The following is a 42,238-nucleotide window of genomic DNA, read 5'->3' as shown; positions in this document are numbered from 1 at the left end:
GATCAAGGATCAGATCGCCCGCTCCTCCAGCCAGGTCGACCACGGTGTCCGCCTCGTCGGCGAGGCAGGCGAAGCGCTGAAGCGCATCTCCGACCAGATCAAGGCTGCCAATGAGATCGTCGCCAAGATCGCCCACAGCGCTTCCGAACAGGATACGACGCTGCGTTCGATCTCGTCCTCGATGAACCAGCTCGACGCTGCCACCCAGCAGAACGCCGCCATGGCCGAAGAGACCACGGCATCGGCCGAAACGCTGGCTGCCGACACCGATGAACTGCTCGGCCTCATCAGAGGCTTCCGCGTCGGCAACGCTGCCGCAGCTCCCGCCACGCATCRGGGTCGCCGCGCCGCATAAGCGGGGCGACTAAAAGCAATTTCATCACGAAAGAAATTAGCGGCCGCCGGCATTCCCGGCGGCCGTGCTGTTAGAGCAATTCCAGCAAAAGTGTGCAGCGGTTTGCGCCTGGAATGCATGGAAACAAGAGATAGGGCGTTTCTCTGTCTAGCAGAAGGACGGAGACGCTTTAGGTGTTAGGGCCGATGCGTCCGATGAGCCGATCGATCTCGCGGCCGGAAAAGACTTCGATGCCTGCCTGTTTCAGCGCCGCCGCGGTAACGCCGTTGCCGGCCCGCCGGCTGCCCGAGAAGGAGCCGTCATAGATAAAGCCGGAACCGCAGGACGGGCTGCCGTCGATCAGCAGCGCATAACGGCAACCGTTATCGGTCGCAAGCCGCACGGCATTTTCCGCCGCCCGCAGGAATTCATCGGTCACGTCGCCACCGGTCAACTCCACGACGCGGGCAGTTCCTGCCAGCACATCCTCGCCATCAGCCGCATCGCCGATTTCGGCAGGTGGCCGTGGCACCGGCATGCCGGCCGACATTTCCGGACAGATCGTCACGATCAGGCCTTCCTGCGTCCAGCGCTCGATTGCCGGATGGACGAGCTGCTTCGCGCGTCCGTCATATCGGACGGCGTGGCCCATGAGACAGGCGCTGACGAGGATCTTGGACACCATGGAATGAGCTTTATGGAGATTTATGCGGACGTCACCGCCTGACATCAGGTGCAACCTCGGCAACGCAATTCCGGAACCAGCGCTGCGCCGGATGCGCATCGTTGCGCCGATGCCAGGACATGACGAAGGGGATGGGCTCCAGCATGAGCGGCGGCTCCAACAGGGCAAGTTCGTCCGCATGGCCGGAGGCCTCCACGACACCGGCCATCAAGGTGGCGATCATGTCAGAACGGGCAATCAAGAGCGGCGCGGCATACATATTGGGAAGCGTGAGCGCGAGCCGCCGCTGAAGCCCTGTTTTTGCCAGCGCCGCGTCGACATGGCCGAAACGCTCGTTTTCCGGCGAGACAAGCAGGTGTGGGAGAGCCAGAAAGGCGTCGAGATCGAGCGTGCGTCGTGTAGCTGGATGATCCTTCCTGACGATGCAGACGAAACGCTCCTCAAACAGAGGCTGGGTCAGAATACGTCCCGTTTTCGTTGCCGGCACCCCGACCGTCACATCGGCCTCTCCGGCATCCAAGAGATCGATGGCGTCGTCGCGGGCGCTGAAATTCCGGACCTGCAATGTCGCGTCCGGAGCCGCCTTGGAAAGATACGCCACGAGTTGCGGCAGAAGCGCGAAAGTCGGATGATCGGAGAGTCCGATCGTGAAGGTGGCAGACGAGGTCGCGGGGTCGAAAGCCTGGGTGAAATCGAGTGTGCGCTGGATATCGGCAAGAGCACGCGACAATGGCTCGGCGAGATCAAGCGCTCTTGGTGTCCGCAGCAGGCCCTGCGGGCCGCGCACCAAAAGCTCATCCTTGAGAAGGCTGCGTAACCGCGCCAGGGCAGCGCTCATGGCGGGTTGCGTGCGGCCGATGCGAATGCCGGCCTTCGTCACGCTCCGTTCCTTCATGAGCGCGTCGAAGGCGACAAGCAGGTTGAGATCAATACCATGCAGATCCATGGCGTGGATGAATGCACATACTTCATATCAATTTCAAGCATGGTGCCGATGCCGCTAGGCTTGTCGTGTCACAACGCAAACCAGGCAGGAGCACATCATGCCATTCGCAAACTACAAGTTTCCCGAGGGTACTCTGACCGCAGAGCAGAAGGAGGACATCATCCTCAGAACGACGGCCATGTTCGTCGACTTTTTCGGGGGAAGGCGTTCGCCCCTATACCATGGTCCTCGTCGATGAGGTCATCGACGGCGGTTATGGCCGCGCAGGCGAAACGCTCACCATCGCCAAGATGCAAAAGGGACGATGAGGGCAAAAATTAAAATGGGGCCGTTCGGCCCCATTTTTTGTTTGTCGGCCGTTTAGCCGGCGATTTTAGAAAAATCCGCGACTGTCCCTGTCGCCGCACGGATCATCCGCAAGAGGGCGAGGCGGTTGGCGCGAATCGCGGCATCCTCGTCATTGACCAGCACATCGGTGAAGAAGCGGTCGACGGGAGCCCGCAGCTTCGACAGCGCTTCCATCGCCGAGCGGAAGTCTTCATGCGAAACCGCGCCGGCAGCTTCCGACGAAGCCTTGGTGATGGCGGCAAACAGTTCCTTCTCGGCGTGGAGCTTCAGCAATGCCTCGGAAACGCCGTCGGCGACAACCGTGCCCTTCTTTTCCTCGGCGGCCAGAAGCTGCGTGGCGCGCTTGGTGCCAGCAAGCAGGTTGATGCCGTCTTCCGAGGTGATGAAGGCCGTCAGCGCCTCGACGCGGCGGGCCACCATCAAGAGGTCGTCGGATTCAGGCGTCAGCACGGCATCGATGAGGTCGTGTCGAGCACCCTGTTCGCGCAGATAGACCTTGAGGCGGTCGTGGAAGAAGGAGAGCAGATCGAACTGCCGCGTTAGGTCGTCGGTATCGACGCTGGCGCCAATATCCGTATCGATGCGCTGCATATGCGAGGTGATGCGTGGCAAGAGCGTCACGCGGGCGCGCTTTTCGAGCAGGATGCGGATGATGCCGAGCGCGGCACGTCGAAGCGCAAATGGATCCTTCGAGCCGGTCGGCTTCTCGTCTATTGCCCAGAAACCGATGAGCGTATCGAGCTTGTCGGCAAGCGCCACCGTGATCGCCACCTTGTCGTCGGGCACACGGTCGGACGGGCCTTGCGGCTTGTAATGGTCTTCGATCGCGGTAGAAACGGAGGCGTCTTCGCCCTGCAGTGCCGCATATTTTCGGCCCATGACGCCCTGCAGTTCCGGGAATTCGCCAACGGCTTCGGTGCGCAGGTCCGCCTTGCAGAGAACCGCGGCGCGATCCACCACCTTGTAATCGGCGCCAACGGGCATGGCGATCTTGGCGGCCATCGCCCGGATGCGCTCGACGCGATCGCCCTGCGTGCCGAGCTTGGCATGGAAGGTCACGTTCAGCGCATCGAGCTTGGCCATGCGCTGGTCGAGCGGCTTGGCGAGGTCGAGGCCGAATTTCTTTGCGGAAGCTTCCAGCGTCTCGAGGTCCGGCAGGTTGCCCTGGTCTCGCTTCCAGAAATGCAGCGCGTCCGATAGGCGCGCACGCACGACCTTGCCGTTGCCGTGAACGATTTCCTTGCCGCCATCCTTCGCCTGGATGTTCGACACGAGGATGAACTTGTTCGAAAGCGTCTCTTCACCCTGTTTGCGAGTGACGAAGCATTTCTGGTTTGTCTTGATGGTCAGGCGGATGATTTCTGACGGGATCGAAAGGTAATCCTCCTCGAAGGAACCCATCAGCACCTGCGGCCATTCGACGAGACCGGAGACTTCTTCCAGCAGGCCCTCGTCCTCGACCAGTTCCAGCCCGCTCGCAAAGGCGATATCGCGGGCATCATGCAGGATGATGTCCTTGCGCCGCTCCGCGTCGAGAATGACCTTCGCCTTTTCGAGGCTCGCGACGTAATCGTCGAAGCGCTTGACGGTGATGGCCTCGGGCGCATGGAAGCGATGGCCGTAGGTCACGTTGGAGGCGACGAGGCCGTCGATCTCGAAGGGGATGACGACCGTTTCTTCATGCTCGGTTCCGAAGGTGCAGACGATAGACTGCAGCGGGCGCACCCAGCGCAGTGAGCCGGGCTGCGAGGAGGCCTTGCCCCAGCGCATCGACTTCGGCCAGGGGAAATCCTTGATGATGCCGGGCATCACTTCGGCAATGATCTCTTCGGCGCCGCGGCCCGGCTTGGAGATGACGGCGACGTAGAAATCGCCCTTCTTCGGATCGCTGACGACCTGTGCCTCGGAAACGGAAGAAAGGCCGGCGCCGCGCAGGAAGCCCTCGATCGCCTTTTCGTTGGCGTCGGTGCGCGGCCCCTTGCGCTCCTCTCGGATATCGGCGGAGCGGGCCGTCAGCCCGTGAATGTCGAGCGTCAGGCGACGCGGCGTCCAGTATTCGCGCGCACCCTCATAGGTCAGTCCTGCTTCCACCAGGGCATCGGTGAGGAGCTTCTTGAGGTCACCGGCGGCCTTGCGCTGCATGCGGGCGGGGATCTCTTCGGAGCGAAGTTCGAGAAGCAGGTTCGGCATGGTACTCTTTTCCTGGCGCCTGCAGGGCAGGGGCAATCAAAAATGGTCGCCTCTGCTACCAAAGAATGCCGCATCTGCACAACCGCAAAAACAGGAGGCGAAAGGCTCAATTGCGCCTCAGATATATGGCTTAAACCGACTGGAGCGTTCCCTTCCGCTGTGGAAAGCGGCGGTAGGCATTGCCTTGCTGCTTTTCGCCGCTATGGTCCGCCAACCCTAATAAACTGCAGGAAATCTCATGGCCGCTGACCTTCGTTCGCTCGCAGCAAGTATCTCCGCCGAAATCAACGCCCGGCCCGATCAGGCCAAGGCGGCGATCGAGCTGCTGGACGAGGGTGCAACGGTGCCGTTCATYGCCCGCTACCGCAAGGAAGTGACGGGCGGGCTGGATGATACGCAGCTGCGTACGCTGGCCGAGCGGCTTGTCTATCTGCGCGAGCTTGAAGCCCGCCGCGATACGATCATCGAATCCGTCACCAACCAGGGCAAGATGAGTGACGAGCTGATGGCGAAGCTCTCGGGGGCAGCCACCAAGGCCGAGCTGGAAGACCTCTACCTGCCCTACAAGCCGAAGCGCCGCACCCGCGCCGAGATTGCCCGCGAGCGCGGCCTTGGCCCCCTTGCCGAAGCGATCCTCGCCGATCGTGGCAAGGAGCCGGCCACACTTGCGGAAGCCTATATCACCGCCGATGTGCCTGACGTGAAGACGGCGCTCGAAGGTGCCCGCGATATCGTCGCCGAAGGTTTTGCCGAAAACGCCGATCTGCTCGGTAAGCTGCGCGCCCATATGCGCAATGCCGCCCTTCTGAAGGCCAAGGTCGTAGACGGCAAGCAGGCGACCGGCGAGAAGTTCTCCGACTATTTCGATCATTCCGAACGCTGGGCGACTGCCCCCGGCCACCGCGCGCTTGCCATGCTGCGCGGCTGGAACGAGGAAGTGCTGACGCTGACAATCGAGGCCGATGCCGAGGTCGCCTCGCCGAACAAGCCGGTCGAGCGCATGATCGCGACCGCCTACGAAATCGGTGCAACCCGCCCCGGCGATCGCTGGCTGATGGATGCCGTAAGCTGGACCTGGCGCGTGAAGCTCTCCATGTCGCTCTCGCTCGACCTGATGCGCGAATTGCGCGAAAGGGCGGAAGAAGAGGCGATCCATGTCTTTGCCCGCAATCTCAAGGATCTGCTTTTGGCAGCCCCCGCCGGCTCGCGGGCCACGATGGGTCTCGATCCGGGAATCCGCACCGGCGTCAAGGTTGCGATCATCGATGGCACCGGCAAGCTGCTCGACACGACGACGGTCTATCCTTTCCCGCCGAAGAATGATGTGCGCGGCACGCAGGCAGAGCTTGCCTCCCTCATCCGCAAGCATAATGTCGAACTGATCGCGATCGGCAACGGCACGGGCAGCCGCGAGACGGAAAAGCTTGTGGCCGATATGCTGGCCGCACTTCCTGCGCCAAAGCCCACCAAGGTCATCGTCTCTGAAGCCGGCGCCTCCGTCTATTCAGCTTCGGAAACCGCTGCTGCAGAATTTCCGCAGCTCGACGTTTCGCTCCGTGGCGCCGTCTCCATCGCGCGGCGCCTGCAGGATCCGCTCGCCGAACTCGTCAAGATCGAGCCGAAGTCGATCGGCGTCGGCCAGTATCAGCACGATGTCGATCAGACGAAGCTCTCCCGCTCGCTCGACGCGGTCGTCGAAGATGCCGTGAATGCCGTCGGCGTCGATCTCAACACGGCATCGGCGCCGCTATTGTCGCGTGTCTCCGGTCTCGGCCGTTCGATTGCCGATGCGATCGTGCTGCATCGCGACCAGAACGGCGCTTTCGAAAGCCGCAAGGACCTGTTGAAGGTTGCCCGCCTTGGCCAGCGCACCTTCGAACAGGCGGCCGGCTTCCTGCGCATCCCTGACGGTAAGGAGCCGCTCGATGCGTCTTCCGTGCATCCGGAAGCCTATGGCGTGGCAAAGAAGATCGTCGCCGCCTGCGGCCGTGATCTGCGCTCGCTGATGGGCGACAGCGTCACCCTGAAGGCGCTCGACCCGCGCAAGTTCATCGACGAGAAGTTCGGCCTGCCGACCGTCAAGGATATCATCGCCGAACTCGACAAGCCCGGCCGCGACCCGCGCCCGAGCTTCAAGACTGCGACTTTTGCGGAAGGCATCGACGAAATCAGCGACCTGAAGCCGGGCATGGTGCTGGAAGGCACCGTCACTAACGTTGCTGCCTTCGGCGCCTTCGTCGATATCGGCGTCCACCAGGATGGTCTGGTCCACGTGTCCCAGCTTGCCGACCGCTTCATCAAGGATCCTCACGAAATCGTGAAGGCCGGCGACGTGGTCAAGGTGCGCGTTGTCGAAGTCGATGTGAAACGCAAGCGCATCGGCCTTTCCATGCGCAAGGATGACGGCATTCCCGCCGGTTCTCCGCGCGGTGAGTCGCGTGGCAATACCGGCCAGCGCCCGCAGCAGGATCGCCGCCCGGCGCCGGCAAAGCCGCAGAGCCAAGGCGCCTTCGGTGCGGCGCTGGCCGAAGCGATGAAGCGAAAATAAGGGCTTAGGCCCCGAAATGGCAAAAATGTCACACTTTGGCAATTGAATCTGCGGAGTGCTAAATCCGGCGCTTGTAAGGCAGAAGAGAGCTATTAAGTTGATGTGACCATCCTGTCACATTTGCGAGGCGTCCATGGCGTCGGCATTCTTATCGATTGTCCAAAAAATTGTCCGAAAGGGTTCTTTGGCCCTTACTCTTGCCAATGGCGAAACCCACACGATTGGCGACGGCACCGGCGAACTGGTTGCCGTCCGTCTTGCCGATCAGGAAGCCGAGGATGCGATCCGTCGCGATCCGACGCTGAAGCTCGGCGAAATGTATATGGAAGGCCGGTTCATTCTCGAACAGGGCGACATCTACGACTTCCTCGCTCTGGTGAAGCAGAACACCACCAACGAAATCTTCGATTTCAAGATGGCCGCTCTGCTGATCGGCCGTATTGCCATGCAGCAGCTCAAGAGCCGCATGCCGATCAACCACAATAAGCGGAATGTCGCCCACCATTATGACCTTTCCGAAAAGCTCTTCGAACTCTTCCTCGACGAGGACTGGCAATATTCCTGCGCCTATTTTGATCCGCCCGGCATCAGTCTTGAAGAGGCGCAGGTCGCCAAGAAGCGCCACATTGCGGCAAAGCTCATGCCGCAGCCGAACCAGCGCGTGCTGGAGATCGGCTCCGGCTGGGGCGGTATGGCCATGTATCTGGCGGAATCGACGCCCGGCCTCGATGTCACCGGCATCACGCTCAGTGAAGAGCAGCTGAAGATTTCCCGCGAACGGGCAGAGAAACGCGGTCTTGCCGATCGCGTCCGCTTTGAGCTGCAGGACTATCGTTACATGAACGGCAGGAAGTTCGACCGCATTGTCTCGGTCGGCATGTTCGAACATGTCGGCATCGGCAATTACGGCAACTTTTTCAAGAAGGTGCACGAGCTCCTGGATGACAACGGCATCATGCTGCTGCATTCGATCGCGCGTCCGAAGCCGAGCTTCGCCACCAACGCCTTCATCGAGAAGTACATCTTCCCGCAGGGCTACATTCCCTCGATCGCCGAAACACTGGTGCCACTCGAAAAGGCGGGCCTGCTCACGCGCGACGTTGAAGTGCTCCCGCTGCATTACGCCTATACGCTGCGCCACTGGCGTGAGCGCTTCGTTGCCCGCAAGGCAGAAGCCGTGGCGCTTTACGACGAGAAGTTCTTCCGTATGTGGGAATTCTATCTGGCCGGCTCCGAAATGGGCTTCCGCTGGGACGAACTCTTCATCGAGCAGATCCAGATCACCAAGAACCAGTTCGCGACGCCCGATAGCCGGAATTATATTCCGGAGAACGAGGCGAAGCTTAGGGAATTCGAGGCGGCGCGTCCGCCATTGGAAAAGTTTACCTTCTGATATTGAAAGCGCGGCCTGGCCCGCGCTTTTTTCTTTTTTGGAGAGACGGATATGAGCGCATTTCCCGAAATCACTCTTGTACGCCACGGCGAGACGGCCTGGTCGCTATCCGGCCAGCACACTGGCCGCAGCGATATTCCGCTCACCGCCAATGGCGAGGCTGCGGCCCGCGCGCTCGCTCCGCGGCTCGCAGGTCTTTCCGTCTCCGCCGTCTGGTCCAGCCCCTCGCAACGAGCGCGCAACACCTGCGCGCTCGCAGGTTTCGGGGAGGGGGCCGTCATCAAGCCCGATCTCGCCGAATGGGATTACGGTGCCTATGAAGGCATAACGACCAGGGAAATCCTCTCCAAGCGGCCTGGTTGGCGGCTCTTCCGCGACGGCTGTCCGGATGGTGAAGCGGCCGGCGATATCGGCGCTCGCGCCGATCGCATCATTGCCGAATTGCGGCAGGTCGGTGCCCCGATCCTGATCTTTTCGAGCTCGCATTTCCTGCGTGTACTCGGCGCCCGCTGGCTCGGCTTGCCGTCGGAAGATGGCTCCCGTTTTATTCTGGATACGACGAGCATCAGCGTTCTCGGCTATGAGCACGATTTGACCGAACCGGTCATCCGCCGCTGGAACCAGAAGTAATTTCCCGCCCCCTCGATCTTTCCGCCTTGGTTAAGATAGAGGTAACACCCTCGCTATAAATGTACCGATCGCCGCCGTCCGCGGCCGTTCTTGTATTGCGTTTTCTGGAGTGCGGATGTGTTTAATCGATCTGTCGTATCGATCTCTTTAGCTATTGCCCTTGCGTCTTTCAGCACCGCCTCTGCTCAGGAAGGCGGCCATTGGTGGTCCGGCGACTGGTATCTGAAAGTCGGCGTATCAGGCTTTTCCGCGCCGAAATTCGAAGGCGCCTCAAGCAACGAATTCAAGTTCAGCCCGCTGATTTCGGTCGGTCGTCAGGGCGCCGGTCCGCGCTTTTCCTCGCGCAACGACAATCCATCCTTCGCGCTCGTCGATAACAGCGGCTTCCGCGCCGGTATCGTCGGCCGCTATGTGCCTGAGCGTGACCAAGACGACGACAGCGATCTGCGCGGCCTGAAGAAGGTCAAGTGGGGTGCAGAAATCGGTGGTTTTGCCGAAGTCTATCCAACCGACTGGCTGCGTGCCCGCGCCGAAGTGCGGCAGGGTATCCGCTCTCATGACGGCCTCGTGGCCGACGTGGCGCTTGACGCCTTCACCGATATCGCGCCCGATCTGCAACTGTCAGGCGGTCCGCGTGCCTCCTTTGCGACGAGCGGCTATTTCCATTCCTATTACGGCGTCAACGAAGCGCAGTCAGCCGCAAGCGGGCTGAAGCCTTATGATCCCTCGGGCGGCATCCAGTCCTATGGTGCCGGCACGGCGCTTACCTGGAACGCGACGGAGAACCTGTCGACGAGCGCCTTCGCGGAATATAAGCGCCTTGCCGGTCCGGCCGCGGACAGCAGCCTTGTGCGCGAGAAAGGTTCGAAGAACCAGTTCCTGATTGGCTTGTCTGCGAGCTACAAGTTCAATTTCACGCTGAACTGATTCAGCCGCCCGAACACGCCCAAATCACACCCAGCCGCCATCGACGATGAACTGCTGGCTCGTGCACATGGCGCTGTCGTCGGCTGCGAGAAACAGCGCCATGCGGGCGATGTCGGAAGGCTGCAGCCTGTCCGGCAGGCACTGGCGCTCGGCGATCTGCCGCTCGCCTGCCTCATTCAGCCAGAGGCGCATCTGCCGTTCGGTCATCACCCAGCCGGGCACCATGCAATTGACGCGGATGCGCTCGGGGCCGAATTCGCGGGCAAGCGCCCGCGTCATGCCCCAGATTGCCGCTTTCGCCGTGACATAGGCGGGGCAATCCGGATCGCCGACCATCCAGGTGATCGAGCCGAAATTGATGATCGAGCCGCCGCCAAGCGCCGTCATATGGGGCCGGGCTGCCTGCGCAGCGAAGAACTGATGACGCAGGTTGATCGCCATGCGGTCATCCCAATAGGCGACGGTGACATCCTCCGTCTGGTGGCGGTCGTCGTTGCCGGCATTGTTGCAGAGAACCTGAAGTGGGCCGTTCTGCGCGACGGCTTCACCGATCGCGTGTTTCAGCGCCTCGATATCGCGCAGATCGCAGGGAATGAAGAGCGGCGCGGCGTGACCATCGGCGTCTATCGCAGCGGCAAGCTCGCGGCCGCTCTCCTCGGCGATATCGACGAAGGCGACCCGGCTGCCCTGCGCACAAAAGTGCCGTACCAGGCTTTCGCCGATGCCGCTTGCACCCCCGGTGATGAACACGCTTCTGCCTTGGAGGCTCGGATAGCTGGCGTAGGTCACAAGATTGTCGCTGGCATCTCGGCTCATCGGGAACTCCGGAAAGAATGTCGTAAAGGCTGGTGGGTCGTGCGCGAATGTTGCGCCCGACTGTATCAAACGGAAGACGCCGCAGGCACCCGGGAAGCGCTGCGGCGTCTTTTTTCAACGGTGTTCAGAACCGGGACCTGCGGCGGACTTCAAGCCCGGATCAGAAGCTCACGTTGAAATTGACCTTGACGGCATGGTCCTGGGTATCGCCCGCAAGCTGACCGGCGTAGGATGCGCCGATCGTCGCGTTTTTCGCCAGATTGAAATCCAGGCCGGCTTCCATGGTCAGTGCATTCTCGGCAATCGGTGCGCCGACGGAATCGAAGCTCGCGCCGGTATTGAAGGCGAGCTTGGAGCTGGGCGTAACATCGCCATAGGCATGCCGCCAGCCAAGCATGCCGCGCACGGTCGCCTTGGTATCCTGCAGATCGATATCGGTGGAGGCGCGAATGCCGAACGTGGTGAAAGCGGTGTCCATGCTGGACGATCCGGTTGAGAGCGCTGCGATTGTGCCGCCTTCTTCCGAGAAGGCATCGCTCTTCAGGCGAGCATAGGCGAGATTGGCGAATGGCTCGAAAGCGGTATCTTCAAAATCCATCCGGTAGGCCAGTTCCGCGAAGGCCTGGGTGGTGCGGGCGTCGTAGTCGGCCGACAGGGTCTCGTTGAAGGCCGGGAAGACGACATGGCGCTTAGTGCTGATATCGTGCGAGGTGTAGAAGACACCCGTGCGGAAGCCGAGCGCACCCCATTGCGTGCCGCCATAGATACCGAGATGGACGTTGTCGCTCGAGCCGGATGAGGTGCGGGCATCGACATCGAAACTGGTATTGCTGTAGCCGGCCATCGCACCGAAGCGCCATGTCCCGACTGCCGCGTCGGCGCCGAAGACAATGCCACCGGTCGAGTGATCGAAATCGGCCGCGTAGCCCGCTCCCTCGGTCGTGCTTTTGGCCCCGATCGCCTGGCTCCAGATGGCGAGGCCTTCGGTGTTGCTGATCGCGCCTGTCAAACCGTTCTCGTCATAGGAGGTGACCTCCGACATGGGCGTGCCCACTGCGCTGAACGCCGAGCGGAGGCGCTGGCCGACAGCATCGTCGAGATAGAGGCTGTCCTGGATGAAGGCGCCCTTGGCACTGGAATGGATCTCGCCGGAGAGCGCATTGCCGTAGGGCCGCAGATAACGATAGAAGCCGATGGACTCGTCGATCAACGGATCGGGCTGTTCGCGGTTGATGACATAAAGCGACCAGCCATCCTTGGTCCAGCCGAAGGAGAGACCCTCGACTTCCTGGTCGCCGGGAGTGTCGAGCTGGCCGATCTCTTCCACTTCGCCTGTCGTCAGATTGGCGCGATAGAGCGATTTTGTATCGCTTTCGGTCGAGAAATACATCCAGCCATCAAGGATCTTGCCGCCCTGCGCCTGGTCGATCGTCCTCGAAAGGGGAATGTACTGCTTGAAGGAGCCGTCGGAGAGATTGTAGACCGCGATCTCCGTGGAGTTGTCATAGGCCATGCCATAGAGGAGGCCCTTCTTGGCATCCACGGCTACCCARCTCGCGACGTCATGCTTGCCATGCGGAGGGGTCAGGGCGAAATACTTGCCCGTATAGGTCATGTCGCTCGCGTTGTAGATCGCAAACACCGGCGTGTTGTATTTCTCGCCAGTGATGGGATCGCGGGTGCTGGTATCCAGCGAGATGTAGAGGTATCCGTCGGCGTAATCGATGTCGCCGATATGATTGAGGCCTCTGGGCGCACCGGCAAACGGGTTTGCGAGGGCCGGATCGATCGCGCTGTTGTCGCGCGTTATCGTGTTGAAGTTGCCGTCCGCCTTGTCCAGCGCGTTCGTGCCGGAAAAGTACCAGTTCTTGCCGTCGGTCGTCACGCCCTGGCCGCGATAGGTGATGGGATCGTCGGTGAATGTAAACTTCTCGACCATGATCCAGGGCTCGACGGCATAAGCGGGCATGGCCGTCGCGCAGAGGAGAGCGGTCAGGATGAGCGGTCTTGCCGCTTGCGCCATGGGCGCCCTGGTTGAGGGACCTCTGGTCATGAATGGCATTTCAAGTTTCCTTTTCGTAGGGCAAAGGCTGCTTGGTCGCAGCCGAGAGGGACCGCCGACCTGATGGCAGGCGGCGGCGGTGAAGGCGGCGTGATGAAAGCGCAGTGATCCGCTGACAGGCCTCGAAGGCCGGTCGGTCGTGATGCTTTCATGGAGAGTGGGGTGCGTGCTGGTTCAGCGCGCGCAGTCGAACCGATCGAAAATGCGATTATACATTTGCGATATTCGAGTTATAAATCGCGTCATTTTCAAATATCGAAAATATAGACGCAGAAATATAGAACAAAATCGGGATCTAAGCCCGAAATGTTGTCAGTAAATCCATCATAAATCTTCCATTTCTGGGACTCTGATTCTACTTAAACACGGTTATCTAAGTTTATTCATGTATTTAGAGTTGACGTCACTAAAGAGACTGTTCTATGAGAGCGGTAATAAGGGAGCGATATGACAATAGTATGAATAGTGTGAAGAATAGGAAGAATGCGAAAGCCCGTCTGGCTCTTGCGGCGCCGTTGCGCATGGAGGGGATGGCCGGCAGCAGCCTTCACACGAGGGTGCTCAATGAGATCGGCCAGAGCATCGTGCGAGGTGATCTTTTGCCCGGCGATCCGTTGCCGAATGCGGACGACTGGAGTGCCGCCCACGGGGTGAGCCGCACCGTATTACGTGAAGTGATCAAGGTTCTGGCCGGTAAGGGCATGGTGGAATCGCGTCCGAAGATTGGCACCCGCGTGCGTCCGCGCAGGGATTGGAATTTTCTCGATCCGGATGTGCTCTTGTGGCGCTACGGCGGCAGGACCACTGCCGAGGACGCCCGTTCGCTTTTCGAGTTGCGCCGTGCGATCGAGCCGACGGCCGGTGCGCTGGCGGCCGAACGCGCCACCGCAGCAGAGATCAAGTATTTGCGGGGTCTCCTGGCGGAGATGGAGCGAGCAGGCGATGACGGTGCTCGTTTCGCGGTGCCGGATCTTGCTTTCCATCAGGCCATCCTGCGCATGTCCGGTAATGAATTGATCGGTTCGCTGGCGGCACTGATCGAGACTGCGCTGGTGATCAGCTTCCGGCTTTCCGACGACAATCCGCAGGGACAGAGCCATTCGCTGCCGCTGCATCAGCAGGTCGTGGAGAGCATAGCAAATCGCGATTCCGCTGGCGCGAGCAAAGCCCTGGTTTCTTTGCTGGACGGGGCGGAGGAAGACGTGAAGCGTGCCCTGGCCGCGCGTCAGCGATAGATACGCCGGTCGGCCGGTGATCCGATGAACCTTCCTTTGTTCCGCGGAGCAGGAGCCTTACGGGACGAAGCGGATTCCATCGAGGCGCATATGGCGAAGCTCGCCGGCGATGGAGTCTTGACCATGGGCGCTGCCCATCGCTAGATGACCGTATGCAACAGATTGACGGTCTCAACGGGCGCGTTGCCGATGCGCCCTCGGATAATTGGGTTTATCGCATCCTGCCGCCCTGGTTGTGGCCCTATGCGCAGCTTGCGCGCTGGGACCGGCCGATCGGCTGGCAGCTCCTCATGTGGCCGTGCTTCTGGTCGGCGACGCTTGCCGCCAATGCGGCAATCGAGCCGCGCGTCTTTTCCGGCGCCCTGTTGCTCTACCATCTGTTCCTGTATTTTATCGGGGCTGTCGCCATGCGCGGCGCCGGCTGCACCTATAATGACCTTGTCGATCACGAGATCGACATGCAGGTGGCGCGCACCCGCTCGCGTCCACTGCCGTCGGGTCGTGTGACGCGCCGGCAGGCGAAGATTTTCATTGGACTGCAGGCGCTGGTCGGCCTGTTCGTGCTGTTACAGTTCAATTGGTTTGCCGTGCTTCTCGGCGTGCTGTCGCTCGGGGTCGTCGCCCTCTATCCCTTCGCCAAGCGCTTTACCGACTGGCCGCAATTCTTCCTCGGTCTTGCCTTTTCCTGGGGCGCGCTCATGGGCTGGGCAGGGATTTTCGGCAGCCTCTCCTTCTCTGCCTTCCTGCTTTATCTAGCCTCGGTCGTCTGGACGATCGGCTACGACACGATTTATGCCCATCAGGATAAGGAGGATGACGAGCTGATCGGCGTTCGCTCCACCGCGCGCCTGTTCGGCGAGCGCACGCGTCTGGCGCTTGTCGGCCTCTACGGACTGACGCTGGTGCTGATGTTCCTGTCCTTTGCGCTTGCTGGTGTCGGCCTTTTGGCTTTCGTCGGTCTGTTGATTGCCGCCGGAATGTTCGCCTGGCAGATCAGGACGCTCGATATCAACGACGGCGCCCAGTGCCTCGCGCTCTTCAAATCAAACACTCGAGTCGGATTGATCATCTTTCTCGGCCTGTTCGTCTCGCTGCTTTTTGCCATTCCCTGATCTGAAGTGAAAAATGACCGCAAATGAAAAACCCGGCGCGATGGCCGGGTTTGAAATCGGTTCAGAACGTATCGCTCAGCTGCGGGCGATGATTTCCTTGCCTTCGATCTTCATGATGACGCCGAGCTTGCCGGTGGTGCGGCGCACGAGGAAGCGCGGGCGGCGGTTTGCGAAATAGGAGTGACGACGGCGCGGCTTCATTTCGCTGGTGCGCAGTCCGCCGAGATGTTCTTCGAGAGGGCGGGCGACACCGTCGGCTTCCACCATCAGCATGGGAATGCCGAAGGCTTCCGACCAGCTGCGCCAGTCGGCCGCGATATCGCCGAGATCGTGGGCGACGAGCAGCGGAATGCAGAGTTCCGGATCTTCGTGATGCAACTCGAGCGTCACGGTGACTTCACCATTGCCGTGGTCGATGGCGCGGGCTGCAACGCCTTTGAAGACGCGCCGCGGTAAGGCGATGGAGAGCGGCAGGCCGCTGGAGGGGAGAATCTTGCGCAGGACCGCGCCGCGTTCGTCGATCGTTATGCTGACGTCACTGGCATGGTCGTGGATGGCGTAGCTTACCTGCTGCGGAAAGCGAGACGGATCAAGACGCAATGTCGTGCCAGCCCAGACGGGCTTCAGAACGGTATTCTTCATTTCATTTCTACCCTTGTCTTACCTGAGAGCCGGTTTCCGGTCTTCTCCTCGGGACTTTTCGTCCTCTGTGGTCCGACAATAGGCGGCCCCCGTTCCGTACAGCTTAAAAATTGCGGTTAAAGAAATCCTGCCTCCCGGAATGGTTAGCAAAACTGAATATGGCAGGGTTTCCGGATGGTGAACGCGCCCGTGTCTTAAAGCGGGACAGCTTCAGGTAAGTCTCGGGTAAGCTTTGCGTGGCAAAATGCTCGCACCAATGGTCCGTCATTCTTTAAAGACTTTGCTGAAAAGGGCGCATTTATGATCACGGCATCCCTGGCATACGTCATTCTGTCTCGTGATATGCCTAAGAGTCTGGATCGCGTCGCCAATCAGGCGCAGGTCAAAAAAGACGCCCAGTATTACGCCGACAACATCAACAAGGTGAAGGACGTCGACGACTTCCTTGGCGACTACAAGCTCTTCAGCTACGCCATGAAAGCCTATGGTCTTGATGACATGATCTATGCCAAGGCCTTCATGAAGAAGGTTCTGGAGAGCAATCTCACGGATGCGAACAGTTTCGCCAACAAGCTTTCCGACACGCGCTACAAGGAATTCGCCGCCGCCTTCAACTTCAATGCGCCGCCCAAGGATATTCAAACGGACGCGCAGGAAGACGATCTGATCGGCCTCTACAAGCAGTCCTTTGCCGACGCGGCACAACAGACTGCCACCGAAACGAAATATTACAGCGCGCAGATGGATGGCGTGAAGACCGTCCAGGACTTCGTCGGCAATTCCCGCCTGCTGAACTACGCGTTGAAGAGCGTCGGCATAGACCCGGCATACATGTCGAAGGACTACATCGCCAATGTTCTGACCACCGACATCAGCAAGCTTGGCGGCAATGCGCCTGATCCGAGCGATCCGGCTTACGATCCGACCAAGACATATATCGGTGACAAGCTCTATGCGCTTGCACAGCAATTCAACTTCAAGCCTGACAACGGCGACACCCAGTATTTCCGCAACAATATCGGTTCGGTGCAGTCGGTCGACGACCTTCTAGCCGATCCGCGCCTGCGCACGGTGGCGCTGCAGTCCGTCGGCATCGATCCGGCAACGGCCGATAACGCTTTCATCAAGATGGTGCTGACAAGCGATCCGGCCACACTTGGCGGCGACGCTCCACTCAACAACCCCAATCCATCGCTCAACTATGTCGGCGACAAATACAAGGAACTTCGTTCTTATCTCAACTTCAACGCTGACGGTTCGGTCAATGGTTCGGCGCAGAATTCCGGCCAGACCGACACGGTCGCGGGGCTATACGCCTTCCGCGCTCCCGTAGTCGGTGGCGCCGCCCAGACTGCGACACAGAAGAACAACGTCATCGAACAGTATAACATCAAGACTGCGCCGCAGATCGTCGACCGCGACGGCACGGCGAGCGATGTGTACTATACCAGCCAGGTGATGTCCGATCTCAACAAGAGCTACTATCTGTCCAAGATCGGCACGATCACCAATGTCGATCAATTGGTCAACGACAAGCGGCTTGCGGATTACGTTCGATCCGCATTCGGCATGGATCCGGGCTTTACGCAGCTGAAGAGCGTCCTGACAGATCCGGCCTATGCCCGTTCGGTCGATTTGGGAGATGCTTATAAGGCCTTCAATTTCAAATCCGACGGTACGATCTCTCCGACGAAGCGCGCGCAGTCCTATGACCAGTTGACGGGTATGGTGAACGCAACGTCGAACGTTTCAGGCTACTTCTCGAACAAGATGATACCCGCGAGCGGTCCCAGCACGATCAACAATGTCGACGAACTGCTTTCCGACAAGACTCTGACCTCTTATATCAAAGATGCCTACGGCCTCGGTCAGGATTTCAGCAATGCCGAACTGAAAAACATCCTCACGGATTCCGCCTACGCCGCGACGGCGGGCCACCAGGACATCCATGACGCCTTCAATTTCAACGCGGATGGTTCGGTCAACGGCACGATCCAGAGCGCCGCGCAGCTTAAGGGTATCAACCAGCTTGCTGCAAACAATGCGTCCTACTATCAGGCCAAGCTCGCGGATCTCTCGAACAACGGCTCGACCGCGGCCGTTGACGTTTTCCTCGCCGACAGCAAGCTGGTCAGCTTCCTGCGCACCAACTTGCAGATCAGCGATACCGTCAGCGATGCCACGCTTCGCAGCATTCTGACCGATCCGACGGTCGCGGCGGCCCAAGGCTATAGCGACGTCTACCAGCTCTTCAACTTCCGTCAGGACGGCACGGTCGCTCAAAACACCCTCTCGCAGAACGCCGACCAGGTTGCGGCATTGAACAAGAAGGCAGACGACGCAGCCGCCTATTACGGCAGAACGATGCCTTCGATCTCCAGCGTCGATCAGTTGCTGGGCGATCAGAAACTCAACAATTACATCCGTTACGCCTTCAGTATTCCGACGAGCGTTTCGGATACTGATCTGCGCAACATCCTCACCGATCAGAGTGGTACTGGCCCTTATGCCAAGGTGAAGGCTGCGTTCAATTTCCAGGCGGACGGCACCGTTGTTCCCGGTCTTCCGGCGCAGACTACCACGCAGATGGCCTCCTTGAACTCGGCCGCCAACATACGGGAGCAAGGCATTCTTGACCGGATGGGCGACGTCAATGATATCGATCAGTTGCTCGCCGATTCATCCCTGAAGGACTATCTGAAAATGGCCTACGGCCTGGCCTACGACACGAGCGATGCCGAGCTGAAGAATATCCTCACCGATCCGGCCCATGCTGCTTCCGTCGGCCAGAGCGATCTCAACGCTGCTTTCAATTTCCGCGCGGATGGATCTCTGCCGACCTCGACCGGCGCCCAGACTGGCGAGCAGACGACAAACACGTCAGACAATTACGGCGCTCGCGTCAACAGTCAGGGCGACGATCTCATTGACCGCATCATCGCGAACTACAAGTCGCGAATGGACGACGCCAAGGGCGTAAAGAATGTCAATGATTTCATGAAGACCAATGCCACCGCCGATACGCTTCTCGGTAACAACTCCTATCCGGATCTCTATCAGATGTCGCTGCAGGCTTACGGTCTGACGACGAACGATGTCTCGCGCTCTACCATGCGCAAGCTGCTCGTCAGCGACCCCTATGATCCGAAGGGATATGTCGCATCCTTCAAGGACGACCGTATCACCAAGATGGTGCGCGCTTTCAACTTCGGTCCCGATGGCAAGGCTGCCGAGCCCCTGTCGGCTCTGTCTGCAGCCACCATGGCGAAATATGCGACCGATTATAAGTCGCACGCGACCATGCTCATGAAAGACGGCCCCGCAAAGGACCGCGCTTCCAAGGATGCCACCAAGGAAGTGGATTATTTCGGCAAGACCATTCCGGGCATAACCTCGCTCGGCGATTTCCTGGCTGACAAGCGCCTGACGGATCTCGTGCTGAAAGCAAATGGCCTCGATCCGAAGAAGTACGACAAGGATACGCTGAAGAAGATCTTCACCTCCGATCCTGATGACAAGAAGAGCTATCTCAACACCACGGCTGACGCGCGCTTCAAGGAGATCGTCGCTTCCTTCAATTTCGACAAGGACGGCAACCTGACACGTGCCAAGATGGGTACGATCCAGGACAAGCAGGCCGAAGCGAGTACGCAGCAGCAGTATGTGCAGATGACCCTGGAAAGCCAGGAGGGCGAAAAGAATGATGGCGTTCGCCTGGCGCTCTATTTCAAGCGCAAGGCCGGTGACGTCACCTCGCTCTACCAGATCCTCGGCGACAAGGCGCTATATCAGGTCGTCCAGACGACCTATAGCCTGCCGGCGCAGATTTCGTCGATGGATGTCGCCAAGCAGGTCGATCACCTCGGCCGTTTCGTGAAGCTAGAGGACCTGCAGGATCCCAAGAAGGTTGACAAGCTGGTCAAGCGCTTCACGGCCATGTACGACATCAAGAACAACACGCAGCAGTCGCCGGCGCTCCAGCTCTTGACCGGAGGTACCGGCAAGGCGGCTTCACTGCTCTAGGGCCAATCGAAGCGTGAGCCTCAATCCTTGAGGTTTACCACCTTGTCCGGGTTCATGATGCCGGCCGGATCGAAGGCGCGCTTGATGCGGCGCATCAGTTCCATCTCGATTTCCGGCCGGATCGACGCGAGCTCATCACGCTTCAGCTGACCGATGCCATGCTCGGCGGAAATCGAACCGCCATGGGTAAGCACCAGCCCATGCACGATATGGTTCATCTCGTGCCAGCGGGCGATGAAGGCATCCTTGTCGGCACCGACAGGCTGCGAGATGTTGTAATGGATGTTGCCGTCGCCCATATGGCCGAAGGCGCAGATGCGTGCGCCGGGCATTGCCGCCATCACGGCCTCTGCAGCCTCGTTCATGAAGTGCGGTATCTTCGAAACCGGCACGGAAACGTCGTGCTTGATCGAACCGCCCTCCGGCTTCTGGGCGTCCGACATGCTCTCGCGCATGTGCCAGAGCGCCTTCTGTTGCGCGACAGAGGAGGCGATTGCCGCGTCCTGAACAAGTCCCGCTTCGAAACCCTGCTCCAGAACAGCATTCATCATCCGCTCGGCCGTCTCGGCAGAGTCGGAGGTGGAGATGTCAACGAGCACATACCAGTCATGCGGCGTCTCCAGCGGATCGCGCACGCCATCGATATTGCGCGTGGTGATCTCGACACCGAACCGCGGCATCAGTTCGAAGCCGGTGAGAGAGGCGCCGCAGAGGCTGGAAGCGAGGTTGAAGAAGGCGAGCGCATCCTCGACTGAAGAAAGCCCTGCAAAGGCCACCTGATGGCCGAGCGGTTGCGGGAAGAGCTTCAGTACCGCGCCGGTGATGACACCGAGCGTGCCCTCCGCGCCGATGAAGAGATCGCGCAGATCATAACCCGTATTGTCCTTCTTGAGGCGGCGAAGCCCGTCCCAGATCTCTCCCGTTGGCAGCACGACTTCGAGGCCGAGGCAGAGCTGGCGCATGTTGCCGTAAGCGAGAACTGCCGTGCCGCCGGCATTGGTGGACAGGTTGCCGCCGATGCGGCAGGAGCCCTCCGAGCCGAGCGACAGCGGAAACAGGCGTCCGTGCGCCTCGGCCGCCTTCTGCACCTCGGCCAGGATCGCGCCGCCGTCGGCGACCAGCACGTTGGCGACCGGATCGACATCACGGATCTTGTTCATGCGTTCGAGCGAAAGGATGACATCGGCTTTACCCTCGCGCGGCGTCTGCCCGCCGACGAGACCGGTATTACCGGTCTGCGGCACGATGGCCGTACTGGTTTCGGTGGCAAGCTTCATGATCGCGGAGACTTCCTCGACCGTGCCGGGCTTGAGCAGGAGAGGGGAGGAGCCGTGGTAGAGGCCACGGTTTTCGATCAGGTGCGGCGCGAGATCAGCTTTGCTGCGCAGCGCATATTTCTCACCGACGATGGCGGTGAAACGTTCGATGATCTCTGGAGAAATGCTTGTGCTGCTCATGGAGCCCGGTTCCTCTTCCTCACTCGCGCGGCGCTGCCGCTCGCCGCAGCCGGTCGTTGATCGCTTCTCCAAGCCCTTCATCGGGGATCGGCGAAAAGGCGATCACGGCCGCGCCGCTGGCATCAGCCTTCTTCATGTAGTCGAAAAGATTGGCGGCCGCTTCCGAGAGATCGCCGCGCGGGCTGAGGTTCAGCGCCATCGCCGCTTGCTCGGCGCCTGCCACCCTGTCCGGACCGAAGGCAATCAACGCTTCACCGGGTTCCAGTACCGTGGCTTCGAGCCGGACGGCTGCGCCCGGCGCGTAATGCGAGGCGAGCATGCCCGGCGCTTCGATCGCCGCGGTTGCCTTCTTCGAACGCAGCAAACGCTTGCCTGCCACCCGCTCGATCTCCTTGGCCGGCAGTCCGCCGGGCCGCAGCAGTCGCAGCTCGCCATTCTCGACCTTCACGATCGTCGATTCCACGCCGACGGTACTCGCGCCAGCGTCAAGGATGAGAGGTATCTTTGCCCCGAGATCAGCCTCGACATGGGCAGCGCTTGTGGCGCTCACCTTGCCGGATGTATTGGCGCTCGGAGCCGCAAGCGGTCGCCTGAAGGCGCGGATCAGATCGCCGGTAAAACCTTTCGGTATGCGGATGCCGACGCTGTCGAGGCCCGCGGTCGCCAGCGCATGGATCGCGGTGCCGGTCCTCAGCGGCAGTACCAGCGTCAGCGGGCCGGGCCAGAAGGCTTCTGCCAGGGCGCGGGAGATCGGATCGAATTCCGCATAGGTCTCTGCCATCGCGAGATCCGCCATATGGCAGATCAGCGGATTGAAGCGTGGCCGCCCCTTGGTCTCATAGATGCGGGTGATAGCTGCCGGATTGGTGGCATCGGCGGCAAGGCCGTAAACGGTCTCGGTCGGAATGGCGATCGCAAAGCCTTCTGCAAGCGCCGCGCAGCCGGCTTCGAGTGCCGTCTGCATGTCCGCTTTGATGTCGATTATTCTTGCCATGTCCTGCCCGGTTTTATTGCGGCAGTCATTAGGCCTTCCTTGCGGCGTGATCAATCCCGCCCGAAGCTTGTGGATCAGCTGTCGGCGAACCTACAGTTGGCGGATGATCTGGCGAAGCTGCTCGTTGCGGGCGCCAAGCAGGAGGATGTTGCGGATGGCGATCTGCGGATCGTTGGTGCGGAAGAGCAGGCCGTTGCCCCGCACCGAGCGGTCGACCACCATTCTCTCCGGTGTGCTTTCACCCGGCTTGATCGCCACGGCGAAATACATGCGGGAATTCTGCACCGCGATATTGTCGAAGAAATTGTCGTTATCGCCGATGTCGGAATAGAAGTTGGCGATGTAGAAGGCCCATGCCACTTCGTCGTAGCGAGCGAATTTGGTGCGTGCGGCCGTGACGTGGCAGTAGCCGAGATGCGGGCTATCGGCCAGCGTCCGGTGGAAGATCAGCTTCGGAAACTGGATCGCGCGGTGGAAACCGTTGATGTTCTGGTGGGTCTTTTCGCCGGCGGCCTGCAGCTTGCGTGCGGTCTTTTCAGCCACTTCCTCATGGGTGAGATAGCGGCGCTCCTCCGGGAGCCAGTCTTCGCGACGGCGGCTGATGCGGCCAGTGCGCAGGAATTCAGAGTGCTTGGCGAAAAGTCGCGGTTCTGTGGGCTTGGTTTCGTCCCGCGTGTCGAAATATCGAAGTTTGGCCATGGCTTCCGCAGTCTTCGCTGTGTGGGTCATCGGCAAGAATAGGATTTCGTGCTTAACGCCCTGTTAAAATAGCGGTAAGAAGGCGCGAGAGCTGGGTTTGAGTGCGACATGTCGCAAATGCGACAGGGGTTTTATCTGCCGCATTGGATTCACTTACGTCTGAAGGGTCACGAAATGTCGCAATTGACGACAATCAAAGGCGAGTGAATATTTCTGAGGACCGCTCGACTCCCTGTCGTCAATTTCGAAGCGGATGTCGCTTTACAACCAAGCGGCCGGCATGCTCGGTGCTTAAATAACGCCATGACCAGTTCTCCGGAGGGAGAAGGAAGCGGCACGCTTCCGCTGCCGTGCTCGAAAAGAGTAGCAGCCACATGCACGAGGATAGGCAGATGGATATTCGCAGCAACGTTTTGCGCCAGCTCAAGAGCCGCCGCGAGGGTTTCAGTCTCGAACAGCCCTTCTACATTGACGAGGATTATTTCCGTCTGGACATGGAGATGATCTATTATCGCGACTGGCTGTTCATCGGCCATGATTGCGAACTGCCGAAGCCGGGCGCCTACTTTACCGTCCAGATCGGCGAGTATCCCGTCGTCATCGTGCGCGGACGCGACAATGTCATTCGTGCCTTCCACAATAGCTGTCGCCATCGCGGCTCGCGCGTCTGCACCAAGGAGCACGGCTCGTCGGTACGCCTCGTCTGCCCTTATCACCAGTGGACCTACGATCTCGACGGCAAGCTCGCCTTCGCGCGCCATATGGGCGATGATTTCGACAAGAGCGGCTACGGGCTGAAACCGGTCCATTGCGAAATCGTCGCCGGTTACGTCTTCATCTGCCTCGCCAATGTCGCGCCGGACTTCCAGGCCGTGCGCGACAAGGTCGAGCCCTATATGGCGCCCCACCACATCAGCGAGGCCAAGATCGCCTTCCAGAGCACCATCATCGAGAAGGGCAACTGGAAGCTGGTCTGGGAGAATAACCGCGAGTGCTATCACTGCGCTGCAAACCATCCCGAGCTCTGCCGCACCTATCCGGAAGCGCCGAGTGTGACCGGCACTGATGGCGGCGCCGACGATCCCGAGATTGCCGGCCACTGGGCGCGCTGCGAGGCCGCCGGTCTGCCGAGCAAGTTCCAGATCTCGCCGGACGGGCAGTTCCGCACCGCCCGCATGCCGCTGATCGAGGATGCCGAAAGCTATACCATGTCCGGCAGGCCCGCCGTCAAACGCCTGCTCTCCGACGACGTGAAGATCAGCCACATCGGCACCATGCTGCTCTTCCACTATCCGACGACCTGGAACCATCTGCTCGGCGACCACGCCATCTCCTTCCGCGTGCTGCCGCTCAGCGCCAACGAGACGGCGGTGACGACCAAATGGATCGTTCACAAGGATGCTGTCGAAGGTGTTGATTATAACCTCGAGGAATTGACGCACGTCTGGACCGAAACCAACGACCAGGATCGCCGCATCGTCGAAGAGAATGCTTTCGGCATCCGTTCGCCGGCCTATGAGCCCGGTCCTTATTCGCAGGTCCACGAGGGCGGTGTCATGCAGTTCCTCGAATGGTATTCGAACTTCATGATCAACCGTCTGCAGGGCGATCAGGCCAAGCTCTCGGTCGTTGCCTGAAGGCGTTCGTCACCGGTTAATGTCCAGTTCATTTCGCCTCCGGTAAAGATGGAGTGTGGGTGCCGTTTTCGGGTCTTTCGGGAACAATTCTCCGTTTTGTCCGTTGTCCGGCTGGCTTTTTTCGCTCTTGATCGGAGACATGCAATGTTTGGGCTGAGTAAGAGGGTCGCGACTGCGGTTATGGCCGCCGCTGTCGTTGCGACGAGCTTCGTGCCGTCGCAGGCAATCCAGATGCCGGCCGTCCCGCAGGTGGAAAAATCTTCGCCTGTCGAAAACGTCCAATACCGCCGTTACTATCGCCCAGGTTACTATCCAGGTTATCGCCCCGGCTACTATCCGGGCTACCGCCCCGCCTATCGCTCTGGCTGGTACGGCGGCTATCGCGGCTATTCCTATTATCGTCCGGGCTACCGTCACTATAACGGCTACTGGTACCCGCTGGCAGCCTTCGGTGCCGGTGCCGTCATCGGCGGCGCTATCGCCGCGCAGCCGCGCTACTATGCGCCCGCGCCGGCTCCCTCGGGCATCAATCCGAGCCATGTCGCCTGGTGCGAAAACCGCTACCGTTCCTACAGGGCCTACGACAATACGTTCCAGCCCTATAACGGTCCACGCCAGCAGTGCTACTCGCCCTACTACTGAGGCGAAACCAGAGATCGAGATAGAACGCCCGGCCATCGAGCCGGGCGTTTTCGTTCAGAGAATATCCACCCGCTTCAATAGCCACCAGGCCAGAGCGATGGAGGCGATGATGAGCGCCACGGCATATTCCGTACCGTAGTCTCCGACGGCGAAGGGTAGGTTGGCCGTGTTCATGCCGAAGAAGCCGGTCACCAGTGTCGGCGGCAAGAGGAATGCCGTCATGATCGACAGGATGTAGAGGTGGCGGTTCGTCTCCGAGGAGAGCTTGGAGTCGATTTCTTCATGCAGCAGCCTTGCCCGGTCCTGCAGCGCATAGACATCGTGGTCGACTGTCTCCAGCCGGCTCGTCAGTCGTCCGGCAATATCGTCGAAACCGAAGGGCATTTCATCTTCGTCGGAGGCTGCCGCTCGTCGCATCAGCGCGAGGACCGTGCGCAGATGACGATGCAGGCGCACGATCGTGCGGCGGACGGGAGCAAGCCTGCGGCGTTCGTCACGCGGCGCGTTGTCGTAGACGAAGTCCTCGATCAGGTTGAGCTCTTCGGTGAGTTCCATGACGACGGAGATCAGCGTGCGCTGGAACTCTGTCACAAGCAGTTCGAAGAGGTCGACGGGACGGGCGAACTTGCCGGGATTCTTCTCGATCATCACACGTGTCCGCTCCACGCTTCTCAGCGGCTGCAGGCGCGTGGTGATGATGAAACGGTCGGAGATGGCGAAATGCAGCCAGCCGAGATCGGCCGTGTCCTGATCGAATTCGCGCTGGCAGTCCACCAGCGTGCCGTAGAGCATCTGTTCGTCGACAGTCAGGACCGCGTGCGTGTCGCGCGTGGTCAGCGCCGACTTGGCGTCTTCCATCACGCCGAGCGTGTCGAGCAGGGCGGGCACCCGGGCATCGGCGAGGTTGAGATGCAGCCAATAGAAACCGTCGTCCGCGGTCAGCTCAGCGGCCGTCGCGCTGTTTTGCAGCCGCGCCCCCTTCTTGCTTTCCGGCGAGAAGCGGTAGGCCCATACGAGGCCGGGTATATTGACGGGCAAGGTATCCATTATTGCCGATCCTCTCGCGAAAGCGATCAATCCTACTAAAGCATGTCGCGCAAAACTGTATAGCGGTTTGCGATAACGACATGCGTCAAAACAAAGGCCTGAAGCGTGGCAGCGGATCTGAAAGATCGCGACACGCTTAGAGATTCTCCATGACGTTTGTTTGTGCAAGTGCACAAGCGAAAAGGCGCGCTCGATCAAGGTTAGTGACGGAAACCAAATTGACGTTTACGTAAAAATCAATTAGCTCTTCGAATGGAGGCGCTTGTGTACCGGCTTTGCCGTGCGTGAGCTGAATGCGGAGGAAAATAAGATGTATAAGGCGCCTGTCGAGGAAATCGCGTTCACGCTGAAGCATGTCGCCGGCATGGCTGAGGCGATCGACGACGGTCTTCTGGGCGATCTTGGCGAAGATCTCGTCGATGCCATTCTTGCCGAGGCGGGACGATTTGCCACGGAGGAAATCGCCCCTCTCGCCGATATCGGAGACCGCCAGGGCGCCCGGCTTGTCGACGGCGCGGTGAAAACGCCGGACGGCTGGCGCGACCTCTACCGCAATTGGGCCGCAGGCGGCTGGAACGGCCTGACCGCGCCGGAGGGCTTCGGTGGCCAGGCTTTGCCGCACATGCTGAATGTCGCGGCGCTCGAAATGTGGAACTCCGGCTCTATGGCTTTCGCGCTCTGCCCGACGCTCACCATGGGGGCCGTCGAGGCGTTGAATGTGCATGGCAGTGCCGCTCTCAAGGAAAAGTATCTGGCGCGCATGGTGTCGGGCGAATGGACCGGCACGATGAACCTCACGGAACCCCATGCCGGTTCCGATCTCGGCGTGCTGAAGGCGCGCGCCGAACGTCGTGAGGATGGAAGCTACCGCATCTTCGGCCAGAAGATCTTCATCACCTGGGGCGAGCATGACGCGGCTGACAATATCGTCCATCTCGTGTTGGCCCGCCTACCGGATGCGCCGGCCGGTACACGCGGCATCTCGCTCTTCCTCGTGCCGAAATTCCTCGTTAACGACGATGGCTCGCTCGGCGTCCGCAACGATCTTCACTGCCATTCGCTGGAGCACAAGCTCGGCATTCACGGTTCGCCCACCTGCACCATGATCTATGGCGACGGCAGGTTCGGCGACGAGAAGGGGGCGATCGGCTGGCTGATCGGCAAGGAGAACAAAGGTCTCGCCTGCATGTTCACGATGATGAATAACGCCCGCCTCGCTGTCGGCATGCAGGGTGTCGCGATCTGCGAAGCGGCGACGCAGAAGGCGATTGCCTATGCCAAGGAGCGCACGCAGGGCAAAGCGCCAGGCTGGAGCGGCTCCGGCATGAGCCCGATCATCGACCATCCCGATGTCATCAGGATGCTGCTCACCATGAAGGCCCTGACACAGGGCTCGCGCGCCATCGCCTATGCCTGCGCCCACGCTATCGATATGGCGCACCGCGCCACCGAGCGTCGAGAGCATTGGCAGGAGCGCGCTGCGCTCCTTACGCCGATTGCCAAATCCTTCGCGACGGATGCCGGCGTCGATGTCGCCTCCCTCGGCATCCAGGTCCACGGTGGCATGGGTTTCATCGAGGAGACAGGTGCCGCCCGCTATTTGCGTGATGCCCGCATCGCCCCGATCTATGAAGGCACGAACGGTATTCAGGCGATTGATCTCGTCACCCGCAAGCTACCTTTGTCTGATGGCAAGCAGGTCAGGGGCTTCATTGCCGAGCTGAAGGCGATCGCTGAGGCTGTCCGCAGTTCAAATTTCGACGGTTTCGGCACGACGGCCAACAGGCTGGAGGAGGCACTCGCCGATTTGGAAAACGCGACAGATTGGCAGCTTGCTCGCCTCGCCGAGGGTAAATTGGCGGAGGCCCTGTCGGGCGCGACACCCTATCAACGTCTATTCGGCCTTGCGCTCACCGGCTGCTATCTCGCCAAGGGCGGCCTTGCCCGCGCCGAGGGCGGGGCAGGCGAGAGCCGCATCGCGCTTTGCCGCTTCGCCGCTGAAAACCTTTTGTCCGAAACGGCGGCGCTGAAAGACCGTGTCGTCAACGGTGCTGATAGCCTTGCCGCTGCCCGCGCCGTGCTTGCCTAGGAAGACTGAAAATGAGCGATCCCATCATCATCGAACGGTCTGCAGGTCATCCGGCCGTCCAGCTCATCCGTTTCAACCGGCCGGAAAAGAAGAATGCCTTCACCCGGGCCATGTATCGCACTATGGCCGACGCGCTGAATGCCGCCAATGCCGATACCGATATCCGGGTGACGGTCTTTCTCGGCACCGAAGGCTGCTTCTCGGCCGGCAATGATATCAGCGATTTTCTCGCAGTGGCCATGGGCGGCAGCATGGGCCAGGAGCTGATCGATTTTCTCTATGCACTCGTCAATGCCGAAAAGCCGCTCGTCTCGGGCGTCGATGGCCTAGCAATCGGCATCGGCACGACGCTCAACCTGCATTGCGACCTGACTGTTGCTTCCGACCGCAGCCATTTCCGCACGCCTTTTGTCGATCTGGCGCTGGTGCCGGAGGCGGGCTCTAGCCTGATCGTCCCGCGCATTATGGGCCATCAGCGCGCCTTCGCCATGCTTGTTGCCGGCGAGGCCTTTACGGCTGAGGATGCGAAGGAAGCCGGCTTGATCTGGAAGGTGACGACGCCGGAAGATGTGGAAAGCCAGACGATCGCTGCGGCCGCAAAGCTTGCCGCCAAACCGCCGGAAGCGTTGAAGATCGCTCGCGATCTCGTTCGCTGCCCGCGGGAGGAGATCATCGCGCGCATCGATGAAGAGGCCCGCCACTTCGCCGCCCGCATGAGAAGTGATGAGGCGCGTGCTGCCTTCGAGGCTTTCATGCACCGCTGAGCCCCTAAAAATCAGTGGTTATTGTCAGATGCGAATTTAAAGCCTCTCTTAAACATAGTCTAACTAATGAATGGAGGATGGTTCCCCCGAGCTGTCCGGGCGCGTGACGTGTTTCGTACGACCCCCCTTGTGCGAATTCATCCAACGTCTATCGCCCGTTCGCAGCGCGCTTAACCCCCGCGCTGCGAAACTATTGGGCGACGTGCATCCCAGCCGCGCACTCCTCCATCTTGATTAGTTAGGTATTTGCCAAACTATTTATTGACTCTCGCCATCTCATATCTATAGTTAGGTACATGCCTAACCAATCGCATGCACTCGATTTGATGTTTCAGGCGCTGGCAGACCCAGCCCGACGCAGCATGGTGGATCGGCTCTGCAAAGGCCCCGCCTCGGTGAAGGAATTGGCTGAGCCATTGTCCATGGCGCTGCCTTCCGTTCTCCAGCATCTGCAGATGCTGGAAGCGAGTGGTCTTGTGCGATCGGAAAAGAACGGCCGCGTGCGCACCTGCCGGATCGAGCCGCTGGCGCTGCGCTCCGCCGAAGCCTGGATCAATGAGCGTCGCACCCTCTGGGAGCATCGCCTCGACAAACTGGGCGCATATCTCGAAGCCAATCCGGAAATGCCTGACAAACCTGAGAAGCAGAACGAAAAGGAGTAAGACCATGCAGGAAGAGTACAGCACCCTTCATTCCACCTTCTCCATCGAGCGCACCTATGACGTGCCGGCTCCACGCGTTTTTGCCGCCTGGTCCGATCCGAAGGCGCGCCTGCAGTGGGAGGCGATCGGCGAGGATTTCACCACCACCTATACCGAAAATGATTTCCGCGTCGGCGGCCGTGATATCAGCCGGTTCAACTTCGGCAAGATTGACGAATATGTCGCCGATGCGCGTTACGAAGACATCGTCAGGGATCGCCGCATCGTCTACGCCTATACGATGTCGCACAATGAGCGGCGCATCTCCTCGTCACTGACGACCATCAGCCTGACGCCGGTTGCCGAAGGCACGCATGTTGTCGTCACTGAGCAGATCACCATTCTCGACGGCGGCGATAAGGTGGAATATCGCCAGGCCGGCATCGCCGGACAACTCGACCAGCTGGGCCGTTATCTTGCCGGCGAAAAGGTCGGCTGACGGCTGCTTATTTCTCCAACGTCGCGACGATCTCAACATGCGAGGTCCAGAGGAACTGGTCGATGGGCGTGACCGATGTAATTCGGTAGCCCCCCTCGACGAGGATGGCGAGGTCGCGGGCAAGCGTCAGCGGATTGCAGCTCACCGCCACGACCTTCTTGACGATCGAGCGCGCCAGTTCCTTGCACTGGAACTCCGCGCCTGCACGGGGGGGATCGAAGACGACGGCGTCGAAGACTTTGAGCTCCGAGGTCATCAGCGGGCGGCGGAAGAGATCGCGCTTTTCGACGGTCACCGGCTTCAGGCCCTGCGTATTGCGCGCCGCGTAGTCGAGTGCCGCAATCGCCTTGCCGTCGCCTTCAACGGCATGCACGCGGCCGAGACGGGCAAGCTGCAGCGAAAAGGTACCGGCGCCGGCAAAGAGATCGGCGATCCGCTTGGCCTTGCCGACATGCGCAAGCACCAGCTTTGCCATCGCCTCTTCTGCAGGCTTCGTCGCCTGTGTGAAGCCGCCGGCAGGCGGATAGACCTGGATACCGCCGAACTCGACGACCGGCTTGGCCGGCTCGATCAGGATTTCACCATCAAGCGAGACGCGGGCAATGCCGCGGAGGCCGAGTATGACCTCGACCGCCTTGCGACGTTGCTGGTCGGACAGCTTCTTGACGCCCTCTACCGCGAGATCGAGGCCGGAGAGCGTTTCGAGAACCGCGATGCGGAAGGCATCCGCATTGGTCGCGACTGCCGCCCCGACAGCCTTGATTGCCGGCAGCCGGGAAATGATCCCCGCCGACGAGATGGGACATTCCTCGATGGCGACGATGTGATGGCTTTCGGCCTGGTTGAATCCAACAAGCATATCCTTCTCGGTCTTGCGTGCAGCAAAGACCACCCGCCGCCGCTCGCCCGGATGGGCGGCGACGATCTCGCCGACCTCAGGCGTCAGCCCTTTGGACTTCAGTGCATCGATGACGAGCTGCCGCTTGAAGGCGCGGTAGGGCACATCTGCCATATGCTGCAGTGTGCAACCGCCGCAGGTGCCGTTGACGCCGTCTGGTCCGAAATGCCGGCAGGGCGGCTCCTGCCGGTCGGCGGAGGCCGAGGCGATCGACATGACCGTGCCCTGGCTCTTGACGCGGGCGATCGCTACCGTCTCTCCCGGCAGCGTGAAGGGCACATAGACAGGTCCGTCCTTGCCGTTGGCGATACCGTCGCCCTGTGCGCCGAGCCTGTCGATGGTGATGGTTTCCGTGCTCACGCTTTTGTCCCTGCCAATAGAAATTCCTGATTGCCGTCTCCGCCCGAAATAGGCGAGGGGATGAGCCCGAAACTCTTCCAGCCCATGTCTTCAGTGAACCATCGCTCGAGTTCTGCCGCCACGGCAGGCCCGGAAGTCGGATCCTTGAGCAGCCCGCCCTTGCCGATCGCCTCGCGCCCCGCCTCGAATTGCGGCTTGACGAGGATCGCGGCAAGCGCTCCCAGCTCCGCAATATCGAGCGCCGGAGCAAGCGCCAGCTTGAGCGAGATGAACGAGACGTCGGAGACGATGAACTCCACGGGCTGGCCGATATCCTCAGCCGTCAGATTGCGGGCGTTCAGCCCCTCGACATTTGTCACGCGCGGATTGCCCGATATGCGCGGATGCATTTGCCCGTGGCCGACATCAACAGCCGTTACATGCGCAGCGCCCCGCTCCAGCAGCACTTCCGTGAAGCCGCCGGTCGAAGCGCCGACATCGAGACAGTGCCGTCCTGCCGGGTCGAGCCCGAAGTGGTCGAGTGCGGCCACCAGCTTCAATGCCGCGCGCGAAACATAATCCTGCGCCGGGTCGTCGATCTCGATTGTCGCATCGGCGCCGAAGACGGCGCCGGCCTTCGTCACCACCTTGCCGGCGACCTTCACCGTGCCACGCGCCACGGCGTCTCGCGCCCGCGAGCGGCTCGCAAAGAGGCCGAGGGTGACGAGAAGCTGGTCGAGGCGCTGGCTGTTTTGATCTGACATCGGCTGTGAATGACCGTCAAAGCTGCCGGTTGCAAGCATTTTGTTGTTATCGCGGGCGCGCCGGTGCGGGCTCACATCGCCGGAACCGCAATAAACTAAACCGGCCTGTGCTGCGACGCACCATATTTAAACAATTTTAAATCCTGCCCGCATAGGTTCCCTTTGATTGCAGCGGCTCGCTTTTGAATCGCTTCGTGCCATGAAGGCTCCCGCGTCCTCCCCGCCGATCATGTCCCTCATCAAGAAGTCTTGTGGCTGCGCATTTGCGTAGTCGCCCCTTGTCGCGCCTGATGTCGCCAGGAGAAATTGACCGATGTTCGCTCGAAACATATCCCTGAATGGTAAGCTTGCGGCCACTTTCGCAGCACTCATCCTTATTTTCGTATCCGTTTCCGCTTTCGTTTATTCCAAGGCAACGACGTCGGCGAGCGCTTCCGCCGAACAGGAAAAATCCGAGCTTCTCGTCAACCAGATCGATGACGCGCTGCAGGCCATGCTTGAGCAGGCCGTTAACCTGCGCGGCTTCATCCTCTTCCGCAGCGACAGCACCTATGGCGATATTTTTGCCAACCGCGAGCGCATGCTGAAGGCGATTGCCGCTGCAAAGCAGACCGCCGTTTCCCAGCCTGAGCTCGTCTCAATGATCGACGACATGCAGAAGGCTGCAGACCTTTATTTCCACGAGCTCGCCGAGCCGCAAGCCAAGGCCCGCAAGGAAACAGAAACGCCGATCGCAGAGGTCGTCAAGATCGGTGTCAACGCCACCAAGGGCCAGCTCGACGGCTTCCGCGCCGCTTCCGCCAAGATCAAGTCTCTCGCCCGAGACAAGTCCATTGCACTCGCCGCGGCTCAGGCGGACGCCAACAGCGATCTCAAGACGACGCTTCTGGCCGGCGGCATTGCCGCAGCGCTTGCCGCTGCCGGCCTCGCCTGGGCCCTGTCGCGCACCATCGTCCGCCCGATCGTCGGCATGACCGCCGCCATGGATCGTCTCGCCGGCGGTGACCACAATATCGAAGTTCCGGCAACCGGACGCCAGGACGAAGTCGGCCGCATGGCCCAGTCCGTTCTGGTCTTCAAGGATGCTGCCATCGAAAAGCAGCAGCTTGCCGGCGAAACCGACCGTATGCGCGGCGAAGCCGAGCGTCAGCGTCAGGTCAGCGACGAGCAGAAGGCCCGCGAAGAAGGCGAAATCCGCTTCGCCGTCGAAGCTCTGGCCGGCGGCCTTGCAGGTCTTGCCAATGGCGATATCGCAGCCCGCATCCACACCGCCTTCGCGCCGCAATATGACAGCCTGCGCAGCGACTTCAACAATGCCGTCGAAAAGCTGCAGGCCGCCCTGCAGTCGGTCGGCCGCAATGCTTCGGCCATCAATGCCGGCGCCGGTGAAATCCGCTCCGCCGCAGACGATCTTGCCAAGCGCACCGAACAGCAGGCCGCTGCCGTCGAAGAGACCGCAGCCGCTCTCGAAGAAGTCACGACCACGGTCCGCGACTCTGCCAAGCGCGCCGAAGATGTCGGCAAGCTCGTCGAGCGCACCCGCCTTGGTGCTGAAAAGTCCGGCGAAGTCGTCCGCAAGGCGGTTTCGGCCATGCAGCAGATCGAAAAGTCCTCTGGCGAGATCTCCAACATCATCGGCGTCATCGATGACATCGCCTTCCAGACGAACCTGCTCGCTCTGAACGCCGGCGTCGAAGCCGCACGCGCCGGTGAAGCCGGCAAGGGCTTCGCGGTTGTCGCACAGGAAGTGCGCGAACTGGCCCAGCGTTCGGCAAACGCCGCCAAGGAAATCAAGGCGCTGATCAACACGTCGGGCGAACAGGTCAACTCCGGCGTCGGCCTCGTCGGCGAAACCGGCAAGGCGCTGGAAGCGATCGTTGCCGAAGTCCAGGAAATCAACCACCACGTCGGCGCGATCGTCACGGCGACCCGCGAACAGTCGATCGGCCTGCAGGAGATCAACACCGCCGTCAACAACATGGACCAGGGCACCCAGCAGAACGCCGCCATGGTCGAAGAGCAGACGGCCGCCAGCCACGCGCTCGCCCAGGAAGCCTCCGCCCTCGACGACCTGCTGCGTCAGTTCAAGCTCGGCGCCCAGGCTGCCGCTCCGCTCCAGCGGACCGCTGCCGCAACCCCCACATCCCGCCCGGTCGCCTCTCCGGCCCGCGCGCTCGCCGGCAAGGTTAACAGGGCCTTCGGCGGCAAGCAGGCAACGGCAGCTGCTGCCGTCGTCCAGGAAGACTGGACCGAGTTCTGAGAGCGATCTCTTCGGAAATGAAAAAGAAAGGGCGGCATTCGGTGCCGCCCTTTCTTTTTGCTCTACCTCTCTGTTTTCACGCAATTCCGGACGCAAAACCGCTGCACACTTTTGCTGGAATTGCTCTAACCAGCCGCTGCGCGCAGCCGCTCGATATCCCGCCGTGGCGGGATACTATGCACGCGGACATAATCGCGACTGAACTGCGAAGGACTGTCATAGCCAACACGGAAACCCGCCTCGGCCGCGCTCAGCCCCTCCGTCACCATCAGCCGCCGCGCCTCCTGCAGACGAAGCTGGGTCCGGAACTGCAGCGGGCTCATCGCCATGACAGTCTTGAAATGCTCGTAGAAGGATGAGGCGCTCATGCCCGCCACCGAAGCCAGATGCTCGATGGCAAAGGGCTCGCTGAAATTCTTCCGCACGAAATCGATCGCTCGGCCGATCTGGTTGAGCCTGCTCTCGCCGTTGGCGATCTGCCGCAACAGCGCGCCCTGCGGCCCGCGGATGAGCCGGTAGAGAATTTCCCGCTCGATCAGTGGCGCCAGAACCTCTGCATCCTCGGGTGTGTCGAGCAGGCGCAACAGGCGCACGGCCGCGTCGATTAGTTCCGGCGTCGTGGCACTGACGCCGGCCGCCGCACTTTCCGGCAGACGCCCCTCTACGGCCGGCAGCATTTCGGCAAGCGTGCCGCGGTCGAGCTGCAGCCGAAGGCACAAGTATGGCCGGTTGGCGCTCGCCTCGACGACGGCGCCGATGACGGGCAGGTCGACACCGACGACGAGATAATGCGCCGCATCATAGACATGCGCGATCTCGCCGATCACGGCCCGCTTGCGCCCCTGCGCCACGATGCAGAGCGAAGGTTCATAGAGCGTATGGATTGGCTCGGTATGCGCGGAGGATCGTATGATGCCGACCCTCGGCAGCGCCGTGTCGAAATTTCCATCCGTCTCGGTATGGCGATCAATCAGATCTGCAAGTTCGGCAATCTTTTCCATGAAAGCAGCATGAACCCTCCTGCCGCAAATGCCAAGAACCAGAAGCTGCTTTCGGAAGATCGTGCAAGAAATCCGGAAAAGCTTGCTATCGGTTTCCGCCCTTCAAGCCCAACCTCATGCGCATGGATCGGCAGCGTCCGGCTGCGGTCCCGATTGAAGCATGAGGAAAAGAACATGACGGGTATAAAGGGCAAGACAGTTCTCATCACTGGCGCCAGCAGCGGCATCGGTGCCGGCACCGCACGCGAACTGGGTGCTGCCGGCGCCAAGCTGATGATCGGCGCGCGCCGCACCGATCGGCTGGAAGAGCTGGCAAAGGAAATCCGCGCTGGTGGCGGCACGGTCGAGTTCCGCGCGCTCGACGTTACCGACCGGGCCGATACCGAGGCCTTCGCCAAGGCGGCAGTCGAGGCTTTCGGCGGCATCGATGTTCTCGTCAACAATGCCGGCATCATGCCGCTGTCGCTGATGTCCTCGCTCAAGGTCGAGGAATGGGACCGCATGATCGACGTCAATATCAAGGGCGTGCTCTACGGCATCGCCGCCATACTGCCGATCATGAATGCACAGGAGCGCGGCCAGATCATCAACGTCTCCTCGGTCGGCGGCTTGGCGGTTGTACCGACGGCTGCCGTCTACTGCGCCACGAAATATGCAGTGCGCGCAATCTCCGATGGCCTGCGTCAGGAAAACAAGAAGCTTCGCGTCACCTGCATCTATCCCGGCGTCGTCGAATCCGAACTCGCCGAGACTATCACCGAACCTTTTTCGGCCGAAGCCATGGTCGCCTTCCGCGAGATCGCCCTGAAGCCCGATGCCATTGCCCGGGCGATCCGTTTCGCCATCGAGCAGCCCGAGGATGTCGATGTCAACGACATCACCGTCCGCCCGACGGCGAGCGTGGGACTGTGACCATGCGGACACGCGGGGCTCTCGCCGGGGCAGTGCTTTCGCTTGCCGCCTCATCCGCGCTTTCAGAGGAAACGAAAATGCAGAACCATCCCTATCTCGGCCCCTACCTCGGAATGTGGATTACCGGTGACGGCCATATCCGGCAGGAACTGCTGCCGAACGGCCGTTATGACGAGGCGAGGGGTACACGAAAGAGTGCCTATCAGGGTCGCTATGAAGTGACCGGCGATCATATCGAATATTGGGACGATACCGGTTTTACCGCCGATGGTGATTTCATCGACGGCGTGCTGCATCACGGCGGAATGATCTTCTACCGTGATGGCAAAAAGCCCGAGTGAGAAAAGCCCGTCGGCGTGCTGCCTTAACCGGCCACGCCGACGGCAACACCACGTCCGAGCGCGTTGAACACAGTCGAGACGATGCCGGCACGGTCGAGACCGGCATGGGCGATCATCGCTTCCGGCTTAGCCTGTTCCATCCAGATATCGGGCATAACCAGCGAGCGTACCTTCAGACCACGGTCGAGAAGACCATCCATCGCCATGAACTGCATGACCTGGCTGCCGAAGCCGCCGACGGAGCCTTCTTCCACGGTGATGAGGATCTCGTGGTGGCGCGCAAGCTGGCGGATCAGGGCGTGGTCGAGCGGCTTTGCAAAGCGTGCATCGGCAACCGTCGTCGAGAGACCCGCGGCATCGAGGTCTTCGGCGGCCAGCAGACAGTCGGCAAGCCGCGTCCCGAAGGAAAGAAGCGCAACCTTCGTGCCTTCCTTGACGATGCGCCCCTTGCCGATCTCAAGGATCTGGCCGCGCTCTGGCATGTCGACACCGACACCTTCGCCGCGCGGATAGCGGAACGAGATCGGACCGGCATCATAGGCAACGGCAGTGCGCACCATATGCTTCAGCTCCGCCTCATCCGATGCTGCCATGACGACGAAGCCGGGCAGGGTGGCGAGGAATGCCGTGTCGAAGGAGCCGGCATGCGTCGGTCCATCGGCGCCGACGAAACCGGCACGGTCGATCGGGAAGCGCACGGGCAGGCCCTGGATCGCCACGTCATGCACGACCTGGTCATAGGCGCGCTGCAGGAAGGTGGAATAGAGTGCTGCGAAAGGCTTGAAGCCTTCGGCGGCAAGGCCGGCGGCGAAGGTCACGGCATGCTGTTCGGCAATGCCGACATCGAAATAGCGTGATGGGAAGATCTCGGCGAATTTGTCGAGGCCTGTGCCGCTCGGCATGGCGGCGGTGATGCCGACGACACGGTCGTCGAGCGTTGCTTCCTGGACCAGCGTCTCGGCGAAGACATTGGTATAGCTCGGTGCATTCGGCTTCACCTTCGCCTGCGTGCCGGTGATGACATCGAACTTGTTGACGCCATGATATTTGTCGGCTGCAGCTTCCGCCGGCGCATAGCCCTTGCCCTTCTGGGTCACGACGTGAATCAGCACCGGGCCGTTGGCATTGTCGCGCACGTTGCGCAGCACGGGCAGAAGGTGATCGAAGGAATGACCGTCGATCGGCCCGATATGATAAAAGCCCATCTCCTCGAACATCGTCCCGCCGGTCACATAGCCACGGGCATGCTCGACGGCGCGGGTGATCGCCCGGTCGATGTTCTTGCCGAGATAGGCCGTCAGTTTCTTACCGAAGTCACGGAAGCCCATATAGGTGCGCCCGGAGGCAAGGCGGGCGAGATAGGCGCTCATCGCCCCGGTCGGCGGGGCGATCGACATGTCGTTGTCGTTGAGGATGACGATCAGGCGGGCATCGAGCGCGCCGGCATTGTTCAGCGCCTCATAGGCCATGCCGGCCGACAGCGCCCCGTCGCCAATGACGGCGATCACGCGGCGGTCCGTCCTGTCGATATCGGCAGCAACAGCCATGCCGAGGCCGGCGGAAATCGAGGTTGAGGAATGTGCAGCACCAAAGGGGTCGTATTCGCTTTCGGCCCGGCGCGTGAAGCCCGAGAGACCGTTTTCCTGGCGCAGCGTGCGAATGCGGTCGCGGCGCCCGGTCAGGATCTTGTGCGGATAACATTGATGGCCGACATCGAAAATCAGCCGGTCGTCAGGCGTGTTGAAGACGTTGTGGATGGCGATCGTCAGCTCCACCACGCCGAGACCTGCGCCGAGATGCCCGCCGGTGCGGGAGACGGCATCGATCATTTCGTCCCTGACTTCGCGTGCAAGCTGCGGCAGATCGCGATCCTCGAGCTTGCGCAGGTCGGCAGGATAGGTGACCTGATCGAGCAGCGGGGTCTTCGGGGATTGTGTCACGGGCGGGCGCTCTTCTTTGACTGATCGGCTTTGCTTTATTCGATTGAATTGCGGCAAAACAACTACATTTGCATAACCGCAAGTTTTTCACCTTAGAGCACTTCAGCCCTCCGGCAAAGGCACGAATTCCTCTTCATCGCCGGGAACGATATCGAAGCGGCCGGTGCGCCATTCCTCCTTGGCCTTCTCGATCCGCTCCTTCGAGGAGGACACGAAATTCCACCATATGTAGCGCTTGGAATTCAGCGCGGCGCCGCCGAACAGCATCAGATGACAGCCCTCAGTCCCAGCTTCGAGTGTGATCGCATCGCCGGGCCGGAAGACAAGAAGCTGGTCTGCCGCAAACCTGTCACCGGCAATGACGACCTCGCCTGACAGCACATAGACGGCACGTTCCTCATGAGCCGCGCCGAAGGGAAATTTTGCACCCGGCTGTAAGTCGAGATCGACATAAAGCGTATCGGTAAACACCTTCACCGGCGAGGTGAGCCCCTCGAACGAGCCGATGACGACGCGCCCACGCACGCCGTTGGTCTCGATCAGAGGCATCTCTCCCTTTTCGGTATGGACGAAGGAGGGGTCGATCTCCTCCTTGTCGTCAGGCAGTGCCAGCCACGTTTGCAGTCCGGACATCAGAAGCGGATGGCCGCGCAGATTGTCCGGCGTGCGCTCCGAATGCACGATGCCGCGTCCGGCCGTCATCAGGTTGATATCGCCGGGGCGGATCACCTTTTCCGTGCCGAGGCTGTCGAGATGGCGGATTTCGCCATCGAAGAGATAGGTGACCGTCGAAAGGCCGATATGCGGATGCGGCTTCACATCCAGCGCCTCGTCCGGCTTTAGGATCGCCGGCCCCATGCGGTCGAAGAAGATGAACGGCCCGACAAGCCGGCGCTGGCGCGTTGGCAGGGCGCGGCGCACCTGGAAGCCGCCGATATCGCTGGTGCGCGGAATGATCAGGTTCTCGATCGCATCACAGGCGAAAGCATCGCCGGGCAGGGGATCTTTACCGGGGAAGAAGGACATGGCGCACTCCAATCACAAAGACTTCTGCCACAGATAGCGCCTGCGGGCCTGGGGCGAAAGGGTCTGTTTCCGAGATCGTCGGGAAGCCGTCAGATTGCCGTAAAACCATTGTCGACGAAAAGATGGGCGCCGTTGACGAACACCGATTCATCGCTGGCGAGATAGAGCGCGGCGCGGGCGACATCCTCGGGTTCGCCGATCCGGCCCTGCTGAGCGGCAATGGCCGCGTCGGACACATCGACGCCATGCGCCTGCAATTCCTTCACTTCGCGCAGGCCATGCGGCGTGCGGATGAAACCGGGGCAGACGGCATTGCAGCGGATATTGCGGTCGCGGAATTCCACGGCAATGGCGCGTGCGAACATATGCACCGCGCCCTTGGTCGTATCGTAGAGCACTTCCATAGGCGTTGCCGCAACCGCCGAGATCGAGGAGGTGCAGACGATCGAGCCGCCGCCGGCTTCGATCATCTTCGGCAACACCGCCTTGGTCATCAGGAACATGGAGCGCACGTTGACTGCGTGCAGCCAGTCCCATTCCTGCAGCGTGGTTTCCAGGAAAGGCTTGATGACGATCGTGCCGGCATGATTGAAAAGCACGGTGACCGGCCCATACCGCTCTTCGACGCCGGCAACGGCGGCATTGACTGCCGCCTCTTCGGAAACATCGGCCGTCCAGTAATCGGCTTCGCCGCCGGCTGCGCGGATCTCGTTGACGGTTTGCGCTGCCGCCTCGCCATTGCGGTCGATGATGGCGACACGCGCACCCTCGGCCGCAAAGAGCTTTGAGGCGGCACCGCCCATACCGGTCGCACCACCCGAGATAATGGCAACCTTGCCCTTCAATCTGTCCGTCATCTTGCTGTTCCCTTGATGTTTATCGCGGGATCATAGATCGGTTGGAAGCGGGTCGCCAAGCGTCTTGAAAGGGAGTTTCGGTAAGCGCTTCAGGCGCCGTCGAGCGGCTCGACGCCCTGCGGCTTGCCGGCGCGGTCGAGACGGATCTTCTCGATACGGTTTTCGGCGGCAGAAAGCAGCGTTTCGCAATGCTTCTTCAGCGCTTCGCCGCGCTCGTAAATCTCGATGGATTCATCCAGCGCCACGTCGCCGCGTTCTAGCCGGGCAACGATGCTTTCGAGTTCGGCAACCGCCTTTTCGAAGGAAAGACCGGAAACCTCCGGCTTGGCGCTGTCAGTCATTCTCAACCCTTCATCATTCTGAGGATATGCATGCCCGCCGACTCGGCGAGTCCTTCAAGATCATACCCGCCTTCCAGCAGGCTGACGACCCGGTTATTGGCGCTGCGGTCGGCAACCTCCAGAAGACGTCCCGTCGCCCAGTCGAAATCCTCGCCGGTCAGGTTGATCTGCGCCAGCGGATCGCGGTGATGGGCGTCAAATCCGGCAGAGATAATGATGAGATCGGGCCGGAAATCGTTGAGTGCCGGCAGCACGCGCGATTTGAACGCCTCGCGGAAATGATCGCTGCCGACATTGGGCGAAAGCGGCGCGTTGACGATCGTGCCATGCGCGCCGGTTTCGTCCTTGGCGCCGGTGCCGGGATAAAGCGGCATCTGATGGGTGGAGCAGAAAAGCACGGAGGGATCGTCCCAGAAAATATCCTGCGTGCCATTGCCGTGATGCACATCCCAGTCGACGATGGCGACGCGCTCGGCGCCGTGAGCCTTCTGCGCATGGCGGGCAGCGATCGCCGCGTTGTTGAAGAAGCAGAAGCCCATCGCTGTCATCTTTTCGGCATGGTGACCCGGCGGGCGCGCCGCGACGAACACATTGTCGGCCTTGCCGCGGAACACGTCGTCGACGGCGGCCATCGCCCCGCCGATCCCGGTCAGTGCGGCCTGCAGGCTCTTCTGGCTGGCATAGGTATCGGCTTCGAGCTGGTTGATCTTGTCTTCCTCTTCCGGGATCTGCCGCATGACAGCGATCAGATGTTCTTCCGGATGGGCAAGCAGCACGGCGTCTTCATTCGCCTGCGGCGCTTCCTTTCGGTCCAGCCGCTCGAAATTCGGATGCTCCAGCGCGACATTGAGCGCGCGGATACGGTCGGAGCGCTCGGGATGGCCTGACGGCGTCACGTGCTCGAGAAAGATGGGATGTTCGTAAAGACGGGTGCTCATGCCGGCACTCTATCGGTCGCAAATGTCATGATCCACAGCAGATGGAGCGCTGTGCGTCGATTTCAACAAGCCACGTCGTCGCGGTTAACGCTCAGAATCCTCCGTTTACGCTATTTTAATTGTTTCGTTTACTTCGACGGACCCCATGCTAGGGTCGAGCTGATAACCTGCAAGGCAGACCTGTAAATGAGTAAGACGAACCGCCCGGACGTGGTGGAATTGCGCATACCGTTTCGTGATGTGGATATGAACGGCCAGATG

The 42,238-nt window shown here is 60.6% G+C and carries 36 protein-coding genes and 1 pseudogene (1 of these 37 only partly in view); 19 read left to right on the top strand and 18 right to left on the bottom strand.

Features of this window, described 5'->3' with window-relative positions; all coding sequences use genetic code 11:
- On the top strand, window positions 1–355 hold a 355-nt coding region (locus AC1DM5_RS21050; RefSeq protein ID WP_477975526.1), incomplete at its 5' end, for a methyl-accepting chemotaxis protein.
- Window positions 356–524: 169 nt separating this feature from the next.
- Here the strand turns inward: AC1DM5_RS21050 and AC1DM5_RS21045 are convergent.
- Together AC1DM5_RS21045 and AC1DM5_RS21040 are read right to left on the bottom strand one after the other, a co-directional pair.
- Window positions 525–1,019, bottom strand: a complete 495-nt coding sequence (locus AC1DM5_RS21045; RefSeq protein ID WP_477823710.1) for a 2-thiouracil desulfurase family protein — start codon at window positions 1,017–1,019, stop codon at window positions 525–527.
- 31 nt (window positions 1,020–1,050) lie between these two features.
- Entirely contained in the window at window positions 1,051–1,965 is a 915-nt protein-coding gene (locus AC1DM5_RS21040) for a LysR family transcriptional regulator (RefSeq protein WP_477823709.1), read from the bottom strand.
- 97 nt (window positions 1,966–2,062) lie between these two features.
- Between AC1DM5_RS21040 and AC1DM5_RS21035 the strand changes: the two are divergent.
- Window positions 2,063–2,273, top strand: a pseudogene (locus AC1DM5_RS21035) (tautomerase family protein).
- 52 nt (window positions 2,274–2,325) lie between these two features.
- On the opposite strand, the gene glyS reads toward AC1DM5_RS21035, so the two are convergent.
- On the bottom strand, window positions 2,326–4,503 hold the full coding sequence (gene glyS / locus AC1DM5_RS21030; RefSeq protein ID WP_477823708.1) for a glycine--tRNA ligase subunit beta: 2,178 nt from the start codon (window positions 4,501–4,503) through the stop codon (window positions 2,326–2,328).
- Window positions 4,504–4,741: 238 nt separating this feature from the next.
- On the opposite strand from glyS, the gene AC1DM5_RS21025 reads away from it, so the two are divergent.
- The 4 genes from AC1DM5_RS21025 (at window position 4,742) to AC1DM5_RS21010 (ending at window position 10,001) form a co-directional block, all read left to right on the top strand.
- Window positions 4,742–7,051 (top strand): Tex family protein, encoded by a 2,310-nt coding sequence (locus AC1DM5_RS21025; RefSeq protein ID WP_477823707.1) that lies wholly within the window; start codon window positions 4,742–4,744, stop codon window positions 7,049–7,051.
- Window positions 7,052–7,184: 133 nt separating this feature from the next.
- Complete coding sequence (locus tag AC1DM5_RS21020) at window positions 7,185–8,444, top strand: class I SAM-dependent methyltransferase (protein WP_477823706.1); 1,260 nt, start codon at window positions 7,185–7,187, stop codon at window positions 8,442–8,444.
- Window positions 8,445–8,495: 51 nt separating this feature from the next.
- Window positions 8,496–9,074: a histidine phosphatase family protein gene (locus tag AC1DM5_RS21015; protein WP_477975524.1), complete on the top strand. Its 579-nt coding sequence runs from the start codon at window positions 8,496–8,498 to the stop codon at window positions 9,072–9,074.
- A gap of 117 nt (window positions 9,075–9,191) precedes the next feature.
- A complete protein-coding gene (locus AC1DM5_RS21010; RefSeq protein WP_037105723.1) occupies window positions 9,192–10,001 on the top strand; it encodes a MipA/OmpV family protein in 810 nt (269 codons plus the stop codon).
- Between the two features lie 24 nt (window positions 10,002–10,025).
- On the opposite strand, the gene AC1DM5_RS21005 is transcribed toward AC1DM5_RS21010, so the two are convergent.
- Both AC1DM5_RS21005 and AC1DM5_RS21000 read right to left on the bottom strand, forming a co-directional pair.
- Window positions 10,026–10,817, bottom strand: coding sequence for an SDR family NAD(P)-dependent oxidoreductase (locus AC1DM5_RS21005; protein ID WP_477823703.1), 792 nt, complete (start codon window positions 10,815–10,817; stop codon window positions 10,026–10,028).
- A 160-nt stretch (window positions 10,818–10,977) separates the two neighbouring features.
- A complete protein-coding gene (locus tag AC1DM5_RS21000) occupies window positions 10,978–12,879 on the bottom strand; it encodes an autotransporter outer membrane beta-barrel domain-containing protein (protein ID WP_477823702.1) in 1,902 nt (633 codons plus the stop codon).
- A gap of 530 nt (window positions 12,880–13,409) precedes the next feature.
- On the opposite strand from AC1DM5_RS21000, the gene AC1DM5_RS20995 reads away from it, so the two are divergent.
- Window positions 13,410–14,114 carry a FadR/GntR family transcriptional regulator gene (locus AC1DM5_RS20995; protein WP_477823701.1) on the top strand — a complete coding sequence of 235 codons (705 nt, stop codon included), beginning with the start codon at window positions 13,410–13,412 and terminating at the stop codon, window positions 14,112–14,114.
- 152 nt (window positions 14,115–14,266) lie between these two features.
- Window positions 14,267–15,226, top strand: coding sequence for a 4-hydroxybenzoate octaprenyltransferase (gene ubiA / locus AC1DM5_RS20990; RefSeq protein ID WP_477823700.1), 960 nt, complete (start codon window positions 14,267–14,269; stop codon window positions 15,224–15,226).
- A 75-nt stretch (window positions 15,227–15,301) separates the two neighbouring features.
- Here ubiA and AC1DM5_RS20985 read toward each other — a convergent pair whose 3' ends face one another.
- Window positions 15,302–15,868, bottom strand: coding sequence for a DUF6101 family protein (locus AC1DM5_RS20985; RefSeq protein ID WP_007817899.1), 567 nt, complete (start codon window positions 15,866–15,868; stop codon window positions 15,302–15,304).
- A gap of 300 nt (window positions 15,869–16,168) precedes the next feature.
- On the opposite strand from AC1DM5_RS20985, the gene AC1DM5_RS20980 reads away from it, so the two are divergent.
- Window positions 16,169–19,891, top strand: a complete 3,723-nt coding sequence (locus AC1DM5_RS20980) for a DUF1217 domain-containing protein (protein WP_477975521.1) — start codon at window positions 16,169–16,171, stop codon at window positions 19,889–19,891.
- Between the two features lie 20 nt (window positions 19,892–19,911).
- Here the strand turns inward: AC1DM5_RS20980 and AC1DM5_RS20975 are convergent, their stop codons facing one another.
- From AC1DM5_RS20975 to AC1DM5_RS20965, 3 genes are all read right to left on the bottom strand, one after another.
- Window positions 19,912–21,348: an FAD-binding oxidoreductase gene (locus AC1DM5_RS20975; protein ID WP_477823697.1), complete on the bottom strand. Its 1,437-nt coding sequence runs from the start codon at window positions 21,346–21,348 to the stop codon at window positions 19,912–19,914.
- 19 nt (window positions 21,349–21,367) lie between these two features.
- Complete coding sequence (locus AC1DM5_RS20970; RefSeq protein ID WP_477823696.1) at window positions 21,368–22,342, bottom strand: L-threonylcarbamoyladenylate synthase; 975 nt, start codon at window positions 22,340–22,342, stop codon at window positions 21,368–21,370.
- Window positions 22,343–22,432: 90 nt separating this feature from the next.
- The gene (locus AC1DM5_RS20965) at window positions 22,433–23,041 is read right to left on the bottom strand and encodes a DUF6656 family protein (protein WP_477823695.1); all 609 of its coding nucleotides are present in this window, start codon (window positions 23,039–23,041) and stop codon (window positions 22,433–22,435) included.
- A 392-nt stretch (window positions 23,042–23,433) separates the two neighbouring features.
- On the opposite strand from AC1DM5_RS20965, the gene AC1DM5_RS20960 reads away from it, so the two are divergent.
- A complete protein-coding gene (locus tag AC1DM5_RS20960) occupies window positions 23,434–24,678 on the top strand; it encodes an aromatic ring-hydroxylating oxygenase subunit alpha (protein WP_477823694.1) in 1,245 nt (414 codons plus the stop codon).
- 144 nt (window positions 24,679–24,822) lie between these two features.
- Window positions 24,823–25,320: a BA14K family protein gene (locus AC1DM5_RS20955; RefSeq protein ID WP_477823693.1), complete on the top strand. Its 498-nt coding sequence runs from the start codon at window positions 24,823–24,825 to the stop codon at window positions 25,318–25,320.
- 54 nt (window positions 25,321–25,374) lie between these two features.
- Here the strand turns inward: AC1DM5_RS20955 and AC1DM5_RS20950 are convergent, their stop codons facing one another.
- A complete protein-coding gene (locus tag AC1DM5_RS20950; RefSeq protein WP_477823692.1) occupies window positions 25,375–26,367 on the bottom strand; it encodes a transporter in 993 nt (330 codons plus the stop codon).
- A gap of 310 nt (window positions 26,368–26,677) precedes the next feature.
- Here AC1DM5_RS20950 and AC1DM5_RS20945 point away from each other — a divergent pair, with 310 nt between their 5' ends.
- The 4 genes from AC1DM5_RS20945 to AC1DM5_RS20930 all read left to right on the top strand — a co-directional run bounded on the left by AC1DM5_RS20945 (window position 26,678) and on the right by AC1DM5_RS20930 (window position 30,360).
- The gene (locus AC1DM5_RS20945; protein ID WP_477823691.1) at window positions 26,678–28,456 is read left to right on the top strand and encodes an acyl-CoA dehydrogenase; all 1,779 of its coding nucleotides are present in this window, start codon (window positions 26,678–26,680) and stop codon (window positions 28,454–28,456) included.
- Between the two features lie 11 nt (window positions 28,457–28,467).
- Entirely contained in the window at window positions 28,468–29,220 is a 753-nt protein-coding gene (locus tag AC1DM5_RS20940) for a crotonase/enoyl-CoA hydratase family protein (protein ID WP_477823690.1), read from the top strand.
- Between the two features lie 296 nt (window positions 29,221–29,516).
- On the top strand, window positions 29,517–29,882 hold the full coding sequence (locus AC1DM5_RS20935; RefSeq protein WP_477823689.1) for an ArsR/SmtB family transcription factor: 366 nt from the start codon (window positions 29,517–29,519) through the stop codon (window positions 29,880–29,882).
- Window positions 29,883–29,886: 4 nt separating this feature from the next.
- Window positions 29,887–30,360 carry an SRPBCC family protein gene (locus AC1DM5_RS20930; protein WP_477823688.1) on the top strand — a complete coding sequence of 158 codons (474 nt, stop codon included), beginning with the start codon at window positions 29,887–29,889 and terminating at the stop codon, window positions 30,358–30,360.
- A gap of 7 nt (window positions 30,361–30,367) precedes the next feature.
- Here AC1DM5_RS20930 and AC1DM5_RS20925 read toward each other — a convergent pair whose 3' ends face one another.
- Together AC1DM5_RS20925 and AC1DM5_RS20920 are read right to left on the bottom strand one after the other, a co-directional pair.
- On the bottom strand, window positions 30,368–31,618 hold the full coding sequence (locus tag AC1DM5_RS20925) for a class I SAM-dependent RNA methyltransferase (RefSeq protein ID WP_477823687.1): 1,251 nt from the start codon (window positions 31,616–31,618) through the stop codon (window positions 30,368–30,370).
- Window positions 31,615–32,361, bottom strand: coding sequence for a TlyA family RNA methyltransferase (locus AC1DM5_RS20920; protein ID WP_477823686.1), 747 nt, complete (start codon window positions 32,359–32,361; stop codon window positions 31,615–31,617). The genes AC1DM5_RS20925 and AC1DM5_RS20920 overlap by 4 nt, the downstream gene beginning before the upstream one ends.
- Window positions 32,362–32,674: 313 nt before the next feature.
- On the opposite strand from AC1DM5_RS20920, the gene AC1DM5_RS20915 reads away from it, so the two are divergent.
- Window positions 32,675–34,621, top strand: a complete 1,947-nt coding sequence (locus AC1DM5_RS20915) for a methyl-accepting chemotaxis protein (RefSeq protein ID WP_477975519.1) — start codon at window positions 32,675–32,677, stop codon at window positions 34,619–34,621.
- Window positions 34,622–34,746: 125 nt separating this feature from the next.
- Here the strand turns inward: AC1DM5_RS20915 and AC1DM5_RS20910 are convergent, their stop codons facing one another.
- Window positions 34,747–35,622, bottom strand: coding sequence for an AraC family transcriptional regulator (locus AC1DM5_RS20910; RefSeq protein ID WP_477975517.1), 876 nt, complete (start codon window positions 35,620–35,622; stop codon window positions 34,747–34,749).
- A 174-nt stretch (window positions 35,623–35,796) separates the two neighbouring features.
- Here AC1DM5_RS20910 and AC1DM5_RS20905 point away from each other — a divergent pair, with 174 nt between their 5' ends.
- A complete protein-coding gene (locus tag AC1DM5_RS20905; protein WP_477821906.1) occupies window positions 35,797–36,534 on the top strand; it encodes an SDR family oxidoreductase in 738 nt (245 codons plus the stop codon).
- 2 nt (window positions 36,535–36,536) lie between these two features.
- The gene (locus AC1DM5_RS20900) at window positions 36,537–36,875 is read left to right on the top strand and encodes an Atu4866 domain-containing protein (RefSeq protein ID WP_477821905.1); all 339 of its coding nucleotides are present in this window, start codon (window positions 36,537–36,539) and stop codon (window positions 36,873–36,875) included.
- A 23-nt stretch (window positions 36,876–36,898) separates the two neighbouring features.
- Here the strand turns inward: AC1DM5_RS20900 and dxs are convergent, their stop codons facing one another.
- From dxs to AC1DM5_RS20875, 5 genes are all read right to left on the bottom strand, one after another.
- Window positions 36,899–38,815, bottom strand: coding sequence for a 1-deoxy-D-xylulose-5-phosphate synthase (gene dxs / locus AC1DM5_RS20895; protein WP_477821904.1), 1,917 nt, complete (start codon window positions 38,813–38,815; stop codon window positions 36,899–36,901).
- 102 nt (window positions 38,816–38,917) lie between these two features.
- On the bottom strand, window positions 38,918–39,841 hold the full coding sequence (locus tag AC1DM5_RS20890; protein ID WP_477975515.1) for a pirin family protein: 924 nt from the start codon (window positions 39,839–39,841) through the stop codon (window positions 38,918–38,920).
- An 89-nt stretch (window positions 39,842–39,930) separates the two neighbouring features.
- Window positions 39,931–40,698 carry an SDR family NAD(P)-dependent oxidoreductase gene (locus tag AC1DM5_RS20885; RefSeq protein ID WP_477821902.1) on the bottom strand — a complete coding sequence of 256 codons (768 nt, stop codon included), beginning with the start codon at window positions 40,696–40,698 and terminating at the stop codon, window positions 39,931–39,933.
- Window positions 40,699–40,787: 89 nt separating this feature from the next.
- Window positions 40,788–41,039 carry an exodeoxyribonuclease VII small subunit gene (locus AC1DM5_RS20880; RefSeq protein WP_003545921.1) on the bottom strand — a complete coding sequence of 84 codons (252 nt, stop codon included), beginning with the start codon at window positions 41,037–41,039 and terminating at the stop codon, window positions 40,788–40,790.
- A 2-nt stretch (window positions 41,040–41,041) separates the two neighbouring features.
- Window positions 41,042–41,977 (bottom strand): histone deacetylase family protein, encoded by a 936-nt coding sequence (locus tag AC1DM5_RS20875; protein ID WP_477821901.1) that lies wholly within the window; start codon window positions 41,975–41,977, stop codon window positions 41,042–41,044.
- Between the two features lie 186 nt (window positions 41,978–42,163).
- On the opposite strand from AC1DM5_RS20875, the gene AC1DM5_RS20870 reads away from it, so the two are divergent.
- On the top strand, window positions 42,164–42,238 hold the 5' portion of the coding sequence (locus tag AC1DM5_RS20870) for an acyl-CoA thioesterase (RefSeq protein WP_477821900.1). 327 nt of this gene lie beyond the right edge of the window; 75 of the gene's 402 nt are visible here — the first part of the coding sequence; it begins with the start codon at window positions 42,164–42,166; its stop codon lies off the right edge, out of view.

This window comes from Rhizobium sp. 01T437, from assembly GCF_056398505.1.
The sequence above is the reverse complement of the archived record's forward strand: the minus strand, read 5'-3'. Positions and strand labels throughout refer to the sequence as shown.

Bases quoted from the DNA above. Each gene is read 5' to 3' on its own strand.
- AC1DM5_RS21020 (WP_477823706.1), top strand. From the start codon at position 7,185: ATGGCGTCGGCATTCTTATCGATTGTCCAAAAAATTGTCCGAAAGGGT.
- AC1DM5_RS20900 (WP_477821905.1), top strand. From the start codon at position 36,537: ATGCGGACACGCGGGGCTCTCGCCGGGGCAGTGCTTTCGCTTGCCGCC.
- AC1DM5_RS20890 (WP_477975515.1), bottom strand. From the start codon at position 39,841: ATGTCCTTCTTCCCCGGTAAAGATCCCCTGCCCGGCGATGCTTTCGCC.
- AC1DM5_RS20935 (WP_477823689.1), top strand. From the start codon at position 29,517: ATGCCTAACCAATCGCATGCACTCGATTTGATGTTTCAGGCGCTGGCA.
- AC1DM5_RS21015 (WP_477975524.1), top strand. From the start codon at position 8,496: ATGAGCGCATTTCCCGAAATCACTCTTGTACGCCACGGCGAGACGGCC.
- AC1DM5_RS20930 (WP_477823688.1), top strand. From the start codon at position 29,887: ATGCAGGAAGAGTACAGCACCCTTCATTCCACCTTCTCCATCGAGCGC.
- AC1DM5_RS20955 (WP_477823693.1), top strand. From the start codon at position 24,823: ATGTTTGGGCTGAGTAAGAGGGTCGCGACTGCGGTTATGGCCGCCGCT.
- AC1DM5_RS21045 (WP_477823710.1), bottom strand. From the start codon at position 1,019: ATGGTGTCCAAGATCCTCGTCAGCGCCTGTCTCATGGGCCACGCCGTC.
- AC1DM5_RS20940 (WP_477823690.1), top strand. From the start codon at position 28,468: ATGAGCGATCCCATCATCATCGAACGGTCTGCAGGTCATCCGGCCGTC.
- AC1DM5_RS20915 (WP_477975519.1), top strand. From the start codon at position 32,675: ATGTTCGCTCGAAACATATCCCTGAATGGTAAGCTTGCGGCCACTTTC.
- glyS (WP_477823708.1), bottom strand. From the start codon at position 4,503: ATGCCGAACCTGCTTCTCGAACTTCGCTCCGAAGAGATCCCCGCCCGC.
- AC1DM5_RS20875 (WP_477821901.1), bottom strand. From the start codon at position 41,977: ATGAGCACCCGTCTTTACGAACATCCCATCTTTCTCGAGCACGTGACG.
- AC1DM5_RS20910 (WP_477975517.1), bottom strand. From the start codon at position 35,622: ATGGAAAAGATTGCCGAACTTGCAGATCTGATTGATCGCCATACCGAG.
- AC1DM5_RS20960 (WP_477823694.1), top strand. From the start codon at position 23,434: ATGGATATTCGCAGCAACGTTTTGCGCCAGCTCAAGAGCCGCCGCGAG.
- AC1DM5_RS20995 (WP_477823701.1), top strand. From the start codon at position 13,410: ATGGCCGGCAGCAGCCTTCACACGAGGGTGCTCAATGAGATCGGCCAG.
- AC1DM5_RS20985 (WP_007817899.1), bottom strand. From the start codon at position 15,868: ATGAAGAATACCGTTCTGAAGCCCGTCTGGGCTGGCACGACATTGCGT.
- AC1DM5_RS21005 (WP_477823703.1), bottom strand. From the start codon at position 10,817: ATGAGCCGAGATGCCAGCGACAATCTTGTGACCTACGCCAGCTATCCG.
- AC1DM5_RS20965 (WP_477823695.1), bottom strand. From the start codon at position 23,041: ATGGCCAAACTTCGATATTTCGACACGCGGGACGAAACCAAGCCCACA.
- AC1DM5_RS20980 (WP_477975521.1), top strand. From the start codon at position 16,169: ATGATCACGGCATCCCTGGCATACGTCATTCTGTCTCGTGATATGCCT.
- AC1DM5_RS20950 (WP_477823692.1), bottom strand. From the start codon at position 26,367: ATGGATACCTTGCCCGTCAATATACCCGGCCTCGTATGGGCCTACCGC.
- AC1DM5_RS20880 (WP_003545921.1), bottom strand. From the start codon at position 41,039: ATGACTGACAGCGCCAAGCCGGAGGTTTCCGGTCTTTCCTTCGAAAAG.
- AC1DM5_RS20920 (WP_477823686.1), bottom strand. From the start codon at position 32,361: ATGTCAGATCAAAACAGCCAGCGCCTCGACCAGCTTCTCGTCACCCTC.
- AC1DM5_RS21040 (WP_477823709.1), bottom strand. From the start codon at position 1,965: ATGGATCTGCATGGTATTGATCTCAACCTGCTTGTCGCCTTCGACGCG.
- AC1DM5_RS20975 (WP_477823697.1), bottom strand. From the start codon at position 21,348: ATGAGCAGCACAAGCATTTCTCCAGAGATCATCGAACGTTTCACCGCC.
- ubiA (WP_477823700.1), top strand. From the start codon at position 14,267: ATGCAACAGATTGACGGTCTCAACGGGCGCGTTGCCGATGCGCCCTCG.
- AC1DM5_RS20885 (WP_477821902.1), bottom strand. From the start codon at position 40,698: ATGACGGACAGATTGAAGGGCAAGGTTGCCATTATCTCGGGTGGTGCG.
- AC1DM5_RS20945 (WP_477823691.1), top strand. From the start codon at position 26,678: ATGTATAAGGCGCCTGTCGAGGAAATCGCGTTCACGCTGAAGCATGTC.
- AC1DM5_RS20970 (WP_477823696.1), bottom strand. From the start codon at position 22,342: ATGGCAAGAATAATCGACATCAAAGCGGACATGCAGACGGCACTCGAA.
- AC1DM5_RS20905 (WP_477821906.1), top strand. From the start codon at position 35,797: ATGACGGGTATAAAGGGCAAGACAGTTCTCATCACTGGCGCCAGCAGC.